The sequence below is a fragment of the Selenomonas sp. oral taxon 137 str. F0430 genome (genome assembly GCF_000183625.1).
GTDB classification, from domain to species: domain Bacteria; phylum Bacillota; class Negativicutes; order Selenomonadales; family Selenomonadaceae; genus Centipeda; species Centipeda artemidis.
This window is the reverse complement of sequence record NZ_AENV01000009.1, coordinates 173,015-229,242: the sequence shown is the minus strand read 5'-3', so window position 1 is coordinate 229,242 and position 56,228 is coordinate 173,015. Positions and strand designations below refer to the sequence as shown.

Below are 56,228 nucleotides of genomic sequence, written 5' to 3'. Positions count from 1 at the left end.
GGCGGCATTCTCGAGATGTACTCTGAGTTCGTCGGTCAGGATCCGCGCAAAGTGCCGATGGAGATATTCCCGTCCGTGCACTATTCCATGGGCGGCATTTGGGTTGACCGCAACCATCACACGAACATCCCCGGCCTCATGGCGGCGGGCGAGTGCGATCATCAGTACCACGGCGCGAACCGTCTTGGTGCGAACTCGCTCCTCTCAGCGGCATATTCCGGCTATATCGCGGGACCCGAGGCACTGCGCTGGGCACGCAGCGGTGAGCTCGGCACGGCGCTGACCGAGGACGAGATGGAGACGGCACGCCTTGAAGCCGTCGCTGAGTTTGACAAGATCCGTGCGATGGACGGCCCCGAGAACGCGCACAAGCTTCATCAGGAGATGGGCGAGATCATGTACGATTATGTGTCCATCGAGCGCGACAATAAGGGACTCGACATCTGCCTTGAAAAACTCAAGGGTATTCTGAAGCGCTGGGACGACATCGGCGTGACGGATCGCGGCACATGGGCGAATCAGGAAGTTATGTTCGTCCGTCAGCTCCGCAACATGATCCTGTACGCGATGGCGGTCACAAAGGCAGCACGCTGCCGCGACGAGAGCCGCGGCGCACACGCCAAGATCCTGCTCGACGACAAGGGCGAGCGCAAGACGGACGCGGACGGTGAGCTGATGTTCTACGGGCGTGACGATGAGCGCTTTATGAAGACCACGATTGTGGACTACGATCCGCAGACCGAAGAGCCGATCATCAGCTATATGGATTTCGAGCATTCGCTCATCAAGGCGCGCGCCCGCAACTATGCCGTTGCGAAGAAGGAGTAAGGGAGGACGGAAGCCATGGCAGAACAGAGAAAAGTACGTTTTATTGTCGAGCGGCAGGACGGTCCTACCGAAAAGCCTTATACGCAGGAATTTGAAGTTGAGTACCGCGTCGGTCTCAATGTCGTTGCGGCGCTCATGGAGATTCAGAAGAATCCCGTGACGATCGACGGCAAGCGCGTGCCGCCCCCCGTGTGGGAGTGCAACTGCCTCGAAAAGGTCTGCGGCGCGTGCATGATGGTTATCAACGGCAAGGCACAACAGGCGTGCTGCGCGCTCGTGGACAATCTTACGGAGCCGATTCGGCTCCAGCCTGCGCGCACATTCCCGGTCATCCGCGATCTGCTCATCGACCGCACGGTTATGTTCGAGAGCCTCAAGCGCATCCACGGTTGGATCGAGGTCGACGGTTCGTGGGACAACCGCGAGGCGCCGATTCAGAACCCGTACACGGCGGAGACCTGCTACGAGCTGTCGCACTGCATGACCTGCGGCTGCTGTCTCGAAGCGTGCCCGAACGTCGGCCCGCAGTCCGACTTCATCGGCCCCGCGCCGACGGCGCAGACGCTGCTCTTTAACATGCACCCGCTCGGGAAGTTCGACGCGCCGAAGCGTCTGAACGTCCTTATGGAGAAGGGAGGCATCACGAGCTGCGGCAACAGCCAGAATTGTGAGCGCGTTTGCCCGAAGGGCATCAAGCTCACGCAGCATCTCGCACAGCTCAACCGCGAGGTCAACAAGCAGGCACTGCGCAACATGTTCAACCATTAAAACAAAGGCGGTTCAGACAACAAGAGACTGCCACGTGGAGGAAATAACCTTCACGCAGCAGTCTCTTTTTTGTATCAAGAAAAGGGCTGTAACGAAAGTACGAAAAACGCTGTTTCGTTACAGCCCTATATTTATTTTAGCAATTATATTTTTTCGCGTGGAGATTTTTTCATTTTTGAGGAAAGATAATTTGCGGCGAGTGAGCCGGAGATGTTGTGCCATACGCTGAAGAGCGCGCCGGGGATCGCGGCTGCCGCGCCGAAGTGCAGGAGGGCGAGGGAGGCGGCGAGTCCGGAGTTCTGCATACCGACCTCAATGGAGACCGCCTTGACCTTTGCCATGTCCATATGCAGGAGCTTTGCAACGCTAAAGCCAAGCGCATAGCCGAGCAGGTTGTGGCACATGACGACGACCATGATAAGCGCGCCCGTCTCCATGATGCGCCCCGCATTTGCCGAGACAACGGCGCCGACGATGAGGACAATGGCGACGACGGAGATGAGCGGGAGCACCTTGACCGCTTTTTGTACGGGTCGCTCAAAGAAGTGATTGATGAGAAGTCCGAGAACGATCGGGGCGATAACGACCTGCGCGATTGAAATCATCATTTTTCCGGCGGGAATATCGATCCATTGTCCCGCGAGCCAAAGTGTGAGGAGCGGTGTCATGATCGGCGCGAGAATCGTCGATGCCATCGTCATGGAGACGGAGAGTGCGACGTCTCCGCGTGCGAGATATGTCATGACGTTGGACGAGGTGCCGCCGGGACAGGTGCCGACGAGGATCACGCCTGCGGCGAGCTCAGGCGGCAGGGAAAAAGCATGTGCGAGTATCCACGCCAAGAGAGGCATGATGCCGAACTGAGCGACAGTGCCGATAAGCACGTCTTTTGGACGCTCCAATACGAGCCGAAAATCCTCGAAACGGAGCGTCATGCCCATGCCGAACATAACAATGCCCAGGAGAATGGTGATATACGGCACCGTCCATAGGAATGTCCACGGTTGAAAAAGGGCAACGGCGGCGATGGCGATGACAAATACCGCCATAAAACGGGAAACAAAATTGCTGATTTGCTCCAAAAGCTGCATAGATGAAAGACCCCTTATGAATTAGAAAGGCGGATAAAGTCCTCGAGTTTGCGCACGGCACTGCCGTTTTCAATCGTTTGCCGTGCGGCTGCGATTCCTTCTGCAATCGAGGACGCGGCGCCGTAGATGTAGACGGCTGCCCCTGCGTTGAGCAGGCAGACGTTCGCACGTGCGTCCGTGATCTCTCCTGCGAGAATGCCGCGCGTCACGGCGGCGTTTTCCTCAGGAGAGCCGCCGCGGATGGCGGATTTATCCGCAAGGGGAATGCCAAAGTCCTCGGGGGTGATCTCGTAGGCACTTTCACGACCGTTCACAATCTCGCGGATCTTCGTCGGTGCACCGATGGAGATCTCGTCCATGCCGTCCGTGCCGTGCACGATGAGTGCACGCTTCACACCGAGTGTCGGCAGGACGCGGGCGAGCGGGCGGAGCAGGTGCTCGCCGTAGACGCCGAGGAGCATACACTCAGGATGCGACGGGTTCGTCAGGGGACCTAGGATGTTGAACACTGTGCGGATGCCGAGCTCGCGGCGGATCGCACCGACGTATTTCATTGACTGATGATAGCGCTGGGCAAAGAGAAATGCCATGCCGACGGTATCAAGCTCCTCACGCACCTTTTCAGGCGACTGATCGAGGGCGACGCCGAGCGCCTCAAGACAGTCCGCCGTCCCGCATTTCGACGAGGCGGCGCGGTTGCCGTGCTTGCAGACCTTTAGTCCCGCCGCCGCTGCGATGAAGGAGGCGGTCGTCGAGACATTGATGCTGCCCGAGTGATCGCCGCCTGTTCCCACGATGTCGATGACTTCCATGCCGTCATGTGGCACGCGTTCCGCATGGCTGCGCATCGCCGCAGCTGAGCCTGCGATCTCGTCGATCGTCTCCATGCCGCTGCTTTTGGTCGAGAGTGCAGCGAGATATGCGGCGTTCTCCACAGCGGACGTTTCTCCCGACATGATCTCGTTCATTACGGCATAGGCTTCGTCGTAGTAAAGATCCTTCTTATCCACGATCTTTTGAATGGCTTCTTTTATCATTGCGGTGTGCCCCCTTGAAAGTATCATCATTAAATACAGGTCAGTATTATAGCATAAAATGTCCGGAGTTTCCATTTTGTTGTGAAATGCATTGGATGTATATATGCAATGAAATCCGTTTTCATTGACGGAAATGCAAAATTATAGTAAGATAGTGACGCAATCGGGGGTGGCACAGATGCCATCATGGAGGAACGGCGGAAAGGAAAAGTGGCATTTATGGATTATATTTCACAGGGGATACATTTTTTTCATCAGGGCGGTACGGTTATGTACTTCCTGCTGGCGGCGTCGATCTTTGTCGTATTTATCGCCATTGAGCGCGCGCTTTATTTCGCCGGGGCGGATGCGGGGCGGAGCTTTGCCCACGCGTTTATGCTCCATATTGCGAATGGGCAGTTCAAAGAAGCCGTGCAGCTGACAGAGGTAAAGCGCGGCTCTATTTCGGATATTCTGTTCAGCGCAATTTCAAAGAACAGCAAGAATTCGCGCAAGATGAATTCCTACATGGAGGTGCAGTCCGGCATTGCGCTGTCCAAATTCCGCAATCGTCTCTATTATCTGAGCGTCGTCGTTACCATGGCGCCGCTGCTCGGTCTGCTGGGCACGATCAGCGGGATGATTTCGACGTTCAGCGTGTTCAACCTCGACGCGGGTGACCCGACCGCCATCACAGGCGGCGTCGGCGAGGCTCTGATCGCCACGGCAATGGGGTTGTGCGTTGCCATCATTGCACTCGCTGTGCATGCATACTTCTCACAGCGCATTGAGAACATCGTTACGGACATGGAGATGTGCTTCTCCGTTGCCGAGAACAACCGCATTGAGCTTGCACGCGCCGCGGGAGTAAAGGGTGTTCTCGAGACCTCCATTCACGCGGACGGACAGGCGGAAGGTGATGAGGCATGAGACTGCGCGACAGAAGGGCATTTAATAAGCCCGAGGTCATGATCATCCCCATGATCGACATCATGTTTTTCCTGCTCGTGTTCTTCATCATGAGCACGCTCTACATGGTGAACCTCAAGACCGTGGACGTCAACCTGCCGAAGGCGCAGACCGCGCAGACGCAGCTGAACGTTACCTATCTCGTCACCGTGCGCAAGGACGGCACGCTCTGGCTCGAGGATAAACAGATCGATGAGGCGACGCTCCTGCGACGCGCGCATACGGAGAGCCAAAAGAATCCGAAGTTCGCCGTTGTCGTGCGTGCGGACGGGGATATGAATTACAGCGGTGTCATGGAGCTGCTGGATAAATTCCGCAAGGAAGGCATCACGCGCTTCGGGCTTGCGGCAGAATAACGAAACCGACAATAAGGCTGCGGCATCCGCATTTTGTGCAGATGCTGCGGCTATTTTATATTTAGCGCCTAAAATGTAGGGGGGAGATTATGGCAAGCAAATCCCCGTGAATTTCATTTTATTGAACTAATTTCCTGTAGCAAAGGTTACAGTCTTTTTCGGAACGCTGCGCTATAATGTGCACATAGTTTAGATTCATAACAAGAGATAATATAAGGAGTTTGACGATGGAAAAGGTCTTGGATCTGAAAAAGACGGTCGCCGATTTGGTCGGAGAGTATCCCGAGGTTCGGCAGATCATGGCGGATGTTGGGTTCCGCGAGATTACGAGCGATGTGGCGCTCAATGTGATGGGGCGCATCATGACGATCCCGCGCGGTGCGGCGGTCAAGGGCGTCGACCTCAATAAGGTCATTGCGACGTTTGAGGAACACGGTTTTACGGTGATCGGCGACGATCGGCAGACACGGCAGGGACGCCTGCGCGGATTCATCGAGCGGCTCTCGGGCGGCGAGGACTTGGAATCCGTACGTAAGGATTTCGTCGAGGAGTTCAGCCATGTCGAGGCACACGAGATCATGGATGCGGAGCAGACGCTTATCAAGGAGGGGATGCCGATCACCGAAGTGCAGCGTCTCTGCGATGTGCATTCCGCGCTGTTCCACGGAACGCCGTCCGCACCGCCTCCGGGGGCGCTCTCGCACGATGAGATTCATGCGCAGGCGGCTTCCGTCGACCCCCACGACATTGATGCGCTGCCCGAAGGGCATCCGCTCTCGATCCTGCGTGAGGAGAACACGGCGCTCGGCGCATTGCTCGATGCGATCGAGGCGGAGCTGGACAGCGCGAAGCGCACCGACGTGATGCTCGAGCATGTACTTGCCCTCGGCGATGTGCGGATGCACTATATCAAGAAGGAAGAGCTCCTGATGCCGATCCTCTACGACTACGGCGTCACGGGTCCCTCGCAGGTCATGTGGGGCATCGACGACGAGATGAAGCGCGAGCTCAGCATGATCACAAAGGCGCTCAAGGAGGATTCGGAGAATTTGCCGATGTATGAGGCACGCCTGCGCGCCCTCACGCAGCGAATCCGCGAGATGATTTTCAAGGAGGAGAAGATTCTTTTCCCACTCAGCCTCCGTTATTTTACGGAGATTGAGTGGTATCGGATGTACCATGACCTGCCGGATATGGGCGTCTCGTTCGGCGTCGCCATCCCCCCATGGCAGCAGGCGCAGCCGTGGCTCGATCAGGAGGCGGCGCGGCTTGCGGATGGCGCAGCCGACGGCAAGCTCCAGTTCCCGACGGGCGAGCTGTCGATGGAACAGCTCAATGCAATTTTCAAAATGCTGCCCGTGGACATCACATTCATCGACGCGAACGATACGGTACGCTTCTTTACCAACGAGGGACAGGTATTTACGCGTCCCATGTCGGCGCTCGGGCGCGATGTGATGAACTGCCATCCGCCCGAGATCATCCCCGTGGTGCGCAACCTCATCGCGGACTTCAAGGCGAAGAAGCGCACGCAGATGATCGTGCACCGATATATCCGCGAGCGTCCCATCCGCGTCCACTATCAGGCGCTCTACGACGCGGCGGGAGACTACATGGGGACAGTGGAGTTCGTGACGGATCACGCTGAGCCGCTGGAGAAATTCCGCCGCTAAGCAAAAAATAAACCCTGTCAAGAAAAATGCTTGACAGGGTTTTTGTTTGCCGTTATACTGCGAAGAGTGTTTTAGGAAACGTATGGCGTTTCGTCGGAATGGGTGATGACTTGGAGCGGCTTTACGATCTCGCGCAGCTGTACGATCTATACGGCGCACTGCTGACGGGGAAACAGCGGGAATGTCTGCACCTGCACATCGCCGAGGACTTCTCACTCGCGGAGATCGGCGAGACGCTCGGCATCACGCGGCAGGCGGCACATGAGAGCATCCGCCGCGCTGAGCATGCGCTTGCCGAGATGGAGGAGCGGCTCGGACTGCGCGCGCGCCGCGCGGCAGAGGAGCGCGAACTCGCGGGTATCTACGAGGAGTTGTGTGCGCTCAAGGAGCCGATCGCAACTGCGGATGTGCAGCACATCATAGCGCCGCTGCGGCGCTATGTAGAGACTAGTGCGGAACAGGAGGAGGTGAGTTTATGATATTTGAGAATCTATCCGACCGCCTGCAGGGCATCTTTAAGAAAATGCGCGGACACGGCAAACTGACCGAGGACGACGTGAACGATGCGATGCGCGAGGTGCGCATGGCGCTGCTCGAAGCGGACGTCAATTTCAAGGTCGTTAAGGATTTCGTGAAGCGCGTCAAGGAGCGTGCCGTCGGGCAGGAAGTACTCGACACGCTCACAGCAGCGCAGGCGGTCATCAAGATCGTCGACGAGGAGCTCACGGAGCTCATGGGCGGGACGGAGAGCCGGCTCAATATCAGCCCAAACCCGCCGACGGTCATCATGCTCGTTGGTCTCCAAGGCTCGGGTAAGACGACCTCGGCGGGCAAGCTCGCCCTCATGCTGAAAAAACAGGGCAAACGTCCGCTCCTCGTGGCGGACGATATCTATCGCCCCGCCGCCATCAAGCAGCTCGAGGTCATCGGCGAGAAGGTTGGTGCTCCCGTGTTTTCGCAGGGGCAAGAGGATGCCGTTGCCATCGCGCGCGCTTCGATCGCGTACTCGGCAGCGCACGCAAATGACGTAGTCATCATTGATACGGCGGGACGTCTGCAGATCGACGAGACACTGATGCAGGAGCTGCGCGACATCAAGGCGGCCGTGCAGCCGCATGAAATCCTGCTCGTTGTTGACGCGATGACAGGGCAGGAGGCAGTGAACGTCGCGGCGGCGTTTGACGCTTCGCTCGGGCTCGACGGCATCGTCATGACGAAGCTCGACGGCGATGCGCGCGGCGGTGCAGCACTTTCCATCAAGGCGGTGACCGGGCGTCCCGTTAAATTCGTCGGTATGGGCGAAAAGCTCGACCCGCTCGAGGTGTTCCATCCCGACCGCATGGCGTCGCGCATTCTCGGTATGGGCGATGTGCTCTCCCTCGTGGAGAAGGCGCAGGAAAATTTCGACATCGAGAACGCGAAGAAGATGGAGGAGAAGCTACGCAAGAACGACTTCACACTCGATGACTTTCTCGAGCAGATGCAGCAGATCAAAAAGCTCGGTTCGCTGAATAACATCCTCGGCATGATTCCGGGGATGGGCGGTCTGAAGAAAAAGCTCGGCGATCAAGAGCTCGATCTTGACGGCAAGGAAATGCGCCGTCTCGAGGCAATCATCCGCGCGATGACCCCGAAGGAACGCGCGGACATTACGATCATCAACGGCAGCCGCCGCAAGCGCATCGCTGCGGGCAGCGGTACGCGCGTGCAGGACGTCAATAAGCTCCTCAAGCAGTTCGGCGAAATGCGCAAGATGATGAAGAAGATGAACCAAATGAAGGGTAAGGGGAAAATGCCAAAGATGCCGTCACTCGGCGGCATGGGGCTTCCCAAAATGCCGTTCTTTAGGTAACACAACGAAAGGTGGTGAGAATATGGCAGTCAAGATTCGTTTGAACCGCATGGGTGCGAAGAAGAATCCCTTCTACCGCATCGTTGTCGCCGACTCGCGCGCACCGCGCGACGGTCGATTCATCGAAATCCTTGGGAATTACGATCCGTCGAAACAGCCCGCCGTCGTCAACATTGACGAGGAGAAGGCGATCGACTGGATGCAGAAGGGCGCACAGCCGACCGATACGGTCAGGAACATCCTGAGCAAGAACGGTACAATGGCAAAATTTGCCGAGGCAAAGCGCAAGAAGGACTAAGGAGCGCAGCGTCCGGGGAACGGGGTTCTTTCATATCGAAGGAATCCCTCAGTCCGGCGCGCGGTGAGGAGAGACGACCGGCGTGAAAGAGATAGTCGAGGTTATTGCCAAATCCTTGGTGGATCATCCGGAAGCTGTCGTCGTTGACGAGACGCAGGATGATCAAGAGATCATATTGAAACTTCATGTGGCGGAGGATGACATGGGTAAGGTCATCGGTAAGCAGGGGCGCATCGCAAAGGCGCTGCGCAGCGTTGTCAAAGCCGCCGCGACGAAGGAGAATAAACGGGCGACGGTCGAGATCGGCTGAGCCCATCGAAACGGCGTGCGTCTTAGACGGTCGCCGTTTTTGTATAAGGAGAGATCAACATGGATTCTATTTCGCTGAAAGTGCCTGTCACGGTCAAGGCAAAACTGACGGAGAAGCTGCGCACGAAGATGCGCAAGGAGATGGAGGAAGGCGTCAGCCGTGCAGAACTCGAACTCCAGCAGATCGGTATTCAGGAAAAACGTGTCATGCAGGAGGCGGAGCAGGGGAGCTGACACCGCAGGCGATCGACCACATCAACATGATCCGACAGGAACGCCAGTCCCGCATGGAGTATGTGGAACAGACGCGCGCGCATCTTGAGGAGCTCGAGAAATTCGCCGAGGGCGCGGAGATCATTCAGGGCACGCTTGAGCATCAGGTCGAGGTGCATATCGGCGACGATATGCGCGAGATCATGAACGTCGAGATTTTAGTCGAAGATGACAAAATTATCGCCATCCGCTCCTGAGGGGCGCATTGTCATCGGGCGCGTCGGTGCACCGCACGGCATCGCCGGCGATGTGCGCGTCATCCCGCTGACGGACTTCCCCGAACGATTCGCCCGACTGCGCGAGGTCGTGGTGGGGGACGAGCTCCTGCACATCGTGCGCATGAAAGAGCAGGGGAAGAACTTCCTCATGCAGTTCCGCGAGTATCCCGTCCGCGAGGAGGCACAGCGGCTCACGGGACGGCTGCTCACCGTCGCGCGCACGGATGCCGCACCGCTCGAGGAGGGGGAGTATTACGTCTTTGATATCGTGGGGCTGTCCGTCTATGATGAAGCGGGTACGCTCCTCGGCAGCGTCGAGAACGTCATCCGCACGGGCAGCAACGACGTCTATGCCGTGCGCGCGGAGGACGGGCGAGAACTCCTCATCCCCGCGCTGCGCAGCGTCGTGCGCAATATCGACATCGCGGGCGGGCGCATGGACGTGTGCCTGCCGGACGAGGCGGACGACCGGCGCTGATCTTCTCGTGTCTTGCGGCATGAGCCGCTGCAAAATTTACATCGGAAGAGATGCGAGAAAGACGCGTCGAAGAACCGCCTTGCTGCAGGGATGTTTTGTGGGCTGCCTGAGGTCACGGCGGTTTTTTATGAGGAATTGATGTGAGAACTTTCTGGAAAGGAGTTTCACATGACGCTTGAACACAGTGCGCTCCGGCGCGATGCGGATGCGATTGTTGCGGCGTCTCTGCGCGCCGTGCTCCCGGATGCCGCCGTTCGAAAGGCGCTCGCGGGACATGAGTTTGCAAAGGGGAAGCTCGTTCTCGTCGCGGTTGGCAAAGCCGCGTGGCAGATGGCAAAGACGGCGGCGGAGATGTTGGGGGATCGTATTCATGACGGCATCGTAATTACGAAGTACGACCATGTACGCGCGCCGATTCCCGGACTTGTCTGCTTTGAGGCGGGACATCCCGTTCCCGATGCGAACTCCTTTGCCGCGACGGCGCAGGCACTGGAGATGACGACAGATCTCTGCGCAGACGATACGGTGCTCTTCCTCCTCTCGGGTGGGGGGAGCGCGCTCTTTGAGCAGCCGATCATTCCCGACGCGGAGCTTGCGGCGATGACGGAAAAATTGCTTGCCTCGGGCGCAGACATCGTGGAGATCAATACGATCCGCAAGCGTATGAGCGCGGTCAAGGGCGGGCGATTCGGGGCACACTGCGCGCCGGCGCATGTCCTCAGCATCGTCTTGAGCGACATCATCGGCGACCCGCTCGACATGATCGCATCGGGCCCCGCATATCCCGACAGTACGAGTGCGGCGGCGGCGAAGGCAATTGTGGAGAAATACGGTCTGAAACTATCGGATACAGCGATGGCACTCCTGGACGAGCCGCTGCCGCAGGAACTGCCCCATGTGGAGACGCATATTACGGGCAGTGTGCGCGAACTCTGCGCGGCGGCGGCGCAGGAGTGCCGGAGATTGGGCTATGCGCCGCATATCCTCACGGATGAGCTCGATATTGAAGCGCGCGAAGCGGGACGGTTTCTCAGTGCAATCGCAAAGACGCACCGGGGAGACGGTGCGCACGCCTATATCGCGGGCGGGGAGACGATCGTGCACCTCACGGGACACGGCAAGGGCGGACGAAATCAGGAGCTGGCGCTTGCCGCTGCCGCGGGGCTCGCGGGGATGGAGAATGCGGCGCTCCTCAGTTTTGGCAGCGACGGGACGGACGGCCCGACGGATGCGGCGGGCGGCTATGTCGACGGGCATACGCAGGAGATACTTGCGGCGCGCGGCATCTACATCGACGATATTCTTGCGGACAACGACGCATACCGCGCGCTGCAAGCCGTCGACGGGCTGATTATGACGGGGCCCACGGGGACGAATGTGAACGATGTTGCGGTACTCCTCATCCGCTAGAGTCTGTGTGCTTTTTCTTTTGCGCAAATTCCGCGCGCGTGTTATAATATATCAGAACTTTATTTCGGTTTTCACATGTATTCATGAGGGGTTGAACTATGCTCACCTGTATCACGCAATCTCCAGAGGAGACTGCGCATTTAGCGGGAACGATCGGTAAAATTATCCGTGAGGGGACGGTGATCTGCCTCGACGGGGAACTTGGCGTCGGCAAGACTCTCTTCGTACGCGCACTTGCGCGCACGCTAGGCGTGGAGAGCGACGTCACGAGTCCGACGTTCAACCTGATGAATATTTACGAAGCGGCATGTCCCATCGTGCATTTTGACCTCTATCGGCTGAATACCGAAGAGGAGCTTGAGGACATTGGGTTTTACGAGTACGCGGAGGCACAGGAGGGCATCGTGCTCATCGAGTGGGCGGAGAAATTCCCGGATGCGATGCCCGCCGACCGCCTGACGGTACGGATCGATGCCGTCTCGGCGGAGGGGCGGCAATTCACATTCGACGCTGTGGGGGAAAAGAGCACGGCGCTCTTAAAGGAGCTGGACGGACTTGTCAATCATAGCCGTTGATACCGCTTCGCAGGTCTCGAGCGTCGCAGTGATCTCAGAGGAGCGCGTCGCCGCGGAGATCAGTATGCAGGGGGCGCTGACCCACTCAGAGACGCTGATGCCGCACATCGAGACGGCACTGCGGATGGCGCGCGTGAAAAAAGATGAGCTCGCGGGCGTTGCCGTCAGCATCGGTCCCGGCTCTTTCACCGGGCTGCGCATCGGGCTTGCCGCCGCGAAGATGATGTCCTATGCACTTCGGATTCCCATGGTCGGCGTGCCGACGCTCGAGGCGCTCGCTTATCACTGCATGTGGGAGGGCGTGCGCCTCGTTCCTATGATGGATGCGCAAAAGGGTAACGTCTACACAGAGGAATTTGCGTGGACATGGGAGAGCGGCAAACCTGTTCTCCATAGCGTGTGTCCCCTGCGCATCCTGCCGCGCGACGCGCTCGTCGCGTCTCTTGCGGGGACGGAGAAGACCGTGCTCCTGATGGGGGACGCGATGCAAAAGGCAGCGGATGAGCCGCTCCCCGCGGGCGTGCGGCTTGCGCCGATACACATGCGGATGCCGTGCGCCGCCTGTGTGGGGCTCGCAGGTCTCGCACGCCTTGCGCGCGATGCGGCGGACGATGCGATGACGCTTGAGCCGCTCTATCTGCGTCGGAGCGAAGCGGAGGTGCTCTGGGAGAAACGTCACGGTGCGGAGCAGGCGGTATGATCACGTTTCGTGCGCTCACGGCGGAGGATGCCAAGGGCGTCGCACGCGTGGAGCGGGAGAGCTTCCCCACGCCGTGGTCGCGCGAAGATTTTTGGCGTGAGGCGTCGAATAAATTTGCCTGCTATATCGTGGCGTGCGAGGACGATCACATCATCGGCTTTGCAGGCTGCTGGATCTCCTTCGAGGAGGCACAGGTGACCAATATCGCGCTCACGGAGACGCGGCGCGGGCGCGGGCTCGGATGCCGCCTGATGGAAGCGATGATGCGTGCCGCCGCAGCGCGCGGAGCGGAGCGCATGACGCTCGAGGTGCGCCCCTCGAATGCCGCCGCCCTGCATCTCTATGAACGCCTTGGATTTTCCGCTGTCGGCGTGCGAAAGAAATATTACCAAGATAATGATGAGGACGCGATCCTCATGTGGCATACAAAGTTAAAGGAAATGTGCGGCGGCGCCGCGTCCGGCGCGCCGGAATCCGTCGCTCAAGGAGAAGAATGATGAAGCAATGGGGAAGACGGCTTTTTGTCGGCGCTCTCTTATCGACGATGTTTTTGCTGCCGGGGAACGACGCCGAGGCCGGTATTTTTGGGAATATCATCCACGCCATGATAGTCGCGGGCGAGGAGGAGGAAAAATCCGAGATCATAGACGGTCTGGTCATCGTCCATACGGGAAAGAAGCGCGCCGTCCTCGATACGGCGGGGAACGTTGTCGTGCCGCCGATTTACGATAAGATTCGCTTTGACAGCGCGGGCTTTATCCATGTGACGGATAAAAAACAATGCGGCGTTCTGCGCGCGGACGGTACGGTCGCGGTTCCGGTCGCGTACGAGCGGGTCGGCGACGCGAAGGAAGGGCGCTTTATCGTCTACGATAAGAAGAACGATCGCTACGGCGCCTACGACGCGGACGGGCATATCGTCGTTCCCATTGAGCAGCGCGAACTGTACTCCTATTGCGAAGGCCTTGCGAGCGTGTGTCGGTCGGATAAAACGTGGACGTTTGTTGATCTCGACGGACGTTTTCTGCCCGGGCATTATCGGGCGACGGGGCATTTTTCGGAGGGGCTGGCGGCGGTAAAGGACGATACGAACCGCTACGGCTATATCAATCGGGAGGGAACGACGGTCATTCCCTGCGTCTATGCGGAGGCGCGTCCGTTCTCGGACGGCACGGCCGTCGTTCGGGACGATACGAGACGTTACGGTTATATCGATAAGACGGGCGCACAGGTCGTTCCCTGCGCGTATGCGGATGCGAGAGATTTTTCCGGCGGCTACGCGGCTGTGCTGAAGAACCACGGCGCCATTGTGCGTCCCGATTGGGGATTCGTCGACCGGACGGGGGCGGAGGTTATCAAGCCGCATTTTTACTATGTGGATCACGATTTTACGGAGGACGGACGGGCGATTGTGAGCGACGATCGCTTCGCGTACTTTATCGATGCGACGGGAACGATTCTGTGGCCGTCGACCTATGACCGCATGGAACCTTATAAGGACGGGCTGGCCGCGGTATATAACCGCGTCGGAACCTATAGCTTCAACGCGATTTCGACCATGTTGGTCGGCAGCAAGTGGGATAAGATCTACGACGATAAAATCTATACGAGCATCGGCAACGATGTCTTAAAGCGAGGCTATGTCGATGCCGCGGGAAAAGAAATCATTTCGACGAAGAACGACTATGTGAGTCCTTTTGATAAGAACGGCCTTTCCTATGTCATGACAAAGGGAAAGTGGGGCGTCATGGACAGGACGGGGGCCTATGTGATCGAACCGCGGTATGAAAGAATCTATCCGCTGACCGAAGGACTTTTCGCGGTGCGCCTCAACGATCGATGGGGCTTTATCGACCGCGCGGGTGCCGCTATTATTCCGCCGGCATACGATCAGGTCGTGAGCTTCGGCGAGGGTGCGGCGAGTGTATGCAAGGATGGAACGTGGCATGTGATCGACAAAGACGGCAAAGATATTTTGACACTGCCCGACGGCGTGACGGATCTCGGCCCCTTTGCCGCGGGACTGATGCCGGTGCGGGTCGGAAAACTGTGGGGCTATATGGATCATGCCGGCGCGTTTGTCGTCGCGCCCGCGTACGACGCCGCGGATATTTTCCGAACGAAAGAGAGAGAGCTGCTTCCGGCGGATGAGGATGAATAAAAGAAAAACGGACGCGGGGAAGGGAGGGCGGTCATGCGCGAAAAAATTACCCTCGGCATCGAGACAAGCTGCGACGAGACCTCGGCGGCGGTGCTGCGCGGGACGCGGGAGCTGCTCTCCTGCGTGACTGCGACGCAGATACCGATTCATCGGAAATACGGCGGCGTTGTGCCGGAGATTGCCTCGCGCAACCACATCCTGAGCATCCTACCCGTCGTGGATCGAGCGGTCAAAGAGGCGGGCATAGAACTTTCGGATATCAATCAAGTCGCCGTCACCTATGGTCCCGGGCTCGTCGGCGCGCTTCTCGTCGGCGTATCAGCGGCGAAATCGCTTGCATTTTCCCTCGGTGTGCCGCTCATCGGGGTCAATCATCTTGAGGGGCATATCTTTGCAAATTTCCTTGAGACGAAGGATCTCACGCCGCCCTTTATGGCGCTCGTCGTCTCGGGCGGGCATACGGCGCTCGTCGACGTTGCGGATTACGATACCTTCCGTCAGCTGGGAAAGACGCGTGACGATGCGGCGGGCGAGGCGTTTGACAAGGTCGCGCGCGTGATGGGGCTGCCGTATCCCGGGGGGCCTGAGATCGATAAACTCGCTCGGGAAGGAAATGCCGCCGCGATCGATTTTCCGCGCGCCCTCGCACAGGAGGGGAACTATGAGTTCAGCTTCAGCGGACTGAAATCCGCCGTCCTGAACTATATCAACAGCGAGAAAATGAAAGGGCATGAGCTGCATCGGGCGGATATCGCCGCGTCGTTCCAGTCCGCCGTCGTAGAGGTGCTCGTGCACAAGGCGTTTGAGGCGATCCGGGAGGCGGGGCGCGATACGCTCGTCCTCGCGGGCGGCGTCGCGGCGAACGCGGCACTCGAGAACCGTCTGCGTGAGACCGCGGCGGAGCGCGGTATTCGCTACCTCTATCCCTCGCCGCGTCTCTGTACGGACAACGCCGCGATGATCGCCTGCCGCGGCGCCTATCAAGCGGCGGCGGGGCATTACGATAACCTATATTTGAATGCCGTGCCGGGACTGGATTTTGGGGTATAATAAAAATGAATCATGTCGATGTGCAATATATGTTGCGCATTGACTTTTTTCTTTTATATATAGAATTATTTTATACTTGAATGAGGGATCTCTATATTGTGCGAATGAAAAAGATTCGCTATAATGAGATTTATAGTATATCGTGCACTATGCGGGAATGGAGCGCATATGTACCGTTTGGTTTGGGGGAGTTCTTCCTAGAAAGTTTTGGGACGGCTCTTATTATATTTTTATTATACAGAGGGGGATTTTTATGAGTCAACAGGGCGGAGGGGCGCAGGAGGCCATGCAGAAATTTGGCCGCTTCCTGTCCGGAATGGTGATGCCGAATATCGGCGCATTTATCGCGTGGGGCTTCCTCACCGCATTATTTATTCCAACCGGGTGGATGCCGAACGAGACGCTCGCACAGGTCGGCGGCCCCATGAGCAAATGGCTGATACCGCTGCTCATCGGATTCACGGGCGGATTCGCCGTCAACGGACACCGCGGCGGCGTGATGGGGGCGATTGCGACCTCGGGCGTGATCGCAGGTTCCGACATCCCGATGTTCCTCGGGGCGATGATCATGGGTCCTTTGGGCGGCGCAGTCATCAAGAAATTTGACAATGCCGTCCGCGACAGCATCCCGGGCGGCTTTGAGATGCTCGTCAATAACTTCTCACTCGGCATCCTCGGCGGCATTCTCGCGATCCTCGCGTTTGAGGTCGTGGGGCCGATCGTCGGTGCAGCGAACGATGTCCTGCGCTCCGGCGTTGAAGGGATCGTTGCGGCGGGCTTATTGCCGCTGGCATCCATCATCATTGAGCCGGCAAAGGTGCTCTTCCTCAACAACGCGCTGAACCACGGCGTGCTGAGCCCCCTCGGCATTCAGCAGGCGCAGGAGTTCGGCAAGTCCACATTCTTCCTGCTTGAGGCAAATCCGGGACCGGGTTTAGGGATTCTGCTTGCTTACTGGCTCTTCGGTAAGGGCATGGCAAAGTCGTCGGCGCCGGGTGCGATGATCATTCACTTCCTCGGCGGTATTCACGAAATCTATTTCCCATACATACTCATGAAGCCGATCCTCATCATCGCGGCGATCGCGGGCGGAATGTCCGGTGTCTTTACACTTGTGATGCTGAACGGTGGGCTTATTGCGCCCTCGTCACCCGGCTCGATCTTTGCGATCATTGCCATGACACCGAACAGCGCGGCGCTGTTTGCAAATATGTCTGCAGTTGCCGTTGCGACGGCGGTATCGTGCGCGGTGGCTTCCGTCTTTATCAAGATGTCCAAGGATGTGGACGACGACTCTCTTGAGAATGCGCGTGAGAGCATGACGGATATGAAGAACCGCGGTAAAGATCTTCCGGCTGAGAAGAAAGTCTCGGGCAAGGATCTGAAGGTCATCGTCTACGCCTGCGACGCGGGGATGGGCTCCTCGGCGCTTGGTGCAGCGGCGCTGCGCAAGAAGCTCAAGAAGGACGGCTACACCGATATTTCGGTGACAAACTGTGCGATCGGTGCGATTCCACAGGAGGCGCAGCTCGTTATCTCGCATGAAAAACTCGCCGAGCGCGCACTTGCGGATTCGCCGCAGGCGGAGCACATCTGGGTACGCGACTTCACGCAGAACAACGTCTACGACATCGTCACCGAGCGGCTGAAGGCCGCTGCGGTCGATACCTCCGCGCCGACGAGCGAAGCCGACGCGTCCGCAGAGCCGAAAATCGGTGCGGGCGTCCTGCTGAAAGAGAACGTCAAGGTCGGTCTCCCCTCGGTCAGCCGAGAAGAGGCGGTCACCGCGGCGGGCAAACTGCTTGTGACGGGCGGCTACGTTGACGAGGGGTATGTGCAGGGGATGCTCAACCGCGAGAAGGAGCTTTCGACCTTCATCGGCAAGGGGATTGCAATCCCGCACGGGGAGAACGCCGTCAAGGATACCATTAAAAAGACAGGCATCGTCGTCCTCCAGTACCCCGAAGGGGTGAAGTTCGGCGATGAGACCGCGCATCTCGTCATCGGCATCGCAGGCATGGGCAACGATCATCTCGCGATCCTCGCGAACATCGCGACCATGGTCGGCGACTACAGCGACGAGCAGCTTGCGGCGCTCTTTACGACCAAGAGCGCGGATGAACTCTATGCCGTTTTCATGCAGGAGGACTGAGAATGAAACAGGCAATTCATTTCGGCGGCGGCAATATCGGCCGTGGGTTCATCGGCGAACTCCTCGTCCGCTCGGGCTACGAGGTTACGTTCGTCGATGTGGCGGAGGCACTCGTCGATGAGATCAATGCGCGCCGTGCTTACGACATTGAGATTGTCGGCGATACGCCGAAAAAAATCCATGTCGAGCATGTGCGGGCGATCAACAGCAATACGAACCTTGAGGAACTGCTCGATGCGTTTGTCACGGCAGATATCGTGACGACGGCGATCGGCCCGAACATCCTCAAATTCATCGCGCCGAATATCGCCAAGGGACTTGTACGCCGACTTGCAAAGAACGATGCGCCGCTCAATATCATCGCGTGTGAGAATATGGTCGGCGGGTCGACCGTGCTCAAAAACTTTGTATATGAACATCTCCCGGAAGATGTGAAGGAGAAGGCAAATCACTGCATCGGTTTTCCAGATGCGGCGGTTGACCGCATTGTGCCGATCCAGCACAACGAGGATCCGCTCCTCGTCAAGGTCGAGCCGTTTGCCGAGTGGGATGTCGACCGCAAAGGGGCGGTCGGCACGCCGCCTGCCATCGAGGGGCTGACGTGGGTGGACAATCTCACCGCCTACATCGAACGCAAGCTCTTCTCGGTCAACACGGGGCACGCCTCCATCGCCTACATGGCGTATCTGAAGGGCATCGAGGACATTGCCGCCGCGATGCGCGACGAGGAGATCGTCTCCTTTGTCCGCCGCGTGTGGGGGGAGACGAGCGAACTGCTTATCGAGAAATACGGCTTTGACAGTGAAAAACACGCCGCATATATCAGAACGGCAGAGGAACGGTTCAAAAATCCGCATCTCTCCGATGCCGTGACGCGCGTCGCCCGCGGTCCGAAGCGCAAGCTCGGCGCAGCGGATCGACTTGTCTCTCCCGCCGTGCAGCTGATGGGACTGGGGAAGAAACCCGAAGCACTCGCGACGGTGATTGCCGCCGCGCTTCACTTCGACTACGCGGACGATCCCGAGGCGGTCGAGGTGCAGAACTATGTGAAAGAACACGGCTTTGACGCCGCGCTCACGCATTTCACAGAGATTCCTGCGGACACGGAGCTGTTTAAGCTCATCGTTGAGAAAAATGCGGAGTTGAATCGTTAGCATCAATTTATACTCCATCCATAACATAATAAAAGACGACCGAAGAATATTCCTGCGGTCGTCTTTTATTATGGACAAAGCAATCCAATGTAGTAGTTTATACAGCAGATGGCTTATATGTCATCAGGCTTCGGGGAACGCTACGACGAGAAGCATCTTGAAGCCGCTGTCCTTTGATGCGTAGACGGAGTGCGGATGCCGTGCGGGCATAACGATGCTTTCTCCCTCTTTGACGTTGTAGACGGTGTCGTCGATCGTGATGACGCCCTCGCCTTCAAGAGCTGTGACGAGTGCGTCACCTTTCGACTCGTGTGTGCTGACGCCTTCGCCCTTGGCAAAAGCGAAGAGTGTGATTCCGAGCCCTTTATTCTGAACAAGTGTCTTGCTGATAACCTGTCCGTCCGCGTAGGCGACCTGTTCCTTGAGCAAGAGCGTCTGTGTATGCGCAATGTTGTTTAGAATTGCCATGATTGTTCCTCCTCTGTAAATCGTCTTGTAAATTGTGACTTTAGCATACACCGCATGGGAACGTATGACTGTGATTCAAACCACAATTCCGAGAAAATTACTCGGAATTACGGATGTGCAAATCTTTTTTCTTATTGTCAAACGGCGTACATTGCCCTATAATACGGATAGATTATTTTTATAACTCAGACATATTACTTGGAGAAGGAGGTCGACGATATGGCTTTGGATCGCGACGGCGTCATCAAGCAGGTGGAGAAACTCAGCGAAGCGCCCTCTGTCTATGAGGGGCTGAAGGAAAAGGCGCAAGCCTTTCTAAGGGCTGTGGATACGCCGGGGGAGAAGCCCGCGTATGCAGCTTTGATTGATGAAATCAAGAGCGACGTTCTCACGATCGATCAGCTCATCGGATTCACGGATTCCCCGGAGGGAATTGCCGCGTTCGGCGAGAAAAAAGCGAGCGGGCTGACGATTGCGGCAAAAAAGGCAAAGTCGCAAGGCGAGACGACTTGTATTTGTCCCGCGTGTCAGGCGGGGAAAGTCATTCTCGAGAATAGGACGGCAATTGCCTCATAAAGAAAAACGACGTTAGGGAAAGGAGCTGCTGCACGAATGATTCGTGTAACAGCTTTTTTATGTGAGAAGAGGAATGCATGACGGTAGCTGATGTCTATATCAATATCCCTGTGAAAAGCATCGCCCGTGCGTTCACCTATCTCCTTCCGCCGGAGCTTTCGCAGGTCGGCGCTGGTTGGCGCGTATTTGTACCGTTCGGCAAGGTGCGCGTGGAGGGCTTCGTCGTTGCGGTGCGTCCTTACGACGCGGCGCGGGACGCTGCGCACCGGCTGCGTCCCGTGCTCGCGGCGGTGGATGAGGAGGCGTGGTTTTCACCCGCGCTTCTTGCGGCAGCGAGGGAACTGGCGGATTTTTATCTCTGCTCTCTAGCGGAGATGATGCGGCTTTTCATGCCCGGGAAGAGCGGACTGCGGATTTTTCCCGTCTACGAGGCCGTGGCGGCGAACGCAGGGCATCCGGTGCTCGCCGACTCCTGTGCGCGCACCGTCTATGACTTCCTCCTGCAGAAGGGCGGGCTGCGCATCGCGGAGATCCGCCGTGCACTGCCGGATGTTCCGGCGGAGGAAACGGTAGAAAAACTCCTCCGCTATCGGATTATAAGCAAGGAATACCATGCGGATCGCCGAGATCGGGCGCGCTATGAAAAATACTATAGTGCCGCCGAAGCACTCACAGAAGAACATTTCGCCGCGCTTACGCGCAAACCGGCACAGGCGCGCGCACTGCATCTTTTCGAAGGACAAGCGGAGTACTCGTCAGTGGCGCTGAAGGAGGCGGGGGTCACGCCTGCGACCGTAAAGCACCTGCTTGCGGCAAATCTCATCGTGGAGCATCGGCGGCGTAAGGCACGCGACAGCTACGGTACGCAGGCGGAGACGGCGCAGAGAGAGGTGCCGCTGACGGCGGCGCAGGCGCATGCGGCAGATACCCTGCGGGAGGGCGTCGCAGCAGGCATCTACCGCGGCTATCTGCTGCACGGAGTTACAGGCAGCGGTAAGACGCGTGTCTACATTGAAACGGCGCGTGCCGTACGCGCACGCGGGCGGCAGGTCGTCGTCCTCGTGCCGGAGATCGCGCTCACAGGGCAGCTCATCACGGCATTTCAAGAGATATTCGCCGGCGACATCGTTGTCATGCACAGCCGACTGTCACTCGCGGAGCGCAACGATGCGATCTTTCGTGTGCGGTGCGGCGAGGCGGGCATCATCATCGGTGCGCGATCGGCGCTCTTCGTACCTGCCGACAATATCGGCTGTATTATCCTCGACGAGGAGCAGGATATGTCGTATAAGCAGGACGAGTCGCCGCGCTATCATGCGCGTACGGTCGCGGAGATCCTTGCACGGCGCTTTGGTGCAATCTTCCTGCTCGGCAGTGCGACGCCCGCACTTGAGACTTATGCCCGCGCACACACGGGCGAGCTGACCCTGCTCACGATGCCGGAGCGCATCGGAAGGCAACCGCTGCCGCGCGTGCGTACCGTCGATATGCGCGAGGAACTGCGGCGCGGGCGGCGCACGATTATTTCGGAGGCGCTGCGCGCGCTCCTCACAGAGACCCTCGCGCGCGGCGAGCAGGCGATCATCATGCTCAACCGCCGCGGGTATTCGACCTTTGTCATGTGCCGCGCGTGTGGAAAGGTCATCACCTGTAAGGACTGCGGACTGCCGCTTGTCTACCATCGGAACGGCGTCTTGCTTTGCCATCACTGTGACGAACGTGCCGCCGTTCCGGAGACATGCCCTTCTTGTGGCAGCCGCTATATCAAATACTTTGGATCAGGCACGGAAAAACTCGAGGAGGAACTTCGGAAGCTCCTGCCGACGGCGCGTGTCCTGCGCATGGATCGCGATACGACGGGGCGAAAGTTTGCACACGATGAAATCCTGGCGCAGTTCCGCAACAGGGAATATGACATTCTGCTCGGCACGCAGATGGTGGCGAAGGGACATGATCTGCCCGGCGTTCAATCCGTCGGTATCATCAGCGCAGATGCAAGTCTCAATTTACCGGATTTCCGTGCATCGGAACGGTGTTTCATGCTCATTACGCAGACGGCGGGGCGCGCAGGGCGTCACGGCACGCAGGGCGAAGTCGTTGTGCAGACGTACAACCCGGAGCACTATGCGGTACAGTGTGCCATGCGGCAGGATTATATCTCTTTTTATGAGAAGGAGATTGAACTGCGGCGCGAACTCTTTTATCCTCCGTTCAGCCGCATCGTGAAGCTGCTTTTTCATGCCGTACGGCGCGAGGAGGCGTGGGGGATGGCGGAGTCGTTTGTCGCCGCCTATAGAAACTATTTTTGTGACGGACAGGGGCGTGCCGTTATAGGACCGTCGCCTGCGCTCATCGAAAAAGAACGGAATGAGTATCGGTTTGTCGTATTGATAAAGACGGACGCGCTCGCGCCTGTACGGGAATTTTTATATGAACAAGATGTTCATTTGAATAATAATATCGCGATTGATATTGACCCTGCCGTAATTTTTTGAAAAAACCATTGTAAATAATTATAAATCATGGTAATCTTGAAACAGATAGGACAATGGGGGAAGCCGAATGGTGACGATTTTCGGATATGCGAAGATCAATTTGACGCTCGACATCTTGGGACTCCGGGATGACGGCTATCATGAGATTGCGACAGTCATGCAGTCATTGGCACTCAAGGATACACTGACATTGCGGCGCAGAGAGGAGGGCATCGGTCTTAGTGTAGATGTGCCGGGACTAGAGTCGGACGAGCGCAACCTAGCGTATCGTGCCGCAGCGCTTCTCATAGAGGCGTGCGGTGTGCGCGGCGGCGTGGACATCGATATTGTAAAGCGTATTCCCGTGGCGGCAGGGCTCGCCGGCGGGAGTGCGGATGCGGCTGCCACACTGCGCGGGATGAACGCATTGTATGATCTCGGACTTACGGATGAGGAACTTTGCGGTTTTGGCGCACGGATCGGATCGGATATTCCCTTTTCCATCATGGGCGGCACTGTGTTTGCCACAGGGCGGGGAGAGGTGATGCGGCGGCTCGCGGATTTTCCGGAAACGACAGTTTTGCTCGCAAAACCTCCGGTTGCGGTTTCGACGCCGTGGGCGTACCGTTCCTATGACGCACATCCGCCGGAACAGCATCCTGATAATGCAGCTTTTTTAGAGGCGCTTGCACGCGGCGATGCGGCATCCTGCGCCAAACTTGCCGTCAACGTGCTCGAGCCGGTGACGGAAGCGGCACATCCCGTGATCGCGGCGTACCGTGCGCGGATGCGCCGAGGAGGCGCCGTCTGCGCGATGATGTCGGGCAGCGGACCTACAGTGTTCGGGCTCTTTGCCGATGCGGATGCCGCTGTGCGTACCTTTGAGACGTTCCGCGCTGAGACGGACGCCGAGGTACATTTGACACGGACGGCAGGACGCCGGAACGAAATGGTATGAGCAATCTGCATTGAAGGGATCTTTATGAACGGAAAACTATCACCTGTTGTCGTCAACAGCTACCAGCCGCTGCGCGATATTGTCTGCGAGGTGCTGCGAGATGCCATTCGCAGCGGAGTTTTGAAACCCGGCGAATGGCTGAAGGAAAATGCTCTCGCCGACGAGCTTTTGGTCAGCCGCACCCCCGTGCGCGAGGCGATTCGCAAGCTTGAGCAGGAGGGGTATGTCGTCACTGTTCCGCGGCGCGGTGCCTATGTAGCAAGCGTATCTATCCGCGACATCAACGAGATTTTTGAGATTCGCGCGGCGCTTGAGGCGTTGGCGTGCGAGCTTGCAGCAGAGCGCATCACCGAGGAGGAGCAGGAGCGTCTGGAGCGTCTGCTGGTCGCTATCGGACGCGCCATCGAAGAGCATGACATGGATCGGATCGTACAGACGGATATCGAGTTTCACGAACTCCTCTATCAAGCTGCGCGCAATCAGCGTCTCCTGCTCATCATCGGCAATCTGCGCGAACAGCTCACGCGGTTTCGTACGATTTCCATGTCGTACCCCGGACGCCTCAAGGCGACGCTTGAAGAGCATCGTGCCATTGTGGATGCCATCGGTTCCGGAGATGCCCGGCTTGCCCGTAAAGTTGGGGCAAAGCATATGGAGCATTCGGAACAGACGCTTCTCTATGCAATCGAAGAGCAGGAAAAAAAGACGGGCACATCGCTGATTAAGCGCAAAAGCAAGAAAAGCAAAGGGGATCCCGAATAGGTATCCTTCAAGATTGGAGGCATATATGTTGGACTTTATTACGGTCATACTGGCGGCGGGCAAGGGCACGCGCATGAAGTCAAAGCTGCCGAAGGTACTGCATCGTGCGGCGGGAAAATCCATGCTTCAGCATGTCATTGATGCGGCATATGCAGCTGGTGCGCGGCGCAATATTGTCATCACAGGATTTGGCGGCGAGACCGTGCGAAAGGCCATTGGCGACAGCGTTGAGTATGTGGAGCAGCAGCAGCAGCTCGGGACGGGACACGCCGTTTTGCAGGCGAAGGATCTCCTAGCGGGCGAACATGGAACGATCATGGTGCTCTGTGGTGACACACCGCTGCTCACAGCGGAGCTGCTTGCACGCTTCCATGAAGAACACGTGCAGGCGGGGGCAAAGGCAACGGTGCTTACGGCAATCATGCCGAATGCCAAGGGATACGGGCGCATCGTCCGCCGCGAAAACGGCGAGGTACTGAAAATCGTCGAGCACAAGGACGCTGCGCCCGAAGAGCTTGAGATCCACGAGGTCAACGCAGGCATTTACTGCTTTGATGCCGACGCACTCTTTTCCGCGCTTGCCAAGGTGACGAACAACAACGCGCAGGGCGAATACTATCTGCCGGATGTGCTCAGCATCCTCCGTGATGCGGGAGAAAAGATCTGGGCGGTCGTTGCCGATAACTACGAGTGCACGCTCGGGATCAATTCTCGCAGTCAGCTTGCCGTGGCGGAGCGGATTCTGCGCAAGCGCAAGGTTGAGGAGTTGATGGCGGACGGGGTGACGATCATTGATCCCAAGACAACCTTTGTCGATGCGGATGTACGCGTCGGCATGGATACAATTATTTATCCCTTCACGCTTCTTGAGGGGGATACGGTGATCGGTGAGGACTGCTGCATCGGACCGCATGTACGCTTCCAAAACGTCGTTGTAGGGGACGGCGTGAAGGCGCATTATACTTATGCGCATGATGCCGAGATCGACAGCCGGGCGGATCTTGGGCAATTCACTCATATTCGCCCGGATACGCATATCGGCGAGAATGTCAAGATCGGGAACTTTGTCGAGGTTAAAAACTCTGAAATCGGTGCAGGGGCGAAACTTCCACATCTCTCCTACATCGGTGACTGCGACATGGGGACAGACGTTAATATGGGATGCGGGACGATCACGGTCAACTATGACGGTAAGTCGAAATTCCGCACGGTGATCGGCGACCGCGCCTTCGTCGGCTGCAATTCCAACCTTGTCGCGCCCGTGACGCTTGGAAACGACGCCTATGTTGCAGCCGGCTCCACCATCACGCGAGACGTGCCTGCAGGGACGCTTGCCGTGGCGCGTGCACGTCAGAAAGAGATCGAGGGCTGGAAAGACAAGAGAAAGTAAGAGCTCCGATCAGTTTCGTGATTCCCGTGAAAAAGCAAGATGAATACACTTCCAAAAGTATTCGGTGCGTGTTATACTGTATGCGGTGTATATAAGAGATCGCGCATGCAGATTTTAGGAGGAACAGAAAGATGAGTTTTGAAACCGACAACGTTTGCATTCTGACGGGAAATGCGAATCCAAAACTGGCGGCAGATATTGCCGAACGGATTGGCGTTCCGCTCTGTGAGGCTTTCGTCGGGCATTTCAATAATGGTGAGACACAGGTGATGATCGAAGAGAGCATCAGGGGCAAGGATATTTTCATTATCCAGTCCACGAGCTTTCCGGTCAACGACAACCTGATGGAACTCCTCATCTTGACCGACGCATGCAAACGTGCGTCCGCACACAGCATCACGGCGGTCGTTCCGTATTACGCATATGCACGTCAAGATCGAAAGACACGCGGACGCGAACCCATCTCGGCAAAGCTCGTAGCGAATCTTATGACAACAGCGGGCGTGACTCGTGTTGTAACGGTTGATCTCCATGCGGGACAGATCCAGGGATTCTTCGATATCCCGGTGGATCATTTGGCGGCGGCGCCCGTCCTTGCGGGTTATTTCCGCGAGCAGAACTATGAAGACCTCATCGTTGTCTCGCCGGATCTCGGCGGCGTGACGCGTGCACGTATTATGGCGGACTTCCTCCATGCGCCGATTGCCATCATCGAGAAGCGGCGCCCCGAGCCGGGACGCGCGGAGGTCATGAATCTCATCGGTGCGGTGGAGGGAAAGACGGCACTCCTCATCGACGATATCGTGGACACAGCAGGGTCTCTCTGCGAGGGGGCAAAGGCGCTCAAGGAGCGCGGAGCAAAGCGCGTGCTTGCCGCCTGTTCCCATGCGATTCTCAGCGATCCCGCGGTCGAACGCATCGAAGCGTCTCCGCTGGAAAAACTCGTTATTACGGACTCCATTCCGGTACCGCCGGAGAAGCAGTCCGAAAAACTCGTCACGCTTTCCCTCGCACAGTCGCTTGCAGACGTTATCGTGCGCGTTCAAAGTCATCGATCGGTGAGCCTGCTGTTTAATCATCATTGACCGAGCAAGTTCCCCGTGGAGAGAAAAAGAGGTGTCGTCTCAGGGGACGCCTCTTTTTTCATCTAGGTTTTTGTAGGAGAAAACGATGCATGTGCTCATCATAGGAGCGGGACCCGCGGGCGTCTCGGCGGCACTCTACGCACGGCGCGGCGGCGCCGACGTCACGGTGATTGCAAAGGAGATCGGGGCGCTCAAGGCGGCGGAGACGATCGAGAATTATTACGGGATCGAGGAGCCCGTCTCGGGCAGCGAACTCGCACGGCGCGGCATTGCAGGCGCACGGCGGCTCGGCATCACATTTGTGACTGACGAAGTGCTGGGGATCACGGGAGACGGTACGTCATTCGCCGTCGAGGGGAAAAACGAACTCTACACGGGCGATGCCGTTGTCCTCGCAACGGGCGCGACGCGCAAGACGCTCTCTATTCCAGGCATCCGCGAGTTTACAGGGCGAGGTGTCAGTTCCTGCGCTGTCTGCGACGCATTCTTCTATCGTGGAAAGACGACCTCTGTTATTGGTGCGGGGGAATACGCGCTGCACGAGGTACAAGTCCTTTTGCCTCACGCGGCGAAGGTGCAGCTCCTCACAAACGGGGGAGAGCCGCCCTCCGGTGTTCCGCCGGAGGTTGCGGTCTATACGGAGCGCATTGCCCGCATTGAGGGAGATCGGCGTGTTGCGCGCGTTGTATTTGCGGACGGGACGACGGCGAATACTGCGGGCGTATTCCTTGCGATCGGTACAGCGGGGACGGCGGAGCTTGCGCGTAAGCTCGGCGTGCTCGTGGAAGACGGCAAAATTGTCGTCAATGCGCAGATGGAGACGAACGTCCCCGGGGTGTATGCGGCAGGCGACTGTACGGGCGGGTTGCTGCAGATTGTCAAAGCCGCTTACGAGGGAGCGCAGGCGGGACTTTCTACCGTACGCTGTATGCACAAGAAGAAATAAGCCGGGATTTGTAGAAATGTGGAAAAAGGGGAGGATGGATATGTCGGCGCGAGTAAGGGATGGCTGCCAATTTAGAGAATACATCCATGCGTTTCCTCTGTGGAATACGCTGACAGAAGAGGAGAAGGAACTCCTTGCCGCACATACGCAGTACGTTCACTATCCAAAAGGAGCGATGGTACATCGCGGCGGATTGGCACGGGTGGCGACCATGCACATTATGTCCGGCAGTCTGCGTGTCTATCTCCTTTCAGAGGAGGGGCGTGAACTCACCCTGTATTTTGTTCGAAAAGGTGATATTACGATTGTCTCCGGTACTTGTGTACTTGAAACCCTGACCGGAGACGTCTATATCGATGCCAACGAGGATACGGAAGTGTTTGTGTCTGATACGGCAGTGGTGCGCCGTATTTTTGAGGTGAATACCGTCGCCCATCTCAGAGCCTATGAGACGGCAGTGAAACGACTTTCGGAGACCCTGTGGAAATTTCAGCAGATGCTCTTTACCTCGGCGGATCGACGTCTCGCCAAATTCCTGATCGAAGAATCCGAACGTACGGAGCGTGATGAGGTAAACTTTACCCATGAACAGACGGCGCACTATCTGGGCACTGCGCGTGAGGTCGTCAGCCGTCTCATTCGGGAATACGGGCATGAGGGACTGGTTCAGGCGTCGCGCGGGCGGATTCGGATTCTCGACCGAGCTGCGCTCCAAAAGCGTGCGGGCGCTTAAAAATTCCCGTCATTGATTTTGCGGAGGTCTCTATGCTGCATTATGTTCCGGCGGTCATCGCATTGCTCCTGCTTATCATTCTGTTTCGTTACCTGCCGGGGCGCGTTTTTTTCATTTTTGCCTTCTTAACCGCAATTATGGGCGGCGTACTGCTTCACACCCAGATGGAAAAGCGTGAGGAGCCGCCGCTCACACAGGAGCGTCTCGCCGCGATGAACCGCGATCAGGAGCTCTTCGTTCCGTGGTGGAACGATTATCAGAAGGGGATCGGGGAACTGGACCGCTGCTGGACGCGCTACCATCAGATCCTTGCTGATGCAAAGAATGGGGAGAGCGACATCAGGGCGACCTATGCGCGTCTCTCCGAGCTTGAACGCGATATGCAGGATCTGCGCGCGCGTATGGACAAGAATGTGCCGCCCGTGACACTTTCGGACGAGATCTATAATCCTGTCGCGAGCATCGTTGTCAAGACGGACGCGTATGTGGCAGCGGAGCAGAAAGCGGTCACGCTGACACGCGCTGCAGCCGATCCTGCGGCGATGCAGGAGAAAAAGCCTGCGGAGCAGGCACGACTGCTCGAACTCGTCATGCTGCGCGAGTCGCCTGTCGCGCTCTTTATTGAGGATGAGATCGGTGCCGTGCGCAAGTATCTCGCGCCTGTTTCTGCCGTGCATCGTGATGAGCGTGTGAAACCGGATGAAACCACGAAAAAGACAAACGATTAGAAAAAAATCTCGACAAGTTATCTTTTTTACGTTATAATACGGCTTGTGCCATACGGCAGCGCGCTCGTAGTCCAGTGGATAGGACGTTAGCCTCCGGAGCTGAAAGCGTGGGTTCGACTCCCGCCGAGCGCACCACTTTTGAATCATTGCCCTGCAAATTTGACGCAGGGCTTTTTTGTCTGAAAAAGGATTTTAACAGAATGCGAAGAATATTACAGCAAGGGATTTTTTATTTTCGCTAGGAGATGAATGAATGACGCGGAGAGAGGTGCAGGGAGCGACGCTGCGGCCAATGCTCATGCGGACGCTGTATTTGAAAAAGAATACCTTTCGGCAGTTTTTCTACGAGAGTTCGCTCCGCTTCGGTGCGCAGATCGGACGTGATATTGCCGCGCTTAAAGACGAGACAGCATCTATTGTCAATAAGAAGTATATGTTTTCATTCGGAACGGACAGGAGCGGCGCGAAAAGCTTCCTCAAATGGATTGCGGATGAGTTCAACGCAGAGGACGTGTCCCATGAGCAGGAAGAGCGCCTGCGCCGGCTTGTGGCGGAGTATCCGAAGATCCGTGCATACATCCGTGTCGATGCAGATCAGCTCGTTTTTGATCATGAACGATTTGCCGAGGATGTGGTCGCCGGACGCTTCAAAGAGACGATCTTCGGACTGACCTTTGATATTCAAAGTATTATTGAGACGGCGATCAACACCGGATCCGTGGCGCTTGATTTTTCCATTGAGCCATTCAAGAAAGAACTCCTGCTGTGCGACCATGTGCGGGCGAACATCCAGCCCTATCCGGAACGCCTTCTCACCGATATGAGTCTTGGACATTGGGAGCTGTATGAGGAACTGACGGACGACGGACGTGAGGACAGCGTATGTCTGCGCCTGCCGCCGACGGATTTCCTCGTGGCGCGTCCGCCGCAGCTCGACGTGATCATGAACGGAACGTGTGCTATTGACTTCGGCACACGCAGTACGGTTGTCGTCTGCCGCGACCGCGATGCGCGTCTCCTGCGCATCGGCAAGGGAGATTATTCCCATGAGCCGACCATTCAAGACTATGAAAATCCGACGGCAATCGAGTTGATTGATATCGAGAAGTTCAAGATGCTCTACCGTGCGCGCGAAGGGCGTCCCTATACGGAGTGGGCGCAGGTTACTGCGTCGCATCAGGCGGCGGATGCGATCTTCGAGCGTCAGTCTACAGAGGGGATCTCGGTCTACTACTCCGTATTCAGCGAGTTGAAACGCTGGACGCGCGATACGGCGAACTCACCGATCCTCAAAGACCGGCACGGTTACATCCAAGAGGTAAAGCCCTATGCCGAGACACTGCCGCTCGATGCGGGCGGATTTGACCCCATTGAGATCTATGCATATTACCTTGGACTTTACATCAATAATATGCACCGCAGCATCTATCTCGACTATATTCTCTCGTTCCCGGTAGGCTATGAGAAGGATGTGCGCGAGCACATCCGCATGAGTTTTGAACGCGGTCTGAAAAAGACCCTGCCCAAGGCGCTGCTTGACGATGCAGAGATGATGCGCCGCTTCCGTGTCTACGACGGGGCAAGCGAACCTGCCGCCTACGCCGTCAGTGCGCTCGAGGCATACGGGCTTGAGCCGAAGCATCCGGGCGACGAGGTCGCCTACGGCGTCTTTGACTTCGGCGGCGGCACGACAGATTTTGACTTCGGCGTGGAATATGTGCCGGAGAACCGGCGGCGCAAGTTCATCATCGAGCAGTTCGGCTTTGGCAGTGATATGTATCTCGGCGGCGAGAATATTCTCGAACTGCTTGCCTACGAGGTGTTTAAGGACAACCTCTCAGAGATGCGAAAGCACAAGATTACGTTTGCGCTGCCGCCCGAGTGCGAGACGTTCGCGGGGGCAGAGGCGCTCGTGCGCGAGACGCGAGACGCGGCATCACATCTCAACAACAAGATCCTCGCCGAGCGGCTGCGTCCGTTCTGGGAGCGCGGCGCCGGCTATGACGAATTTGCGACAGGCGACGGCTTCAAAACGACGCTCACGCTCTTTTCCTCGGAAAAGACCGGGAATGCGGGCAACCGTGCGCAGGTGCATATCGACATCGATGTGCGCAAGCTCGAGCGCACGCTTGAGGATCGGATTCGGCGCGGGGTGGAAAACTTTTTCCAAGCGATGGCAACGGCGTTCAAGGGGCGCACTGTACGCCAGGTGCACATTTTCCTCGCAGGCAATTCCTGCAAGGCGCCGATGGTACGCAAGCTTTTCGAGGAGTACATTACGAGCCGGATGGAGAGTACCATGCGCGTACCGCAGACGGGCAAGAGCGATGCGAAAGGAAAACAGAGCGCGGATGCGGGAAAATCCGCCGTGCCGCGCAAGGACGATCCGTTCCTGCTCTATCTCCCGCTCGGTATGGAGGATGAGGAGGCCGGAAAAGGAAAGAAGCTGAACGGTGATTTCGACCGCATGCGCACGGGCAAGACCGGCGTTGCGTTTGGACTCCTGCGCTGCCGCAAAGGCGGTAAGGATGTCAAGATCATCAATAAGAATGTGGACGCGCACGACGAGCTTCTGTTTCCGTATTTCCTCGGGAGCCTCAGCGAGCGCGGCTGCTTCCGCGTGGACATCGACGCACGTGTCGACTACGGTACATGGTCGTACTTTACTTATGCAGATGAGGACGAGTTCGAGCTTTACTACACACAGGAACCCCGCGCGCTGCAGGGACATATGAAGGCATCCGAGGTGCGCATGGTACGATGTATCATCGACGACGACGATGTGAGCGACGACGATGAGGTCGGTGTCTATATCCGTAAAAAATCGCCGAATACTATTGAGTACACTGTCGCCTCGGAGAAAGCGCTCGGGGGAAAGAATTATAAAGGGAAAATATACACGGTCCGACTTTAATTGCTTTATATGCCGGGAGGAGCAGCGTGATGCATCATTTGCCGTTCAAAAACTATATGGAGGACGCCGTCAATCATATGCTGAATCGGCTGGCGCCGCAATACCCGCACATTTGTATGTGCGAGCGCTGCCGTACGGATATGATGATGATCGCGCTGAACAATCTCCCGCCGCGGTATGTCTCGACGCATAAGGCGGACGTTCTGCGGCGCGTTGAGAGCATGGAGATGTCGTACGATGTGGAGGTGCTGACGGAGACCGTGCGCGCGATGCAGATCGTACACGGACAGCCGCATCATAACCGCAACGAGGAAGGGATCTGACCTTATCATAGGAATAGGAACACCCGCTGATAAAAATTTGTCAAGCGGGTGTTTTTTTGGTAGAATAAGAACGACTGCAAAGAAAATCTGTGCGTCGGCGTCCAAGCGGGTGCGGACGCATTTCTTTTGCGGGCTGTTTGTTACCGGGAGAGGATGCTGCTATGTTCGCGAGGATTCGCCGCGATATTCGCGTTATCTTTGAGCGCGACCCTGCCGCGCAGAGTACGCTTGAGGTCGTACTCTGCTATTCGGGGCTGCACGCGATCTGGGCACATCGCCTTGCGCACGCGCTCTATCTGCGCGGCTGGGTGCTCGTACCGCGTTTGATTTCAAATGTCGCTCGCTTTTTGACGGGGATCGAGATTCATCCCGGTGCGACGATCGGCGAGGGTCTTTTCATCGACCACGGCACAGGCATCGTCATCGGCGAGACGGCGGAGATCGGCAGGAACGTCACGCTCTATCAGGGCGTAACACTCGGCGGCACGGGCAAAGAAAAGGGAAAGCGCCACCCGACGATCGGCAACAATGTCGTCGTCGCCTCAGGCGCTAAGGTGCTGGGCTCGTTTACCGTCGGAGACCATGCGAAGATCGGCGCGGGTTCGGTCGTACTCAGACCCGTTCCTGCCCATGCGACGGTCGTCGGCATCCCGGGACGTATCGTCATGATGAAGGGGCACCGTGTCCGTACGGAGGAAGAGCTACTTCGCGCACGCGCGCTGTCGGCGGAAGAAGGGGAGAGTGTCGAGGAGATCGCCGCAGAGCTGGACGTCGACCTCGACCACGATATCCTACCCGATCCGATCGCAGAGGGCATCGAGCTGATGCGGCAGGAAATCGAGACCCTCAAAGAACGCCTGCATGCCCTTGAGGAAAGATCATAGAGGAGTCCTATCATGCTTACTGTGTATAATACAATGACGCGAAAGAAAGAGGAATTTCATCCGCTGAAGGAGGGCGAAGTCAGCATCTACTGCTGCGGTGTGACGCCGTACAATGATCCGCACATCGGCAATGCGCGCCCCTTTGTCACGTGGGACGTCATTCGCCGCTATCTCGCGCGGAAGGGCTATCGCGTGCGCTACATTCAAAACTTCACCGATGTGGATGATAAGATCATCAATGCTGCGAACCGCGCGGGCGTGACGTGGAAGGAGATCTCGGATCGCTATATCGCAGCGTATTTCACGGCGATGGATGCACTGAACGTGCATCGTGCCGACGTATTCCCGCGCGTTTCAGAGACGATGGAGGACATCATTCGCATGGTTGGGACTCTGATCGCACGCGGCTATGCCTACGCGACGAGCGAGGGCGACGTTTACTACAGCGTGGAGAAATTCGCGCATTACGGAAGACTGAGCGGTCGCAGCCTCGACGATATGGAGGCGGGTGCGCGGGTCGAGATCAACGAGACGAAGCGTCATCCGATGGACTTTGCCCTGTGGAAAGCGGCAAAGCCAGGCGAACCCGCATGGGAGAGCCCGTGGGGCAAGGGACGCCCCGGTTGGCACATCGAATGCTCCGCAATGTCTGTGAAGTATCTCGGCGAGGCGTTCGACTTCCACGGAGGCGGCAGCGACCTCATCTTCCCGCATCATGAGAACGAGATCGCGCAGGCGGAGCCGTGCATTGACGGACACGAGAAATTCGCGCGCTATTGGCTGCACAACGGCTTTATTACGATTGACAATGAAAAGATGTCGAAGTCGAAAAACAACTTTTTCACGGTGAAGGACATCCTTAAGGAGTTCCCGGGCGAAGTGATTCGCTTCTTCATCCTCCAGACACATTACCGTAGCCCGCTTGATTTCAGCGACGAGCGCCTGCGCGAGGCAGAGGCGGCGCTCGCGCGCCTTGCCCATACGAAAGAGGTGGTCGACGAGCTCTCGGGACGCGAGGGAACGGCGGATACAGCCGCCGCGCTTGTGGCGCAGGCAAAAGATTTCCTCACGGCATTCGACGCGGCGATGGACGACGACTTTAACACGGCGCTCGCACTCAGTCAGATGTTCGGGTTGTCCAAGGAAATTAACCGATACCGGCAGGAGCTCGAGCACGGCACGGCGTTCGATGCGGCACATTTCGCGGAGGCGGCGGACGCCTACCGTACGATGGCGGAGATCATCGGCATCTTTGAGCAGGAGCCGGCTGCGGTCGAGGGCGGTCTTGCGGACGGTCTCATGGAGATCATCATCGCTCTCAGGCAAGACGCGCGTGTACAGAAGAACTGGGCGCTTGCCGACCGCATCCGCGACGAACTCAAAGAGCGTGGCGTTGTTCTCGAGGATACCCCGACCGGTGTGCGCTGGAAGAGAGCATGACCGCAGTATGAAATTTGAACGCTTTCAAGAGCTTGTGCATATGATGTTCGCGCCGGATGCGGCGGGGAATATCATCACACGCTACGAGACGGTTGATGCGCGGGAGGTGCATCCGCTCGTGCTCGCCTACGTGGGGGACGCGTATTTTCATCTCTATGTGCGGATGCGGCTGCTTGCCTACGAGCAGGCAAAGGTGCAGATCCTCGATACGTTTAGCGCGCAGATCGTCTCGGCAGTCTGGCAGGCGAAGGCATACCGCGGCATTGAGTCGATGCTCTCGGAGGAGGAGCGCACGATTTACCGCCGGGCGCGCAATACGAAGAGTCATGCGCCGCGCAGCGCAACGGTCGCGGAGTACCATGTGAGCACGGGCTTTGAGGCGCTGCTCGGGTCGCTCTATATGCGTGGAGAGACAGCACGGCTCGAAGAGATCGCGGAAGCGGCGTTTCAAATCATCGCTAAAGAGATGATGGAACAGATAAGGAACAATTACAATGGAAATTAAACTCATATCAAAGACGCCGAACTACCTCAGAACCTGCTGGACGGCGGCGCGTACCTGCTACAGCGCGGACTCGCCCATCGAGCTCCTCACGCAGGAAAAGACGGACGAAGAGATGCTGCGTCTGCTCGATCGCATCATGAAGAGCAAGCACCTGAGCGTGGTCGAGCACTGCGCCATGACGTTTGCCGTCAAGGACGTCTCGCGTACACTCCTCGCGCAGTACAGCCGCCATCGCATCGGTGTCTCGCTGAGTGTGCAGAGCCAGCGCTACGTCTCCGAGCAGTCATCGAAGCAGGCGGGCGGACTCTTTGGTCATGTCGTTCCTCAGACCATCATGGAGAACGGCGAAGCACATGTGCGCTATATGGACTGCATGAAGGCGATTCAGGCGGCGTATGACGATCTGCTCACGCTCGGCGTTGCCAAACAGGATGCACGGTTTGTCCTGCCGGGCGGCGCGTGCACGAATTTCGTTACGACGCTCAATCTGCGCTCCTTCATGGACGTCTATGAAAAGCGTGTCACGACGCCGGGGGCGCAGTGGGAGATCAAAGAAATGATGCTCCGTATGCGCGATCTCATCGTCGCGGAGGAGCCGTGGCTTGAAGCATACATCCCACGTGCATAAGCATCGCAGGCGCGTGGACATACAGGCAGAACCGGTGAGAGGAGCGCATTCATGAAACAGGAAAAGCGGTACACAGAGGAGGCACCGATAGAGCCGCCTGTGGGGATTCTCGCCGGACGTCATGCGATCACCGAGGCGATCAAGGCGGGGCGCGGAATCAACCGCATTCTCATCGCGGACGGACTGCATGGCAGCGGCGTGCGGGAGCTGCGCGATCTTGCCCGCGCGCATGACATTACGGTCGACATCGTATCGCGCGCAAAGCTCGATGCGGCGGCGCAGGGGGCACGGCACGGGGGGATGCTCGCCTACGCCGCGCCCGTCTCTTACGTGCCGGTCGAGGAGATTATTTCCTCCGTGCGGGCGCGAGGGGAGGAGCCGCTCCTGCTGCTGCTCGACGGGATCGAAGATCCGCACAACCTCGGCGCGCTCCTGCGTACGGCGGACGCGGCGGGGGTACACGGCATCCTCCTCCCCCGCCGCCACAGTGTCCCGCTCACCGAGACGGTGGCGCGTGTCTCCGCAGGCGCACTCGAATATGTCCCCGTCACACGTATCGGCAACATCGCGCAGACCATACGTGCGCTGAAGGAAGATGGCTTTTGGATTGCGGGCGCCGATATGGCGGGAAGCGATACCTATGACAAGGCGAACCTGACGGGCGCGCTCGTTCTCGTTATCGGCAGTGAGGGGCGCGGCATGAGCCGCCTCACGCGCGAGCTTTGCGACTTTACCGTGCGCCTGCCGATGCGCGGGAAGATCAACTCGCTTAATGCGTCCGTCGCAGGCGCGATCCTTATGTACGAGGCGATGCGCCAGCGTACGGCGAAAGACGCGGTGCCGCATGGCTAGGGCAAGGGAATGCGCATACTACATCGTCGACGGCTACAATGTCATCAACGCATGGCCGGAGCTGATACGGCTGCGCGGCAACCTTGACGAGGCGCGCGATGTGCTCGTTCGCATTCTTGCCGAATACGGCGCATTTGAAAACTACGAGATGACGATTGTCTTTGATGCCCTCTTTACCGAGGATGAAGAACGCGTCATCGAGCTCGGGCGACGTCTGCGCGTGATTTACACCGGTGCGGGCGAGACGGCGGACAGCTGTATCGAGCGCATTGCTTACCGTGCAGTACGCGAGGGGCGCGAAGTCCACGTCGTCACCTCCGACAGCGCCGAGCAGAGCGTCATTCTCGGCGCGGGCGCTTATCGCATCCCGTCGCCCGAGCTGCGCCGCTCCGTCAAAAAGGCAAAGAAATTGATGAAGGCAGAGTACATCATGAAGCATACACAGCCTGCGGGGCGCATTGAGGTGCATGAGCGGCTCGATCCCGCGACTGTTGCACAGCTTGAAGAACTGCGCAGAAAGAAATAAATCCGTAAAAGACTAGATATAGAAAAACATCATGAAAAGATGAGTTGCGGCATTTTCCGGCCACTCCGACGTATTCGTATGTATGAGGAAAACGCATGGAACTCAAAATCCTGACGACATTTAAGACCATCATTCGCACCGGGAGCTTCTCAAAGGCAGCCCGTCAGCTCAACTATACGCCGTCCACAATTACGTTTCACGTTGCGCAGCTCGAGGAGACGGCAGGCGTGCGGATCTTTGAAAAGAGCGGTCGGCGCATGGTTTTAACACAGGCGGGCGAAGCACTTGTTCCGTATGTGGACGACGTGCTCGAAGCCGCACGCAAGATCCAAAATTTCCAATATGACATCTCGGACTACCGCGGCGCGCTCACCATCGGCGCACCCGAATCCATGCTCTGTTTTCGCCTGCCCACGCTCCTCAAGCGTCTGCACCGGCAGGCGCCCCATGTGGATCTGCGCCTGCGCTCGCTGACAAGCCGCGATGTCGTGACGGCGCTGCATGAGGACACCGTGGATATCGGCTTTGTTTACAGTGTGCATGAGAAAGACAGGGAGCAGCTTGATTTTCGGGCATTTGAGAGCAGCCCCGCGCATTTTTACGCATCGCCGTCGGTTGCAATGCGCTGCCCCGATATGAAGACGAGCAGACAAACCGTCGCTGATATCACGCGCGTCGCGACGCCGATGCCGGGGGAGATTCGCGCTCTGCTGGATGACTATTTGAGTAAAAAAGAGATCACATTTGGCAATACCATCGAGCTGCGCAGTACGCAGACCATCATCAACCTCATTGAAAATGACATGGGTGTCGCGCTTCTGCCGGATTTCGCCGTGCAGGATCGCGTAACGCGCAAGGCGCTTGCTGTCGTGCCGTCGGAAAAGATTCACGTCCGCTCCTTTTGCGGCACACGAAAAAATAAATGGCACAGCCCCGCGATGACACTCTTTTTCGACGTTTTGTCGGAGTATAAGGACACGGCGGACAGTTGCTAGCGGTTGACCGGAGGTCTCGGCGCAGCGATGCGCCGGGGCGCCTTTCTTTATTGAGGAGAGATGCGTATGGAACAGATAGCTGCCGAGGAAATCACGTCGTTTAATACGAGTATGGATCTTCTGTGCCGGCGCCGCGATCTCGTTCTCGTCGTCCCGGGAGCGCTGATCTGTCTGCGCAGCCTCTATCAAAGAGCCGCGCTGCGCGGCGTGCTTTCGCAGCTGCGTTATGTTATCCTGCGCGAGGAGGACTATGTCGTCGGTACGATGGAGGAAAAGCTGCGGGATGTGGTGCGCGCGGCGGGAAATCTCCCCGGTGTGCGTGTGATCGTCATCTATCTCTCCTGCCTCGATATCCTCGTGCGGCTTGACTTCGCGGATATAGAGGCGCGCCTTTCGGCGGAGACGGGATGCGTCGTGCGCTGTTTTTTCCGCGGACCTCTTGCCAAGGCGGACGCCATGCCGCACGAGACGGCGGAGGATATACTGCGCAGCCTGCCGCCGGAGGAGACGTGCATCGAGGCGGATATATCTCTGCCGCCGCCCATGAGCGATATTGCGGGCGCAGCGGATTTCCTGCGCGCAGCGGATACGGCGAATGTGCTTGTCACACCGTCGGGCTGCCGCAGCCCCATCGCGCGTATGGATATGACGCGGGAACGGCGGGACGTCTATGCCGCGCTTCCCTCGGCGGAGGACTATATCTTCGGCATGGAAGAGACGATACGCACGCAGGTGGAAGAACTTGCGGCGGGCGCCGCATTCCAAAAGCTGAACCTTCTCGGCTCACCCGTGCCTGCATTCATGGGGATGCAGGAGGAATTTATCTTAGAAAACTTGTCGTCCTGCGGCTGCAAGGGGAAGTTTTTCCCGACGAGCGGCTTTCAGGATGCCGTCACGGGGATTGCGGCGGCGTCTCTGTCCTTGGTATGGGAGGCTGCGGCAGATTGGGGGACGACATCATCCTGTGTGTATGTGCTCGGTTGGAGCGAGATGCTTGTCGGTGCGTGCGCACAGTTTGCAGCGGCGGAAGATTTTTTTGCAAAGCGCGGATATAGGATGCATATAGCGGGGCGAGATGTTCTTTCGGAACGCCCCGCGCTTGCTTGGTGCGTATCAGCTGCGGGACTGCCTGCGGCAGATTGGCTGCATGACACTTACGATATTCCTGTGCTGCAAACGCTGCCGCTCGGTGCGCAGGGCAAAGCGGCATGGGAGCGGACGGCGGCAAAGATGCTCGGCAGGACGTACCGGGCGAATGCGGCGCAGGAGACCGCAGGGAGTAAATCATATGGGCGGAACAGCGAACGTATTCTCCTCATCGGCGATCCGATTGCCTCGCGTGCCATCGTGTGCGTCCTGCGCGCTTACGGGTATTGTGACATTCGGTGCGCGGCGTACGCGTGGACGGATGAGACGGCGGAACTCTATCGCCGTGCGGCAGGGCGTGAGGAAATATTGTGCTTTCAAACCCGTGAAGAATTAGAGCCGCTGTGGAATGCGGCTGATATCGTGGTCGCCGATCCTGCATTCTGTATCGTGTACGGCGAGAAACGCCTGTTGCCGCTACCGACCGGGTACCTCTCCGGCAGAGATGCTGTGTGCGCGGGCGGGGGCGTCTTGGGTGCGGCGTTCCGGAGGGCGCTCGCCGCATTTCTTGGCATACAGGGAGGGGGGATACTTCAAAAAAACTGAAATAATGATTTTAATCTTTTCGATTGCTCTAATCAAGTGATTATGATAAAGTCTGAAACAATTCTAGTTGACGACATCAAAGGGGGATTAGAACATGACAAAGAAAAAATTGCATCTCTTCTTACGCTATGGCTTGCGGGCAGCGGAATCGCAAGTGCGGCACAGCCTGAGATACAGAGCGATAGGATGCAGGCGGAAGTCGATACCTATGAACTGCCCGCAGTTACGGTGACGGGGACGCGTGCACTTGCCGATACGGACGGACGGCTCGTTTTGCCGGGCGGATTCCAGGCGGAGCAGACGAATTTCGGCCTGATGGGAGATCAGGACGTCATGCAGGTGCCATATACGGCACAGAGTCTCACGACAAAGAATTTTGATACGTTCGCTGCACCATCAGGTGACGTGAATCAGGTGCTCGCGAATGTTCCCTCGCTGCGCGTCGGAACCTCACTCATTAAGACGGACTTCTCCGCGCGCGGCATGCTTGCAAACGGTTCGGCGATGTACCTCAACAATGTGCCCGGCTTCTTCATCATGGCAGCGGGTCCCGTGACGAATACGATTGGACGTGCCGATGTGATGGTCGGGCCTGCAGCGACGCTGTCCGGCTCGGTGCAGTCGTACAATGGCCCGGACGGGGGTCAGCCGGTCTCCGTGTATCTCTATACGAAACGCCCGGAGAAGGGCGATTTCACGCGCTACCGGCAGACGATGGGCGGCTACGGCCACTACGGCAGCTATATCGATGTGAACCGCAGCGGTCTCGGTGACGGTACGTTCGGCGTGCGTGTCTACGGCGAGCACAGCGAGGGGAACTTCTCCGTCAGCGGTGCGGGACGGAGAAAGAGCAACATCTTTGTCGATGTGAGCCGCGAGACACCGAAGACCACGACGAATCTTTTCGGCGGCTATTACAAGGATCATCTGCGCGGGACGGAGCGGCGCTTCCAGATTCAGCGCACGGCGCGGCAGGTGCCGAATGCGCCCGATGCGAGCCGCAGCTACGATGATCCGAATCTCATGTACAGCGGCTGGGACGGTTATCAGATCACACTCAACCACGAGCAGCGGATCAATCCGCATACGAAGTGGTTCCTGAACGCGGGTACGAACGATATGACGAACCGCCGCTTCATCTACTGGACTCAGGTTACGATCGATGGGGACGGCAACCTGCGCGGCAACCGCGTCTGGTCGCAGTATTTCTATCTCAAGAGCCGCTACGGACAGATCGGGGTAAACCATAAATTCCGCACGGGCGTAGCGGAGCATGACGTGACGCTCGCCGTGGACCGCTCGTGGCGCGTCCAGTACAACAATACGCGGCGCGACGCTCCAAATGCTCATGTGACAGGCAATATCTACTCCGGCATCATCTACAATCCCTCGATCTACAGCTATGACATCTCCGGCAGCCTCGGCCAGAAGTTCCAGTATCAGGAGATGGATACGAGCATCAACCTGATGGACAATGTAAAGATCGGGAAGTGGAACCTGCTCGCTGCCGTGACGCGCCGCCATGGCAACTACCGTGCCGCAGCTGCTTGGAATCAGGTGTCCGACACGCAGTATGCACCGACATTCGGTGTGACGTATGCGCCGACGGATCGCCTCTCGGTCTACGGTGCATATGCAAAATCTACGACGCGCGGGCAGGTGGTCGGCAGCGGCTATGCCAACGAGGGGGAGATTGCAGAGGCAGTCAAGGTGACACAGAAGGAGCTCGGTGTCAAATATAAGTTTGGCAGCATGTATGCAGCACTCGCATACTTTGATGTGAACCAGCCGAACTACGTCGAGGTTCCGAATCCTGCGAATCCCCTGCTGCCGTTCTATCGGCTCGACGGCGAGAACCGCTATCGTGGAGTTGATCTCAGCATCACGGGCGCAGCCGCACCGAAGTGGAATGTGTTCGGCGGCATCCAGTACCTCCATGCGCGCCAGCAGCGGACGCAGGGAGGCGCAAACGACGGCCTGCCGACGGACAGCTCGGCACCGTGGAGTGCAGTTGTCGGCCTTGAATATATGCCGAATGACGACTGGAGCATTACAGGCCGCATGAACTATGTCTCGCGCGGGACGATTATCGGCACCGGCCGCCGCGAACTCTCTGTACCGTCATCGGCAGTATTTGATCTCTTTGCGAACTATCGGACGAAGATCGGAACGACGCCCGTGTCTCTGCAGGCGTCCATCTACAACGTATTCGACCGCAGCTACTGGATCCTCCAGCCGGGTCAGGGGAGCAAGCTCCTCCTCTCGATGCCGCGTACATTCATGCTGTCGGCGACGTTTGATCTCTGACGGCGCAGCACAGAAGATACAGACGGGACCGCTTCTGAGGCGAATATGCCTGCGGGGTGCGGTTCCGTATTCTAATTTATTCGGATTCGGAGGATGATCATGAAACATCGTTTGTCATTTGCTTTTCTTGGGGCGCTGATGCTCCTCTGCGCCGTGCTTGCAGGATGCGGGCAGCAGCAGACATCCGCGCCAAAGGCGGAGCGGATCGTGATGGACACGACCGGGCGTGAGGTACATTTGCCGGGAGAGGTCAAGAGCCTGGCCGTCGTACCGATTCCGTGGGCATCGGTCATCTACGCCGTCGATGGGACGGGAGCCCGTATCGCGGGAATGCATCCGTCCGCTAAGGCCGCCTATGAAATCTCCATGCTGAAGACGATGGCGCCGGAGCTAGCAGATGCCTCCACCGATTTTGTCGGACAGGATTTTGCCATTCATATGGAGGAACTCGGCAAACTGAAGCCGAGCGCCATCGTCGTTTGGAATTATCAAGAGGAGGAAATCAAACAGCTGGAGGCGCTTAAGGTTCCGACCATCGCGTTGAAATACGGCACGATGGAGGACTTGCAGAACGGCATCCGCGTCATTGGAAAAGTGCTCGGCAAAGAGGACCGTGCCGAGGAAATCATTGGGTTCCAAAAGGACACAATGGCCTATTTCGACGGGAAAAAGGCGGCACTCGCGGACAAACCAAAGCCGAAGGTCCTTTATTTATACGATGAGAATCTCAAGGTTGCGGGCGGCAAAGCCGTCAATACCATGATGATTGAGACGGCAGGCGGCGCGAATGCGGCGAAGGAAGTCGACGGAACATGGGTCAATGTCACGATGGAGCAGGTCGCCGCGTGGAATCCCGATGTCGTGATCGTCAGCAATTTCTCGCAGGTTCAGCCAAGCGATCTGTTCGAAAACAAGCTCGAAGGCCAGAACTGGAGCAATATTGCCGCCGTTCGTGAGGGTCGTGTGTGGAAAGCGCCCATCGGCCTCTACCGTTGGGATGCGCCGTGTGTCGAGACGCCGCTGATGATCAAGTGGCTCGGACAGAAGCTGCATCCGGACGTCTTTAACGACTATGTGCTTGCCGACGATATGCGCAGCTTCTATGAGAAATTCTTCGGTTATCAGCTGACCGACGAAGATTTGAAGTTCATTTTCCATGAGTGAGGCCGGGTTATGCAAAAGAGTAACCGATTGCTGTGGCTGAGCCTGACCGGCGGCCTGATCGCCGTGTTTTTCCTCTCCCTGGCGGCGGGGCGTTACCCGCTGTGGCCGGACGAGGTCGCTGAGATTCTGATGAATGCCCTCGGCGGTGCGCCCGCAGACGATATGGCATCGACCGTTGTACTGGAACTGCGCCTGCCGCGTACTCTGCTCGCGATGCTGGTCGGCGCGGGGCTGTCGCTCTCGGGTGCGGTATATCAGGGGATCTTCCGCAATCCGCTCGTCAGTCCCGATGTGCTCGGCGTCAGCAGCGGCGCGGGTTTCGGTGCGGTGCTCGGCATCCTGCTCTGGGGAACGGGCGGCGGCACGTCCCTGCTCGCCTTTATCTGCGGTGCGGCTAGTGTGTGGCTCGCGTACTATTTCTCCAAGAGTCGCGGATCGGTGTCGATGATGTCACTCGTCCTTTCGGGCATCATCATCTCGTCCATCTTCTCCGCGCTCATTTCACTGGTCAAATATGCCGCCGATCCCTATGACAAACTGCCAGCCATCACCTATTGGCTGATGGGGAGCTTTTCCAAGGCGGACTTTGACAAGCTCGAAATCATCGGGCTCCCGATGATCGCGGCGGGGGCGCTCCTTCTCGCAATGCGCTGGCGGATCAACATTCTCTCGCTCGGCGAGGAGGAGGCGCGTTCGCTCGGAATCGATCCCGCGCGGCTGCGCAATATCGCCATCGTTGCGGCGACCGTTATCACGGCGCTCTCCGTGACCAGCTGCGGCATCGTCGGCTGGGTCGGACTCGTCATTCCGCATATGTGCCGCCGGATGGTCGGCGTCGATCATCAGCGGCTGCTGCCGGCAACCTGCTTCGTGGGCGCGATCTTTCTTGCACTCGTCGACATCTGTGCGCGCAGCCTGCTCGCAGCGGAGCTGCCGATCGGCATCCTCACCGCACTGCTCGGCGCACCCTTCTTTGCCGTACTCCTCAAGCGTACGCGGGAAAAAATGGGGGATTGGTCATGATCGAGGTGAAGGACGCCGCATTTTCTTACGACGGCAAAACAGAACTCTTTTCCGGGCTGAACTTCTCCCTCGCCGCAGGCGAGATACTGACGATTCTCGGACGCAACGGCATCGGCAAAACCACATTCCTCCGCTGTCTGCTCGGCATCCTGCCGTGGACGCGCGGCGGCTGTTTGGTGGCCGGGGAACCTCCCGTACCCGACGCAGTCAGCGACAAGATCGGGTATGTGCCGCAGAGTCATGCCCCCGCGTTTCCCTATACCGTCTTTGAGATGGTCATGATGGGGCGGGCGCGGCGCATCGGCCTCTTTCGAACGCCGAGCGATGAGGATCGCCGCCGTGTGGCGGAGCTGCTCGAACTCGTCGGCGTTGCGCCGCTCGCGGATCGACGCGCGACGGAACTCAGCGGCGGCCAGCTGCAGATGGTCTACATCGGGCGCGCGCTTGCGACCGAACCGAAGATCATGATCCTCGACGAGCCGGAAGCGCATCTCGACTTCCACAATCAGCTCATCGTACTGCGCCTGCTCAAAAAACTGGCAAGCGAGCGGAACATGACGATTGTTATGAATACGCACTCCCCCGAGAATGCGCTGAAAATATCAGATAAAAGCCTCATGATGCGCCGCGGCGCATATGTATTCGGCGAGACGCAGACCATCCTCACGGAGGAAAATCTGCGCCGCTTTTTTGACATCGACTGCCGTGTGCTTGAGGCGCAGGTCGACGGTGAGACGCAGCGCGGGCTGCTGACATTACTGTAGTAGAAAAGTGGAGCTGCTGCGTTCGTGCAGCGGCTCCACTTTTATCTCGTGATCGTCATCTCCGGTGCGGTATGCATTCGGATCTCGAAGGTGCGCGGCCACGGGAAGTATGCCGCGGCATGTGAGCGGCGTACTTGGAACGTCGTGCTGCCAACACGGAACGGGGCACGGAATGCGGCGGTTGATTCGTAAGCGGCGATGCGGCGCGTGAGATCACGGGCGAGCAGATCGTTCGCCCAGCGCGCATTTTTCTCTAGGTCGAGATCGGCGGTGTTCGTAAAACCTGCAGTATGCAGTGTCCCATTGATGCGGTCGATGCCCTCCTTGAGATAAAATTCGTCCTCCGCGATGCGCCCTGTGAGGAAGGTGACGTTGGCATAGGTTGCCGCTTCACGTTCTTCCTGCATCTGTGCCTGTGCGAGCGCGCAGTGATAGAGTACTGCCTCCGAGAGCGCCGTACCGATGGCATTGCTCGCCGTGTTCCAGCCCGCATAGGCGCTGAGAGCGTTTACGGGGACATTATGCTCAACGAGAATGGGGAGCAGTGTCTCCTCAGCGCTGAACCTGCGGGAGAGGTCGACAAGCGCGATATGCTTTCCTGCTGCAAGCTGCCCTTTGATGTATGCGGCGGCGGGAGCTCGCGTGCCGAGCGTATCCGCGCTGCGGTCGCCCGCGGAGATGAAGAGCGTGATGTCCGCAGCGCCTGAGTCGTCCGCCGCGCATCCGAGCAGGGCGATCTTTTCGCGCGCCGTTTCGTCATTGGAGACTGCCATGAAGGGGAACACGGCATTCGCCATGGGCGGCGCAGCATAGCGGAGGGTGATGCGCGGCGCCTCCATACCACGCTCGCGCATCTCGTCGACGGCGAGTCGCGCGAGCATGGTGAGTGCGATTTCGTCGGCACCATGCACAATGACGGCGCGGTTGGCGGGAATATGTTTTGCAGAAAGCAGTGTGCTCAGTTCCTGCTTTTTTAGATTGCCCACGGAATACGGTTCGCCGTCATCCTGCCCAAGCACGAGCCGTGCGAGCACCCCCTCCTCCGTAAGCTCAATGAGCATGGCGGCAAGCGCCGTACTCTCTTCGAAGTGGGCGAGATATTTTTCTAATTCGTCGTTGGTAAAGTCCCCATGCAGACGCGATAATTCGTCGGCATCTACGGGAACTCCTTCGCCCATGCGCCCGAGGAGGCGCGCGTAGGAGAGGAGAGCGCGGCGCGCGCGCAGCCCGTCGATGCTGTCCTGCGCCGCGGCGCGCGGGAGGATATAAAAGGCGTGGAGGGGGACATCAGGATGTGCGCCGTGCAGAGCGCGCAGATATGAGGCAAGTCCCTCGATATCCTCCCTGGAAATATGAGCCTCACGTGCGGCGATGAGCCCCCCCGAGAGGAGTTGGTCGACGGAGAGTATGACGGCGGAGGAATCCTCTATGTGTGCGGCGAGCCATGCGCGCATATCAGCCGTGCTGCCGGGCTGTGTGTAGTAGTCCATGATTTCAGACGGAGGGAGGAGAATTTCGCGGCTGACTATTTTTCCGCCGTTCACAACGAAATCCGTACACGGGGGGCGTGAGTCGAGCGGTACGAGGAGAATAGGGCGATCGCCCTCCTGCACAGAGAGGACGGGGGGATAGAGAATGCCCTCCGGGCGGGAGTGCAGAATGTATCGGAAGAAGAGAACGGCGCAGACGAGGGCAAAAATAATTACAATCCATTCTTTACGCAAAATTTCTGCCTCCTCTCTTCATCGCCGCACAGTATAGCACAGTGCGCACAGGCTGAAAAGATGCATGTGCATCAATTTTTCATCACAGGGTAACGAGTGCGGCGCAACAGGTTGAAATAAGGATAGGAAATGTGGTAAAATAACAAGACCTATGGTAGGATACCGGGAGGGATACAATGCGGATCATTACCGGCAGCGCGCGCGGATGCCGTTTGAAAGCCCCGCCGGGAGAGGCAACGCGCCCGACTGCGGATCGCACGCGCGAGGCGCTGTTCAGTATGCTGGGAAGCCGTGTCATGGATGCGCAGGTACTCGATCTCTTTGCGGGAACGGGGGCGCTCGCCCTTGAAGCACTCTCGCGCGGCGCGGCGCATGCCGTGATGATCGACCGCGCGACACATGATGTCCTCGTGGAGAATGCTAGGCGAACGAAGCTCGCGCAGTGTGTTGAGCTCCGCCGCGGCGATGTCTATGGACATGCTGCAGAGCTTGCACGTGCAGGCCGCACCTTTGATCTCATTTTTGCCGACCCTCCGTATGCGAAGGGCGATGCGCTCCGTGTGCTTAGGGCAGTGGATTCCGGCGTCCTGCTTGCCACAGACGGACTTTTTGTTCTTGAGCAGGGGGCAGGAGAGGAATGCGCAGAGCATGTGGGTGCGCTCTCACTCATACGGGAGCGGCGTTACGGCGCGGCGCGCATCTGTTTTTATGAACGTCGGGAGGCTGCAATATGAGGCGGGCGGTATTTGCCGGAAGCTTTGATCCCGTAACAACAGGGCATATTGATATTATCGAGCGTTCAGCAGCGATGTTTGACGAGCTCATCGTCTGCATTTTTCACAATATCCAAAAGGAAGGCTGCTTCCCTGTAAACGAACGCATTCGATTTTTGCGCGAGGCGACGTCACATGTGCCAAATGTCCGCGTGGATGTTTCCTCGGGACTTCTCACGGACTACATGCAGCAGGAAAATGCGCGCGTTGTGGTGCGCGGGCTGCGCTCGGTCAAGGACTTTGAGTATGAGGAGAACCATGCGGCGATGATTCGCCACCTCATGCCGGAGAGTGATACCATCTTTTTACTGACCCGCCCGGATCTGACCTTTGTCAGTTCCTCGGGCGTTCGGGAACTTATCCGTTTCCGCGGTCCGGTGCAGGGGATTGTGCCGCCGTCAGTCGAGCGGGCAGTTTTGAAGCTATATGGAAAAATAAGCAGTGATTCACGCGCCGCAGCGCACTGGTAAAGGAGTTTATTTATGGCAGTAACGGACACGCTCAAAAAACTGGAAGATTTGGTAGCGGATGCTTCGCACTTTCCCTTTACGGATAAGGCGCTCGTCAATGACGATGAGATCGTGCATCTGGTGGAAGAACTGCGCACGGATCTTCCAAAAGAGCTGAACAATGCGGCGCAGATCGTAGCGGAGAAGGACAGCATCCTCGGCACGGCGCAGGAAGAGGCGAAGAATATTGTCGAATCCGCGCAGGCGCGTGCAAATCAGATCCTAGAGGAGAGCGAGATCGTCATCCAGGCGAAGGAGCGGGCGCGTGCCATTGTACAGCAAACGCAGGAACAGGCGCGCGAACTGATGGAGCAGACGCAGGCAAGTGCGGCACGACTGCAGAGTGATGCAGACGCTTATGCAAATCAGGTGTTCGAGCAGCTGATCGCACACGTTGGCAGCACATTTAAGGGGGTGCAGCAGGCGGAAGCGGGGCTGAATCAGGCGATGAACGTGCTGCGTACGGCAAAAGCACAGATGAATGCGCCGCAGGGAGAACAGCAGTAATTTTAACAATCGGAGTGCGGAACTATAAAAAACGCTCCTTGACAATGCAGAAAAGCATCGCTATAATGTGAAAGGTCATGCGTCATGATGAAAATAGACGTTGCCGCACCCGCTTTTGCGCTCGGTGAAAGCCGCGCATTTGCGTTCACGGCATCCCCTGTCTCGCTCGATATGGGGGCAGACGCACCTCAGTTCCGCGGTGATATTTGCGTTGCGGGAACGGTGATGAACACGGGACGGACGTTCCGTGTGGCGGGGCACATTACGGCGTCGAAGGAGTTCGTTTGTGACCGCTGTCTCACCGAAGGCGTGCGGGACATTGCGCATGATTTTTCTGAAGACTATGCGAAGACTACGGGAGAAGCGGACGGGGAGAATGTGGTTGAGGGCGACGAGATCGTCATCGACGACCTCGTGCGTGATACCCTCCTTGTGGCTGAGCCGCTGCGTGAGCTGTGTAAGTCTGACTGCAAAGGGCTTTGTCCGGTCTGCGGACAGAACCTGAACGAGGGGGCGTGCGGCTGCAATACGTTCGTACCCAATCCTCGACTGGCGGCTTTAGAGAGTCTGCTGAAGAACGACTAAGGAGGTGTATCCAAAGTGGCAGTACCAAAGAGAAAAACATCGAAAGCACGCCGCGATCGTCGCCGTGCAAACTGGAAGCTCGAGGCGCCGAACTATGTCGCGTGCCCGCAGTGTCATGAACCGAAGCTCCCGCATCATGTGTGCCTGGAGTGCGGCTATTATGACGGAAAACCTGTGGCCGAGGCTGCTGAATGAGACCACACGAAGCTGCTGTAAGAAGCCTATGCGCTTTTTGCGGCGGCTTTTTATTTTTTGCCCGATACCTCTTGCTTTTCTTTTTAGTACCTAGTATAATGCCTTTATACTGATAGCATCAGGTGCTAAATTTATGAGAGAGGAGGGGCTGCGTTTTGACAGAAAAAAAACGACGCCGACAGGAGATACTGGTCAGTGCGGTGCACAAAGAACCTTTTTTAACGGATGAAGCGCTTGCCAAAAAACTGGCCGTCAGCGTGCAGACGGTGCGCCTGGATCGGACGGAGCTCGGGATACCGGAGCTTCGTGCACGCGTGCGTACGCTCGCCGAGCATGCACGCGAGAAGGTTCGCGCCATCCCCCACACTGAGGTTGTCGGCGACCTCCTCTCGCTCGATCTGGGGCGCTGCGGAACGTCGGCGCTCAAGGTGACGGACGACCTGCTCTTTGCAGATTTGGATGTCGCGCGCGGAACGGCGCTCTTCTCGCAGGCAAATTCACTCGCTCTTGCAATCATCGACGCCCCCGTCGCTATGACGGGTGTCGCAAATGTGAAATATAAAGTTCCGATTCGGAAGGGCGATACGGTGATTGCACGTGCGGAGATTGTTAAGGTACGCGGAAACAAGACCTTTGTGTGGGTCAAGACGTACCGCGAAGACAAAGAAGTATTTCGTGCAAAATTTATTGTGGTATCATTGGAAAAATAACGCGGGATTCTCATAGGAGAAGGGAGTGCAGGATGCGGATAGCGGTCGATGCGATGGGCGGAGATTTTGCCCCGAAGGAAATCGTTCGGGGGGCGCTGGAGGCAGCAAAGAAATACGACTGTGAGATTCTTCTCGTCGGCGATGAGGAGAAGATCCGCACCGAGCTGCATGGAGAGAATATCGACGCGCTGCACATTTCCATCGTCCATGCCGCCGAGGTGATCGGAATGAACGAACACCCGGCGGAGGCTGTGCGTGCTAAGAAAGACGCTTCCGTCGTTGTCGCGACACGCCTGGTAAAGGACGGAACATGCGACGCTGTATTCTCGGCAGGTTCGACAGGGGCGGCGGTTGCGGCGGCACAGCTCATCCTGCGGCGGATCAAAGGTGTCGGCCGCCCCGCCATCGCGACGCCAATGCCAACGCCGGACGGCGTCACGCTCATGCTCGACTCCGGTGCGAATGTGGATTCGAAGCCCGAGCATATCGTACAGAGCGCCGTCATGGGCTCCTTTTACGCGCAGTACGTGTTCGGTGTGCGCCGGCCCCGCATCGGTCTTCTCAACATCGGTGAGGAGGCGACGAAGGGGAACGAACAGGCGAAAGAAACCTATGAACTGCTCGCCGCTGAACGGAATATTCACTTCTGCGGCAACGCCGAGGGGCGAGATGTACCGAAAGGCAGCTTTGATGTTGTCGTTTGTGATGGATTTGTTGGCAATGTTGTGCTAAAATTTGCAGAGGGGCTTGCAAAGACGATTTTGGGTCTTATCAAGGAAGAAGTGCGCAGCGGCGGCCTCATGGCAAAGCTCGGCGCACTGCTCCTCGTGCCGACCCTGCGGCGTCTCGGCAAACGCCTTGACGTCCGGGAATACGGCGGGGCGCCGCTGCTCGGCGTAGATGGCTGCTGCGTCATCGGGCATGGCTCGTCCGATGCAAAATCCGTTGCGAGCGCGATCGGTGCAACCGTAGACTATGTCAACGGAAAGGTGCTCGATCAGATACGCGAGGCTCTCGCGAAGGAGGAGCGTTCGAATGCATAAGATCAGCGCGGGCATCATCGGGACGGGGTATTATCTCCCGGAGAAGGTGCTGACAAACTTTGACCTTGAAAAGATGGTGCAGACCAATGATGCATGGATTGTTGAGCGCACAGGGATTCATGAGCGCCGCATCGCAGCGGATGATGAGCCTGTCTCGGCGCTCGCACAGCGTGCAGCAGAGATGGCGCTTGCCGATGCCGGGATTACGGGCGCAGATCTTGACCTCATCATCATGGCGACGCTCACCTCCGACCGCATCATTCCGGCGACGGCTTGTATCCTGCAGGATCGTCTCGGCGCGGTGCATGCGGCGGCGTTTGATCTCTCGGCGGCATGCTCCGGGTTTGTCTACGCATCTTCCATTGCGGCACAGTTCATTGAGAGCGGCATTTACCGCCATGTGCTTGTCATTGGCGGTGAGACACTCTCGCGCGTCATCGACTGGCAGGATCGCAATACCTGCATCCTGTTCGGTGACGGCGCAGGCGCAGCAGTCTTTGGTCCCGTGGAGGACGGCTACGGCGTGCGTGCCTTTGACCTCGGCAGTGACGGCTCGGGCGGCGATACGCTCGATATTCCGTCGAGCGGCAGCCTGTGCCCCGTGACGCCTGAGACCATTGAACAGCGTCTCACCTATGTCCACATGGACGGCAAGGCGGTCTTCCGCTTTGCGACCAAGGTCATGGGAAAAACTGTTGAAACATCCCTTGCACGGGCGGGGATGCAGCGTGAGGAACTCGATTTCCTCGTACCGCACCAAGCGAATATCCGTATTATCCAATCGGCGGCGAAGCGTCTTCATATGCCGATGGACAAAGTTATTATAAATATTCATCGTTACGGCAATATGTCTGCCGCATCCATCCCTGTCGCCCTCGCGGAGGCGGCGCACGCTAAGCGCTTCAAAAAGGGAGATCATATAGCCCTCGCAGGTTTCGGTGCGGGACTTACATGGGCATCGTGTATTATGAAGTGGGCGAAGGAGGAAAACAATTAATGTTTGAAAACAATCCGGTTTGCCGGATGCTTGGTATCAAGTATCCAATCTTCCAAGGCGGTATGGCGTGGATCGGCACAGCTGAGCTTGCCTCTGCCGTCTCAAATGCCGGAGGGCTTGGCCTCATTGGGGCGGGACACATGCCGCCTGATGCGCTGCGGAGTGAGATCCACAAGGTCAAGGATCGGACGAAGAACCCCTTTGGCGTCAACGTCATGCTCATGAGTCCCTTTGTGAAGGAAGTCATGCAGGTCGTGCTTGAGGAGCGTGTGCCCGTCATTACGACGGGGGCAGGCAACCCCGGCGAATATGTTCCGGCGCTCAAGGAGATCGGCTCGAAGGTGATCCCCGTGGTCGCCTCTGTCGCCCTTGCACGCCGCCTCGTGCGTACCGGCGTGGATGCCGTGATCGCGGAGGGAACGGAGTCCGGCGGACATATCGGCGAGATCACGACTATGGCGCTCTTGCCGCAGGTCGTGGATGCCGTGGATGTACCCGTCATCGGTGCGGGCGGCATCGCCGATTCCCGCGGTATGGCGGCGGCATTTGCGCTCGGCGCACAGGCAATTCAGATGGGCTCGCGCTTTGTGATGAGCGAAGAGTGTATTGCGCATCCGAATTACAAGAAAGCCGTCCTGAAGGCAAAGGATCGTTCGACTGTCGTCACCGGACGCTCGCTCGGGCATCCCGCGCGCGTTTTGCAGAACAAACTCTCGCGCAAATATGAGGAAATGGAAGCGGCGGGCGCCTCGCACGAGGAACTCGAGCAGCTCGGTGTAGGAAGTCTGCGCCGCGCAACCCACGATGGAGACGTGGACAACGGCTCCGTCATGATCGGCGAGATCTCGGGGATGCTCTCTGACATCAAGCCGGTCAAGCAGATCATCGAGGACATTGTCGGCGGTCTGCCGGATGCCTTTGATCGGGCGTGTGCCGTCTATCGGTGAGGAGATCGCTATGGGAAAACTAGCATTTATTTTTCCGGGACAGGGCGCGCAGGTCGTCGGTATGGGAAAGGATCTGTTCGACCGCTACGATCTTGCGAAACAGCGCTTTGCCGAAGCAGATGCAGCGCTCGGCTATTCCATCAGTACACTCTGCTTTGAAGGTCCTGCGGAAAAACTTCAGCTCACGGAGCATACGCAGCCGGCGATCCTGACCGTCGAGGTCATCGCCGCAGAGCTGCTGCGCGAAGCGGGAGTGGCACCCGAAGTGGCGGGTGGACACAGCCTCGGCGAATATGGCGCGCTCGTTCTCGCGGGCGTGATGTCGTTTCAGGATGCCGTTTTGCTTGTGCATAAGCGCGGCGCCTATATGCAGGAAGCCGTTCCCGTCGGCGAGGGCGCGATGGCTGCGGTTATCGGGCTTGATGACGAGCGCATCGTCGCCGTATGTGCCGAGGCGAGCAGCGCCGGCGCAGTACAGGCGGTCAACTTTAACTGCCCGGGGCAGACGGTTATCGCGGGTACTGTGAGGGGCGTTGAACGGGCAGTGGAGCTGCTCAAGGAACAGGGGGCGAAGAAGGCGGTCATTCTTCCGGTCTCTGCACCGTTCCATTCGACACTCATGGCGCCGGCGGCGCAAAAACTTGCGGCAGAGCTGGACAAAGTAGAGATCCGCGACGCGGCATTCCCGGTCGTCTCGAACTATACGGGCAAACTCCAGCAGAGCGCAGCGGAGATCAAGAAAAATCTAATCGCGCAGGCGGATCACCCCGTGCGCTGGATTGCCTGTGTTGAGACTATGAAGGAGTTCGGCGCGGACACCTACGTTGAGTGCGGCCCCGGCAAGACTCTTGCGGGATTCAACAAGCGCATCGACAAATCGCTTGTCAGCATGAACGTCGAGAATGTCGATTCTCTGCAAAAAACACTTGACACACTAAAGAAGTAATGATTAAATGAGTTCGGTCGAAAGGAATCAAGAAGGAGGACATTCATGATTCTTGGTGGGAAAGTCGCCCTCATAACGGGCGCATCCCGCGGCATCGGGCGTGCCATTGCAATCCGCCTCGCGGCGGAGGGCGCAAAGATTGCCGTCAACTATGCGGGCAACACCGCAGCTGCCGAGGAGGTCAAAGCCGCTATTGAGCAAAGCGGCGGTACGGCGATGCTCATCCAAACGGATGTGTCGGATGCTGTCGCTGCGGCGGAGATGGTCGCACGGGTTCATGAGGAATTCGGCGGTCTTGATATCCTCGTCAACAACGCGGGAATCACACGTGACACCTTGCTCCTTCGCATGAAGGATGAGGACTTTGACACTGTGATCAATACCAACCTCAAGGGTGTATATGCCTGTACGAAGGCGGCGGCTAAGCTGATGACGAAGCAGCGCAGCGGACGTATCGTGAACCTTACCTCCGTTGTCGGCGAGATCGGCAACGTTGGTCAGACGAATTATGCGGCCGCAAAAGCGGGCGTCATCGGGTTCACGAAGGCGGCGGCGAAGGAACTCGCCCCGCGCGGCGTGACGGTCAACGCGGTCGCGCCGGGATTCATCGACACAGACATGACAGCAGTCCTCAAGGACAATATTCGTGAAAAGATCGTCGAGGGAATTCCCCTCGGTGCGCTCGGAAAACCTGAGCATGTCGCCGATGCCGTTCTCTTCCTCGTAAGTGACGCGGCATCGTATATTACTGGCCAAACGCTGAATGTAGACGGCGGCATGGTTATGTAGCATATAATCAATTCATTTGAAGGAGGTGAGATACTGCATGGCAACGTTTGACAAGGTTCGCGACATCGTCGTGGAACAGCTTGGCTCGGAGGCTGACGAAGTCACCCTTGAGTCCACCTTCATTGACGATCTTGGCGCAGACTCGCTCGACATCGTTGAGCTCATCATGGCGTTCGAAGAAGAATTTAACGTAGAGATCCCGGATGAGGCGGCTGAAAAGATTAAAACTGTTCAGGATGTCGTCAACTACATCGATCAGAACAAATAAGAAGCCTTTCGGGCGGACGGTATCCGCCCACAAAACGGTCTTTTAGGGAAATCCCGTGACAGCTCAGGCGCACGGGATTTTTCTCAAAAGGCATCTATGAATTCGCATAACACCGGGACAGTGCTGTCCCGCTATGATACATTTATCCCCGCCCGGCGGAACCGGACGAATATGACGGAAGGGGAGATTGAACTTCTTGCGGAGAGAACGAAGCCGCCGTGTGCGGCACGCCGCTGTGTGGCGTATTCTCACGCGATTGGAGGGCTTATATGAGACTACCCGAGGTGAGGATTGGCAGCAAAGTTGCCACCGTCCCCATCATTCAGGGCGGTATGGCGATTCGCATCACAACGGCGCGGCTCGCCGCCGCTGTTGCAAACGAAGGCGGCATCGGACTCATCGCGGCTTCCGGTATGAAACACAAGGAACTGCGGTATGAAATCCGGCTTGCGCGCTCACTTTCCCCACATGGTATTATCGGCATCAACGAAATGGTCGCGGCAAGCGACTTTTCCGAGGCCGTTCAAATTGCGATCGAAGAGGGCATTGACCTCGTCGTCGCGGGTGCGGGATTTTCCCGCGATATGTTCCAGCTTGGCAAGGAATCCGGCACACCAATTGTGCCGATCGTATCTACGCCAAAACTGGCAAAGATTGCCGAAAAGCTCGGTGCGGCGGCAGTTGTCGTTGAAGGGAAGGAGGCAGGGGGACATCTTGGAACGGATCAATCCGTCCGCAGCATTATCTCCGATGTCCGCGCCGCGGTG

At 57.6% G+C, this 56,228-nt stretch carries 58 protein-coding genes, 1 tRNA gene and 1 pseudogene (2 of these 60 running past the window's edge); 56 read left to right on the top strand and 4 right to left on the bottom strand.

The annotated features are described in order from the left end of the window. Positions 1 to 828 carry the final stretch of a succinate dehydrogenase flavoprotein subunit gene (sdhA, locus tag HMPREF9162_RS08305; RefSeq protein ID WP_009350552.1) on the top strand. 984 nt of this gene lie to the left of the window's left edge, so 828 of the gene's 1,812 nt are visible here — the last part of the coding sequence; its start codon lies off the left edge, out of view; the stop codon is at positions 826 to 828. Between the two features lie 15 nt (positions 829 to 843). Beyond that, positions 844 to 1,596: a succinate dehydrogenase iron-sulfur subunit gene (sdhB, locus tag HMPREF9162_RS08300; protein WP_009350553.1), complete on the top strand. Its 753-nt coding sequence runs from the start codon at positions 844 to 846 to the stop codon at positions 1,594 to 1,596. Positions 1,597 to 1,739: 143 nt separating this feature from the next. Here the strand turns inward: sdhB and HMPREF9162_RS08295 are convergent, their stop codons facing one another. Continuing rightward, complete coding sequence (locus tag HMPREF9162_RS08295) at positions 1,740 to 2,687, bottom strand: bile acid:sodium symporter family protein (protein WP_009752901.1); 948 nt, start codon at positions 2,685 to 2,687, stop codon at positions 1,740 to 1,742. Between the two features lie 14 nt (positions 2,688 to 2,701). Next, positions 2,702 to 3,724: an anthranilate phosphoribosyltransferase gene (trpD, locus tag HMPREF9162_RS08290; protein ID WP_009658273.1), complete on the bottom strand. Its 1,023-nt coding sequence runs from the start codon at positions 3,722 to 3,724 to the stop codon at positions 2,702 to 2,704. A gap of 219 nt (positions 3,725 to 3,943) precedes the next feature. Between trpD and HMPREF9162_RS08285 the strand changes: the two genes are divergently transcribed. The 17 genes and pseudogenes from HMPREF9162_RS08285 to HMPREF9162_RS08205 all read left to right on the top strand — a co-directional run bounded on the left by HMPREF9162_RS08285 (position 3,944) and on the right by HMPREF9162_RS08205 (position 19,331). Next, positions 3,944 to 4,633 carry a MotA/TolQ/ExbB proton channel family protein gene (locus tag HMPREF9162_RS08285; protein WP_026761921.1) on the top strand — a complete coding sequence of 230 codons (690 nt, stop codon included), beginning with the start codon at positions 3,944 to 3,946 and terminating at the stop codon, positions 4,631 to 4,633. Further along, positions 4,630 to 5,028, top strand: a complete 399-nt coding sequence (locus tag HMPREF9162_RS08280) for a biopolymer transporter ExbD (protein ID WP_009350558.1) — start codon at positions 4,630 to 4,632, stop codon at positions 5,026 to 5,028. The genes HMPREF9162_RS08285 and HMPREF9162_RS08280 overlap by 4 nt, the downstream gene beginning before the upstream one ends. Positions 5,029 to 5,255: 227 nt before the next feature. Beyond that, positions 5,256 to 6,701 (top strand): DUF438 domain-containing protein, encoded by a 1,446-nt coding sequence (locus tag HMPREF9162_RS08275; RefSeq protein WP_009752783.1) that lies wholly within the window; start codon positions 5,256 to 5,258, stop codon positions 6,699 to 6,701. Positions 6,702 to 6,799: 98 nt separating this feature from the next. Further along, the gene (locus HMPREF9162_RS08270) at positions 6,800 to 7,180 is read left to right on the top strand and encodes a sigma factor-like helix-turn-helix DNA-binding protein (protein ID WP_009350560.1); all 381 of its coding nucleotides are present in this window, start codon (positions 6,800 to 6,802) and stop codon (positions 7,178 to 7,180) included. Beyond that, positions 7,177 to 8,553, top strand: coding sequence for a signal recognition particle protein (gene ffh, locus HMPREF9162_RS08265; RefSeq protein ID WP_009658218.1), 1,377 nt, complete (start codon positions 7,177 to 7,179; stop codon positions 8,551 to 8,553). The genes HMPREF9162_RS08270 and ffh overlap by 4 nt, the downstream gene beginning before the upstream one ends. Before the next feature lie 22 nt (positions 8,554 to 8,575). Continuing rightward, on the top strand, positions 8,576 to 8,851 hold the full coding sequence (rpsP, locus tag HMPREF9162_RS08260; protein ID WP_009350562.1) for a 30S ribosomal protein S16: 276 nt from the start codon (positions 8,576 to 8,578) through the stop codon (positions 8,849 to 8,851). 82 nt (positions 8,852 to 8,933) lie between these two features. After that, complete coding sequence (locus tag HMPREF9162_RS08255; RefSeq protein WP_009350563.1) at positions 8,934 to 9,161, top strand: KH domain-containing protein; 228 nt, start codon at positions 8,934 to 8,936, stop codon at positions 9,159 to 9,161. Positions 9,162 to 9,220: 59 nt separating this feature from the next. After that, positions 9,221 to 9,630, top strand: a pseudogene (locus HMPREF9162_RS08250) (YlqD family protein). After that, positions 9,602 to 10,129 carry a ribosome maturation factor RimM gene (gene rimM / locus HMPREF9162_RS08245; RefSeq protein ID WP_009658247.1) on the top strand — a complete coding sequence of 176 codons (528 nt, stop codon included), beginning with the start codon at positions 9,602 to 9,604 and terminating at the stop codon, positions 10,127 to 10,129. The pseudogene HMPREF9162_RS08250 and the gene rimM overlap by 29 nt, the downstream one beginning before the upstream one ends. 168 nt (positions 10,130 to 10,297) lie before the next feature. Beyond that, positions 10,298 to 11,539 carry a glycerate kinase gene (locus HMPREF9162_RS08240; RefSeq protein WP_009658244.1) on the top strand — a complete coding sequence of 414 codons (1,242 nt, stop codon included), beginning with the start codon at positions 10,298 to 10,300 and terminating at the stop codon, positions 11,537 to 11,539. Between the two features lie 98 nt (positions 11,540 to 11,637). After that, positions 11,638 to 12,114 (top strand): tRNA (adenosine(37)-N6)-threonylcarbamoyltransferase complex ATPase subunit type 1 TsaE, encoded by a 477-nt coding sequence (tsaE, locus tag HMPREF9162_RS08235; RefSeq protein ID WP_009350568.1) that lies wholly within the window; start codon positions 11,638 to 11,640, stop codon positions 12,112 to 12,114. Further along, positions 12,095 to 12,814, top strand: coding sequence for a tRNA (adenosine(37)-N6)-threonylcarbamoyltransferase complex dimerization subunit type 1 TsaB (gene tsaB / locus HMPREF9162_RS08230; protein WP_009752854.1), 720 nt, complete (start codon positions 12,095 to 12,097; stop codon positions 12,812 to 12,814). Before tsaE ends, tsaB begins: the two co-directional genes overlap by 20 nt. Next, positions 12,811 to 13,311 carry a ribosomal protein S18-alanine N-acetyltransferase gene (gene rimI / locus HMPREF9162_RS08225; RefSeq protein WP_009350570.1) on the top strand — a complete coding sequence of 167 codons (501 nt, stop codon included), beginning with the start codon at positions 12,811 to 12,813 and terminating at the stop codon, positions 13,309 to 13,311. Before tsaB ends, rimI begins: the two co-directional genes overlap by 4 nt. Further along, entirely contained in the window at positions 13,311 to 14,975 is a 1,665-nt protein-coding gene (locus HMPREF9162_RS08220; protein ID WP_009658251.1) for a WG repeat-containing protein, read from the top strand. Before rimI ends, HMPREF9162_RS08220 begins: the two co-directional genes overlap by 1 nt. Positions 14,976 to 15,008: 33 nt before the next feature. Next, entirely contained in the window at positions 15,009 to 16,025 is a 1,017-nt protein-coding gene (gene tsaD / locus HMPREF9162_RS08215) for a tRNA (adenosine(37)-N6)-threonylcarbamoyltransferase complex transferase subunit TsaD (RefSeq protein WP_009658286.1), read from the top strand. Between the two features lie 253 nt (positions 16,026 to 16,278). Beyond that, the gene (locus tag HMPREF9162_RS08210) at positions 16,279 to 18,177 is read left to right on the top strand and encodes a PTS mannitol transporter subunit IICBA (RefSeq protein ID WP_009752866.1); all 1,899 of its coding nucleotides are present in this window, start codon (positions 16,279 to 16,281) and stop codon (positions 18,175 to 18,177) included. A 2-nt stretch (positions 18,178 to 18,179) separates the two neighbouring features. Then, complete coding sequence (locus HMPREF9162_RS08205; protein WP_009438946.1) at positions 18,180 to 19,331, top strand: mannitol-1-phosphate 5-dehydrogenase; 1,152 nt, start codon at positions 18,180 to 18,182, stop codon at positions 19,329 to 19,331. 123 nt (positions 19,332 to 19,454) lie between these two features. Here the strand turns inward: HMPREF9162_RS08205 and HMPREF9162_RS08200 are convergent, their stop codons facing one another. Further along, positions 19,455 to 19,799: a cupin domain-containing protein gene (locus tag HMPREF9162_RS08200; RefSeq protein ID WP_009752801.1), complete on the bottom strand. Its 345-nt coding sequence runs from the start codon at positions 19,797 to 19,799 to the stop codon at positions 19,455 to 19,457. A gap of 219 nt (positions 19,800 to 20,018) precedes the next feature. Here HMPREF9162_RS08200 and HMPREF9162_RS08195 point away from each other — a divergent pair, with 219 nt between their 5' ends. The 24 genes from HMPREF9162_RS08195 to HMPREF9162_RS08080 all read left to right on the top strand — a co-directional run bounded on the left by HMPREF9162_RS08195 (position 20,019) and on the right by HMPREF9162_RS08080 (position 45,468). After that, on the top strand, positions 20,019 to 20,375 hold the full coding sequence (locus HMPREF9162_RS08195; protein ID WP_009752875.1) for a hypothetical protein: 357 nt from the start codon (positions 20,019 to 20,021) through the stop codon (positions 20,373 to 20,375). Between the two features lie 77 nt (positions 20,376 to 20,452). Beyond that, positions 20,453 to 22,870, top strand: coding sequence for a primosomal protein N' (priA, locus tag HMPREF9162_RS08190; protein WP_009752874.1), 2,418 nt, complete (start codon positions 20,453 to 20,455; stop codon positions 22,868 to 22,870). Positions 22,871 to 22,937: 67 nt separating this feature from the next. Further along, the gene (gene ispE / locus HMPREF9162_RS08185; RefSeq protein WP_009752805.1) at positions 22,938 to 23,807 is read left to right on the top strand and encodes a 4-(cytidine 5'-diphospho)-2-C-methyl-D-erythritol kinase; all 870 of its coding nucleotides are present in this window, start codon (positions 22,938 to 22,940) and stop codon (positions 23,805 to 23,807) included. A 24-nt stretch (positions 23,808 to 23,831) separates the two neighbouring features. Continuing rightward, the gene (locus tag HMPREF9162_RS08180) at positions 23,832 to 24,569 is read left to right on the top strand and encodes a GntR family transcriptional regulator (RefSeq protein WP_009438951.1); all 738 of its coding nucleotides are present in this window, start codon (positions 23,832 to 23,834) and stop codon (positions 24,567 to 24,569) included. Positions 24,570 to 24,594: 25 nt separating this feature from the next. Then, a complete protein-coding gene (glmU, locus tag HMPREF9162_RS08175) occupies positions 24,595 to 25,959 on the top strand; it encodes a bifunctional UDP-N-acetylglucosamine diphosphorylase/glucosamine-1-phosphate N-acetyltransferase GlmU (RefSeq protein WP_009658237.1) in 1,365 nt (454 codons plus the stop codon). 131 nt (positions 25,960 to 26,090) lie between these two features. Beyond that, a complete protein-coding gene (locus HMPREF9162_RS08170; protein ID WP_009658231.1) occupies positions 26,091 to 27,044 on the top strand; it encodes a ribose-phosphate pyrophosphokinase in 954 nt (317 codons plus the stop codon). 85 nt (positions 27,045 to 27,129) lie between these two features. Beyond that, entirely contained in the window at positions 27,130 to 27,990 is an 861-nt protein-coding gene (locus tag HMPREF9162_RS08165; protein WP_009752798.1) for an NAD(P)/FAD-dependent oxidoreductase, read from the top strand. A 40-nt stretch (positions 27,991 to 28,030) separates the two neighbouring features. After that, the gene (locus HMPREF9162_RS08160; protein ID WP_009658268.1) at positions 28,031 to 28,723 is read left to right on the top strand and encodes a Crp/Fnr family transcriptional regulator; all 693 of its coding nucleotides are present in this window, start codon (positions 28,031 to 28,033) and stop codon (positions 28,721 to 28,723) included. A gap of 32 nt (positions 28,724 to 28,755) precedes the next feature. After that, a complete protein-coding gene (locus HMPREF9162_RS08155; RefSeq protein WP_009658250.1) occupies positions 28,756 to 29,451 on the top strand; it encodes a hypothetical protein in 696 nt (231 codons plus the stop codon). Positions 29,452 to 29,511: 60 nt separating this feature from the next. Beyond that, positions 29,512 to 29,586, top strand: a tRNA-Arg gene (locus HMPREF9162_RS08150). 118 nt (positions 29,587 to 29,704) lie between these two features. Next, positions 29,705 to 32,365: a hypothetical protein gene (locus HMPREF9162_RS08145; protein ID WP_009752782.1), complete on the top strand. Its 2,661-nt coding sequence runs from the start codon at positions 29,705 to 29,707 to the stop codon at positions 32,363 to 32,365. A gap of 29 nt (positions 32,366 to 32,394) precedes the next feature. Further along, a complete protein-coding gene (locus tag HMPREF9162_RS08140) occupies positions 32,395 to 32,688 on the top strand; it encodes a late competence development ComFB family protein (RefSeq protein WP_009658228.1) in 294 nt (97 codons plus the stop codon). 161 nt (positions 32,689 to 32,849) lie between these two features. Further along, on the top strand, positions 32,850 to 33,572 hold the full coding sequence (gene cysE / locus HMPREF9162_RS08135) for a serine O-acetyltransferase (protein WP_009350080.1): 723 nt from the start codon (positions 32,850 to 32,852) through the stop codon (positions 33,570 to 33,572). 12 nt (positions 33,573 to 33,584) lie between these two features. After that, positions 33,585 to 35,012 (top strand): cysteine--tRNA ligase, encoded by a 1,428-nt coding sequence (gene cysS, locus HMPREF9162_RS08130; RefSeq protein ID WP_009752825.1) that lies wholly within the window; start codon positions 33,585 to 33,587, stop codon positions 35,010 to 35,012. A gap of 7 nt (positions 35,013 to 35,019) precedes the next feature. Continuing rightward, a complete protein-coding gene (locus HMPREF9162_RS08125; RefSeq protein WP_009752881.1) occupies positions 35,020 to 35,517 on the top strand; it encodes a Mini-ribonuclease 3 in 498 nt (165 codons plus the stop codon). Beyond that, positions 35,507 to 36,145: an FAD-dependent thymidylate synthase gene (gene thyX, locus HMPREF9162_RS08120; protein ID WP_009752827.1), complete on the top strand. Its 639-nt coding sequence runs from the start codon at positions 35,507 to 35,509 to the stop codon at positions 36,143 to 36,145. Before HMPREF9162_RS08125 ends, thyX begins: the two co-directional genes overlap by 11 nt. A gap of 51 nt (positions 36,146 to 36,196) precedes the next feature. After that, positions 36,197 to 36,997, top strand: a complete 801-nt coding sequence (gene rlmB / locus HMPREF9162_RS08115) for a 23S rRNA (guanosine(2251)-2'-O)-methyltransferase RlmB (protein ID WP_009752876.1) — start codon at positions 36,197 to 36,199, stop codon at positions 36,995 to 36,997. Continuing rightward, positions 36,990 to 37,523: an NYN domain-containing protein gene (locus HMPREF9162_RS08110; protein ID WP_009752809.1), complete on the top strand. Its 534-nt coding sequence runs from the start codon at positions 36,990 to 36,992 to the stop codon at positions 37,521 to 37,523. Before rlmB ends, HMPREF9162_RS08110 begins: the two co-directional genes overlap by 8 nt. Before the next feature lie 95 nt (positions 37,524 to 37,618). Next, a complete protein-coding gene (locus HMPREF9162_RS08105) occupies positions 37,619 to 38,518 on the top strand; it encodes a LysR family transcriptional regulator (RefSeq protein WP_009752889.1) in 900 nt (299 codons plus the stop codon). Between the two features lie 66 nt (positions 38,519 to 38,584). Beyond that, complete coding sequence (locus tag HMPREF9162_RS08100; protein ID WP_009752808.1) at positions 38,585 to 40,210, top strand: hypothetical protein; 1,626 nt, start codon at positions 38,585 to 38,587, stop codon at positions 40,208 to 40,210. Positions 40,211 to 40,252: 42 nt separating this feature from the next. Beyond that, the gene (locus HMPREF9162_RS08095; RefSeq protein ID WP_009752872.1) at positions 40,253 to 42,517 is read left to right on the top strand and encodes a TonB-dependent siderophore receptor; all 2,265 of its coding nucleotides are present in this window, start codon (positions 40,253 to 40,255) and stop codon (positions 42,515 to 42,517) included. A 99-nt stretch (positions 42,518 to 42,616) separates the two neighbouring features. Further along, complete coding sequence (locus tag HMPREF9162_RS08090) at positions 42,617 to 43,681, top strand: ABC transporter substrate-binding protein (RefSeq protein ID WP_009752804.1); 1,065 nt, start codon at positions 42,617 to 42,619, stop codon at positions 43,679 to 43,681. A gap of 9 nt (positions 43,682 to 43,690) precedes the next feature. Then, entirely contained in the window at positions 43,691 to 44,704 is a 1,014-nt protein-coding gene (locus HMPREF9162_RS08085) for an iron ABC transporter permease (protein WP_009658241.1), read from the top strand. After that, positions 44,701 to 45,468 carry an ABC transporter ATP-binding protein gene (locus HMPREF9162_RS08080; RefSeq protein ID WP_037350433.1) on the top strand — a complete coding sequence of 256 codons (768 nt, stop codon included), beginning with the start codon at positions 44,701 to 44,703 and terminating at the stop codon, positions 45,466 to 45,468. Before HMPREF9162_RS08085 ends, HMPREF9162_RS08080 begins: the two co-directional genes overlap by 4 nt. Before the next feature lie 41 nt (positions 45,469 to 45,509). On the opposite strand, the gene HMPREF9162_RS08075 is transcribed toward HMPREF9162_RS08080, so the two are convergent. Then, positions 45,510 to 47,192: a DUF4127 family protein gene (locus tag HMPREF9162_RS08075; protein WP_009658270.1), complete on the bottom strand. Its 1,683-nt coding sequence runs from the start codon at positions 47,190 to 47,192 to the stop codon at positions 45,510 to 45,512. 176 nt (positions 47,193 to 47,368) lie between these two features. On the opposite strand from HMPREF9162_RS08075, the gene rsmD reads away from it, so the two are divergent. The 13 genes from rsmD to HMPREF9162_RS08010 all read left to right on the top strand — a co-directional run. After that, positions 47,369 to 47,926: a 16S rRNA (guanine(966)-N(2))-methyltransferase RsmD gene (rsmD, locus tag HMPREF9162_RS08070; RefSeq protein ID WP_009752789.1), complete on the top strand. Its 558-nt coding sequence runs from the start codon at positions 47,369 to 47,371 to the stop codon at positions 47,924 to 47,926. Beyond that, complete coding sequence (gene coaD, locus HMPREF9162_RS08065) at positions 47,923 to 48,435, top strand: pantetheine-phosphate adenylyltransferase (RefSeq protein WP_009752803.1); 513 nt, start codon at positions 47,923 to 47,925, stop codon at positions 48,433 to 48,435. Before rsmD ends, coaD begins: the two co-directional genes overlap by 4 nt. Positions 48,436 to 48,447: 12 nt before the next feature. Beyond that, on the top strand, positions 48,448 to 48,981 hold the full coding sequence (locus HMPREF9162_RS08060) for a hypothetical protein (RefSeq protein ID WP_009372016.1): 534 nt from the start codon (positions 48,448 to 48,450) through the stop codon (positions 48,979 to 48,981). A gap of 84 nt (positions 48,982 to 49,065) precedes the next feature. Continuing rightward, entirely contained in the window at positions 49,066 to 49,566 is a 501-nt protein-coding gene (locus HMPREF9162_RS08055; protein WP_009752843.1) for a DUF177 domain-containing protein, read from the top strand. Between the two features lie 15 nt (positions 49,567 to 49,581). Further along, positions 49,582 to 49,761 (top strand): 50S ribosomal protein L32, encoded by a 180-nt coding sequence (gene rpmF / locus HMPREF9162_RS08050; RefSeq protein WP_009658221.1) that lies wholly within the window; start codon positions 49,582 to 49,584, stop codon positions 49,759 to 49,761. Positions 49,762 to 49,916: 155 nt separating this feature from the next. After that, positions 49,917 to 50,471, top strand: coding sequence for a transcription factor FapR (gene fapR / locus HMPREF9162_RS08045; protein ID WP_009372013.1), 555 nt, complete (start codon positions 49,917 to 49,919; stop codon positions 50,469 to 50,471). Positions 50,472 to 50,503: 32 nt separating this feature from the next. Then, positions 50,504 to 51,514, top strand: coding sequence for a phosphate acyltransferase PlsX (gene plsX / locus HMPREF9162_RS08040; RefSeq protein ID WP_009372012.1), 1,011 nt, complete (start codon positions 50,504 to 50,506; stop codon positions 51,512 to 51,514). Then, positions 51,507 to 52,511, top strand: coding sequence for a beta-ketoacyl-ACP synthase III (locus tag HMPREF9162_RS08035; RefSeq protein WP_009372011.1), 1,005 nt, complete (start codon positions 51,507 to 51,509; stop codon positions 52,509 to 52,511). The genes plsX and HMPREF9162_RS08035 overlap by 8 nt, the downstream gene beginning before the upstream one ends. Next, entirely contained in the window at positions 52,511 to 53,458 is a 948-nt protein-coding gene (gene fabK / locus HMPREF9162_RS08030) for an enoyl-[acyl-carrier-protein] reductase FabK (RefSeq protein WP_009372010.1), read from the top strand. Before HMPREF9162_RS08035 ends, fabK begins: the two co-directional genes overlap by 1 nt. Positions 53,459 to 53,468: 10 nt before the next feature. After that, complete coding sequence (fabD, locus tag HMPREF9162_RS08025; protein ID WP_009658219.1) at positions 53,469 to 54,404, top strand: ACP S-malonyltransferase; 936 nt, start codon at positions 53,469 to 53,471, stop codon at positions 54,402 to 54,404. A 45-nt stretch (positions 54,405 to 54,449) separates the two neighbouring features. Then, the gene (gene fabG, locus HMPREF9162_RS08020) at positions 54,450 to 55,193 is read left to right on the top strand and encodes a 3-oxoacyl-[acyl-carrier-protein] reductase (protein WP_009438964.1); all 744 of its coding nucleotides are present in this window, start codon (positions 54,450 to 54,452) and stop codon (positions 55,191 to 55,193) included. A gap of 37 nt (positions 55,194 to 55,230) precedes the next feature. After that, positions 55,231 to 55,461, top strand: coding sequence for an acyl carrier protein (locus HMPREF9162_RS08015; protein ID WP_006689543.1), 231 nt, complete (start codon positions 55,231 to 55,233; stop codon positions 55,459 to 55,461). A gap of 269 nt (positions 55,462 to 55,730) precedes the next feature. Then, positions 55,731 to 56,228 carry the 5' portion of a nitronate monooxygenase family protein gene (locus tag HMPREF9162_RS08010; protein ID WP_026761892.1) on the top strand. The gene runs 450 nt beyond the window's last position, so 498 of the gene's 948 nt are visible here — the first part of the coding sequence; it begins with the start codon at positions 55,731 to 55,733; the stop codon falls past the right edge of the window.

What these genes read in the sequence shown, in the direction of transcription:
- sdhB (WP_009350553.1), top strand. Translation starts at nt 844, where the DNA reads ATGGCAGAACAGAGAAAAGTACGTTTTATTGTCGAGCGGCAGGACGGT.
- HMPREF9162_RS08295 (WP_009752901.1), bottom strand. Translation starts at nt 2,687, where the DNA reads ATGCAGCTTTTGGAGCAAATCAGCAATTTTGTTTCCCGTTTTATGGCG.
- trpD (WP_009658273.1), bottom strand. Translation starts at nt 3,724, where the DNA reads ATGATAAAAGAAGCCATTCAAAAGATCGTGGATAAGAAGGATCTTTAC.
- HMPREF9162_RS08285 (WP_026761921.1), top strand. Translation starts at nt 3,944, where the DNA reads ATGGATTATATTTCACAGGGGATACATTTTTTTCATCAGGGCGGTACG.
- HMPREF9162_RS08280 (WP_009350558.1), top strand. Translation starts at nt 4,630, where the DNA reads ATGAGACTGCGCGACAGAAGGGCATTTAATAAGCCCGAGGTCATGATC.
- HMPREF9162_RS08275 (WP_009752783.1), top strand. Translation starts at nt 5,256, where the DNA reads ATGGAAAAGGTCTTGGATCTGAAAAAGACGGTCGCCGATTTGGTCGGA.
- HMPREF9162_RS08270 (WP_009350560.1), top strand. Translation starts at nt 6,800, where the DNA reads ATGGGTGATGACTTGGAGCGGCTTTACGATCTCGCGCAGCTGTACGAT.
- ffh (WP_009658218.1), top strand. Translation starts at nt 7,177, where the DNA reads ATGATATTTGAGAATCTATCCGACCGCCTGCAGGGCATCTTTAAGAAA.
- rpsP (WP_009350562.1), top strand. Translation starts at nt 8,576, where the DNA reads ATGGCAGTCAAGATTCGTTTGAACCGCATGGGTGCGAAGAAGAATCCC.
- rimM (WP_009658247.1), top strand. Translation starts at nt 9,602, where the DNA reads ATGACAAAATTATCGCCATCCGCTCCTGAGGGGCGCATTGTCATCGGG.
- HMPREF9162_RS08240 (WP_009658244.1), top strand. Translation starts at nt 10,298, where the DNA reads ATGACGCTTGAACACAGTGCGCTCCGGCGCGATGCGGATGCGATTGTT.
- tsaE (WP_009350568.1), top strand. Translation starts at nt 11,638, where the DNA reads ATGCTCACCTGTATCACGCAATCTCCAGAGGAGACTGCGCATTTAGCG.
- rimI (WP_009350570.1), top strand. Translation starts at nt 12,811, where the DNA reads ATGATCACGTTTCGTGCGCTCACGGCGGAGGATGCCAAGGGCGTCGCA.
- HMPREF9162_RS08220 (WP_009658251.1), top strand. Translation starts at nt 13,311, where the DNA reads ATGAAGCAATGGGGAAGACGGCTTTTTGTCGGCGCTCTCTTATCGACG.
- tsaD (WP_009658286.1), top strand. Translation starts at nt 15,009, where the DNA reads ATGCGCGAAAAAATTACCCTCGGCATCGAGACAAGCTGCGACGAGACC.
- HMPREF9162_RS08210 (WP_009752866.1), top strand. Translation starts at nt 16,279, where the DNA reads ATGAGTCAACAGGGCGGAGGGGCGCAGGAGGCCATGCAGAAATTTGGC.
- HMPREF9162_RS08205 (WP_009438946.1), top strand. Translation starts at nt 18,180, where the DNA reads ATGAAACAGGCAATTCATTTCGGCGGCGGCAATATCGGCCGTGGGTTC.
- HMPREF9162_RS08200 (WP_009752801.1), bottom strand. Translation starts at nt 19,799, where the DNA reads ATGGCAATTCTAAACAACATTGCGCATACACAGACGCTCTTGCTCAAG.
- HMPREF9162_RS08195 (WP_009752875.1), top strand. Translation starts at nt 20,019, where the DNA reads ATGGCTTTGGATCGCGACGGCGTCATCAAGCAGGTGGAGAAACTCAGC.
- priA (WP_009752874.1), top strand. Translation starts at nt 20,453, where the DNA reads ATGACGGTAGCTGATGTCTATATCAATATCCCTGTGAAAAGCATCGCC.
- ispE (WP_009752805.1), top strand. Translation starts at nt 22,938, where the DNA reads ATGGTGACGATTTTCGGATATGCGAAGATCAATTTGACGCTCGACATC.
- HMPREF9162_RS08180 (WP_009438951.1), top strand. Translation starts at nt 23,832, where the DNA reads ATGAACGGAAAACTATCACCTGTTGTCGTCAACAGCTACCAGCCGCTG.
- glmU (WP_009658237.1), top strand. Translation starts at nt 24,595, where the DNA reads ATGTTGGACTTTATTACGGTCATACTGGCGGCGGGCAAGGGCACGCGC.
- HMPREF9162_RS08170 (WP_009658231.1), top strand. Translation starts at nt 26,091, where the DNA reads ATGAGTTTTGAAACCGACAACGTTTGCATTCTGACGGGAAATGCGAAT.
- HMPREF9162_RS08165 (WP_009752798.1), top strand. Translation starts at nt 27,130, where the DNA reads ATGCATGTGCTCATCATAGGAGCGGGACCCGCGGGCGTCTCGGCGGCA.
- HMPREF9162_RS08160 (WP_009658268.1), top strand. Translation starts at nt 28,031, where the DNA reads ATGTCGGCGCGAGTAAGGGATGGCTGCCAATTTAGAGAATACATCCAT.
- HMPREF9162_RS08155 (WP_009658250.1), top strand. Translation starts at nt 28,756, where the DNA reads ATGCTGCATTATGTTCCGGCGGTCATCGCATTGCTCCTGCTTATCATT.
- HMPREF9162_RS08145 (WP_009752782.1), top strand. Translation starts at nt 29,705, where the DNA reads ATGACGCGGAGAGAGGTGCAGGGAGCGACGCTGCGGCCAATGCTCATG.
- HMPREF9162_RS08140 (WP_009658228.1), top strand. Translation starts at nt 32,395, where the DNA reads ATGCATCATTTGCCGTTCAAAAACTATATGGAGGACGCCGTCAATCAT.
- cysE (WP_009350080.1), top strand. Translation starts at nt 32,850, where the DNA reads ATGTTCGCGAGGATTCGCCGCGATATTCGCGTTATCTTTGAGCGCGAC.
- cysS (WP_009752825.1), top strand. Translation starts at nt 33,585, where the DNA reads ATGCTTACTGTGTATAATACAATGACGCGAAAGAAAGAGGAATTTCAT.
- HMPREF9162_RS08125 (WP_009752881.1), top strand. Translation starts at nt 35,020, where the DNA reads ATGAAATTTGAACGCTTTCAAGAGCTTGTGCATATGATGTTCGCGCCG.
- thyX (WP_009752827.1), top strand. Translation starts at nt 35,507, where the DNA reads ATGGAAATTAAACTCATATCAAAGACGCCGAACTACCTCAGAACCTGC.
- rlmB (WP_009752876.1), top strand. Translation starts at nt 36,197, where the DNA reads ATGAAACAGGAAAAGCGGTACACAGAGGAGGCACCGATAGAGCCGCCT.
- HMPREF9162_RS08110 (WP_009752809.1), top strand. Translation starts at nt 36,990, where the DNA reads ATGGCTAGGGCAAGGGAATGCGCATACTACATCGTCGACGGCTACAAT.
- HMPREF9162_RS08105 (WP_009752889.1), top strand. Translation starts at nt 37,619, where the DNA reads ATGGAACTCAAAATCCTGACGACATTTAAGACCATCATTCGCACCGGG.
- HMPREF9162_RS08100 (WP_009752808.1), top strand. Translation starts at nt 38,585, where the DNA reads ATGGAACAGATAGCTGCCGAGGAAATCACGTCGTTTAATACGAGTATG.
- HMPREF9162_RS08095 (WP_009752872.1), top strand. Translation starts at nt 40,253, where the DNA reads ATGATAAAGTCTGAAACAATTCTAGTTGACGACATCAAAGGGGGATTA.
- HMPREF9162_RS08090 (WP_009752804.1), top strand. Translation starts at nt 42,617, where the DNA reads ATGAAACATCGTTTGTCATTTGCTTTTCTTGGGGCGCTGATGCTCCTC.
- HMPREF9162_RS08085 (WP_009658241.1), top strand. Translation starts at nt 43,691, where the DNA reads ATGCAAAAGAGTAACCGATTGCTGTGGCTGAGCCTGACCGGCGGCCTG.
- HMPREF9162_RS08080 (WP_037350433.1), top strand. Translation starts at nt 44,701, where the DNA reads ATGATCGAGGTGAAGGACGCCGCATTTTCTTACGACGGCAAAACAGAA.
- rsmD (WP_009752789.1), top strand. Translation starts at nt 47,369, where the DNA reads ATGCGGATCATTACCGGCAGCGCGCGCGGATGCCGTTTGAAAGCCCCG.
- coaD (WP_009752803.1), top strand. Translation starts at nt 47,923, where the DNA reads ATGAGGCGGGCGGTATTTGCCGGAAGCTTTGATCCCGTAACAACAGGG.
- HMPREF9162_RS08060 (WP_009372016.1), top strand. Translation starts at nt 48,448, where the DNA reads ATGGCAGTAACGGACACGCTCAAAAAACTGGAAGATTTGGTAGCGGAT.
- HMPREF9162_RS08055 (WP_009752843.1), top strand. Translation starts at nt 49,066, where the DNA reads ATGATGAAAATAGACGTTGCCGCACCCGCTTTTGCGCTCGGTGAAAGC.
- plsX (WP_009372012.1), top strand. Translation starts at nt 50,504, where the DNA reads ATGCGGATAGCGGTCGATGCGATGGGCGGAGATTTTGCCCCGAAGGAA.
- HMPREF9162_RS08035 (WP_009372011.1), top strand. Translation starts at nt 51,507, where the DNA reads ATGCATAAGATCAGCGCGGGCATCATCGGGACGGGGTATTATCTCCCG.
- fabK (WP_009372010.1), top strand. Translation starts at nt 52,511, where the DNA reads ATGTTTGAAAACAATCCGGTTTGCCGGATGCTTGGTATCAAGTATCCA.
- fabD (WP_009658219.1), top strand. Translation starts at nt 53,469, where the DNA reads ATGGGAAAACTAGCATTTATTTTTCCGGGACAGGGCGCGCAGGTCGTC.
- fabG (WP_009438964.1), top strand. Translation starts at nt 54,450, where the DNA reads ATGATTCTTGGTGGGAAAGTCGCCCTCATAACGGGCGCATCCCGCGGC.
- HMPREF9162_RS08015 (WP_006689543.1), top strand. Translation starts at nt 55,231, where the DNA reads ATGGCAACGTTTGACAAGGTTCGCGACATCGTCGTGGAACAGCTTGGC.